The organism is Alteribacter aurantiacus DSM 18675 (genome assembly GCF_000429705.1).
GTDB classification, from domain to species: domain Bacteria; phylum Bacillota; class Bacilli; order Bacillales; family Salisediminibacteriaceae; genus Alteribacter; species Alteribacter aurantiacus.
Genome location: NZ_KE386943.1, coordinates 258415 through 316085, shown reverse-complemented (window position 1 = coordinate 316085; position 57671 = coordinate 258415). Strand labels below are relative to the sequence as shown.

The 57671-nt window shown below is 45.2% G+C and carries 53 protein-coding genes (2 of these 53 only partly in view); 39 read left to right on the top strand and 14 right to left on the bottom strand.

Going from position 1 to position 57671, the window contains the following annotated elements; translation table 11 throughout:
- The 3 genes in view from G476_RS0119995 to G476_RS22665 are tightly spaced (at most 45 nt apart) and all read left to right on the top strand, a layout consistent with a single transcriptional unit that may run on beyond the window.
- A protein-coding gene (locus G476_RS0119995) for an oxidoreductase (RefSeq protein ID WP_026691650.1) crosses the window boundary here: on the top strand, nucleotides 1-398 show its 3' portion. It extends 280 nt beyond the left edge of the window; the window shows 398 of its 678 coding nt (coding positions 281-678); its start codon lies off the left edge, out of view; its stop codon occupies nucleotides 396-398.
- 31 nt (nucleotides 399-429) lie between these two features.
- Nucleotides 430-2220: a M3 family oligoendopeptidase gene (locus tag G476_RS0119990; RefSeq protein WP_026691649.1), complete on the top strand. Its 1791-nt coding sequence runs from the start codon at nucleotides 430-432 to the stop codon at nucleotides 2218-2220.
- A 45-nt stretch (nucleotides 2221-2265) separates the two neighbouring features.
- Nucleotides 2266-2583 carry a DUF5327 family protein gene (locus G476_RS22665; protein ID WP_035187495.1) on the top strand — a complete coding sequence of 106 codons (318 nt, stop codon included), beginning with the start codon at nucleotides 2266-2268 and terminating at the stop codon, nucleotides 2581-2583.
- A gap of 262 nt (nucleotides 2584-2845) precedes the next feature.
- Here the strand turns inward: G476_RS22665 and G476_RS0119980 are convergent, their stop codons facing one another.
- Nucleotides 2846-3463 carry a GNAT family N-acetyltransferase gene (locus tag G476_RS0119980; protein WP_026691648.1) on the bottom strand — a complete coding sequence of 206 codons (618 nt, stop codon included), beginning with the start codon at nucleotides 3461-3463 and terminating at the stop codon, nucleotides 2846-2848.
- Nucleotides 3464-3802: 339 nt separating this feature from the next.
- Between G476_RS0119980 and G476_RS22660 the strand changes: the two genes are divergently transcribed.
- Together G476_RS22660 and G476_RS0119970 are read left to right on the top strand one after the other, a co-directional pair.
- A complete protein-coding gene (locus G476_RS22660) occupies nucleotides 3803-4105 on the top strand; it encodes a hypothetical protein (protein ID WP_051314961.1) in 303 nt (100 codons plus the stop codon).
- A gap of 85 nt (nucleotides 4106-4190) precedes the next feature.
- Entirely contained in the window at nucleotides 4191-4568 is a 378-nt protein-coding gene (locus G476_RS0119970; protein ID WP_026691647.1) for a DUF423 domain-containing protein, read from the top strand.
- A 42-nt stretch (nucleotides 4569-4610) separates the two neighbouring features.
- Here the strand turns inward: G476_RS0119970 and gerQ are convergent, their stop codons facing one another.
- The 5 genes from gerQ to G476_RS0119940 form a co-directional block, all read right to left on the bottom strand.
- Entirely contained in the window at nucleotides 4611-5111 is a 501-nt protein-coding gene (gerQ, locus tag G476_RS22655) for a spore coat protein GerQ (RefSeq protein ID WP_245579707.1), read from the bottom strand.
- A 252-nt stretch (nucleotides 5112-5363) separates the two neighbouring features.
- Nucleotides 5364-5795: a cell wall hydrolase gene (locus tag G476_RS0119960; RefSeq protein ID WP_026691646.1), complete on the bottom strand. Its 432-nt coding sequence runs from the start codon at nucleotides 5793-5795 to the stop codon at nucleotides 5364-5366.
- A 171-nt stretch (nucleotides 5796-5966) separates the two neighbouring features.
- Nucleotides 5967-6710, bottom strand: a complete 744-nt coding sequence (gene hemQ / locus G476_RS0119950; protein WP_026691645.1) for a hydrogen peroxide-dependent heme synthase — start codon at nucleotides 6708-6710, stop codon at nucleotides 5967-5969.
- Between the two features lie 409 nt (nucleotides 6711-7119).
- Nucleotides 7120-7866 (bottom strand): enoyl-CoA hydratase/isomerase family protein, encoded by a 747-nt coding sequence (locus tag G476_RS0119945; protein WP_026691644.1) that lies wholly within the window; start codon nucleotides 7864-7866, stop codon nucleotides 7120-7122.
- A 25-nt stretch (nucleotides 7867-7891) separates the two neighbouring features.
- Nucleotides 7892-9820: an oxidoreductase gene (locus G476_RS0119940; protein ID WP_026691643.1), complete on the bottom strand. Its 1929-nt coding sequence runs from the start codon at nucleotides 9818-9820 to the stop codon at nucleotides 7892-7894.
- Between the two features lie 268 nt (nucleotides 9821-10088).
- On the opposite strand from G476_RS0119940, the gene pta reads away from it, so the two are divergent.
- Nucleotides 10089-11066: a phosphate acetyltransferase gene (gene pta / locus G476_RS0119935; RefSeq protein ID WP_026691642.1), complete on the top strand. Its 978-nt coding sequence runs from the start codon at nucleotides 10089-10091 to the stop codon at nucleotides 11064-11066.
- 546 nt (nucleotides 11067-11612) lie between these two features.
- Here pta and lipL read toward each other — a convergent pair.
- Complete coding sequence (lipL, locus tag G476_RS0119925) at nucleotides 11613-12431, bottom strand: octanoyl-[GcvH]:protein N-octanoyltransferase (protein WP_035187493.1); 819 nt, start codon at nucleotides 12429-12431, stop codon at nucleotides 11613-11615.
- Between the two features lie 310 nt (nucleotides 12432-12741).
- Between lipL and G476_RS0119920 the strand changes: the two genes are divergently transcribed.
- The 5 genes from G476_RS0119920 to G476_RS0119900 all read left to right on the top strand — a co-directional run bounded on the left by G476_RS0119920 (nucleotide 12742) and on the right by G476_RS0119900 (nucleotide 15689).
- Nucleotides 12742-12969 carry a YuzB family protein gene (locus G476_RS0119920; protein WP_026691640.1) on the top strand — a complete coding sequence of 76 codons (228 nt, stop codon included), beginning with the start codon at nucleotides 12742-12744 and terminating at the stop codon, nucleotides 12967-12969.
- A 219-nt stretch (nucleotides 12970-13188) separates the two neighbouring features.
- On the top strand, nucleotides 13189-14493 hold the full coding sequence (locus tag G476_RS0119915) for an HD domain-containing protein (RefSeq protein ID WP_026691639.1): 1305 nt from the start codon (nucleotides 13189-13191) through the stop codon (nucleotides 14491-14493).
- Nucleotides 14494-14495: 2 nt separating this feature from the next.
- Complete coding sequence (locus tag G476_RS0119910; RefSeq protein ID WP_026691638.1) at nucleotides 14496-15017, top strand: YwgA family protein; 522 nt, start codon at nucleotides 14496-14498, stop codon at nucleotides 15015-15017.
- 13 nt (nucleotides 15018-15030) lie between these two features.
- Nucleotides 15031-15336, top strand: a complete 306-nt coding sequence (locus G476_RS0119905; protein ID WP_026691637.1) for an antibiotic biosynthesis monooxygenase family protein — start codon at nucleotides 15031-15033, stop codon at nucleotides 15334-15336.
- Nucleotides 15336-15689 carry a hypothetical protein gene (locus G476_RS0119900; protein ID WP_035187490.1) on the top strand — a complete coding sequence of 118 codons (354 nt, stop codon included), beginning with the start codon at nucleotides 15336-15338 and terminating at the stop codon, nucleotides 15687-15689. The genes G476_RS0119905 and G476_RS0119900 overlap by 1 nt, the downstream gene beginning before the upstream one ends.
- A 37-nt stretch (nucleotides 15690-15726) precedes the next feature.
- Here the strand turns inward: G476_RS0119900 and G476_RS0119895 are convergent, their stop codons facing one another.
- The gene (locus G476_RS0119895) at nucleotides 15727-15918 is read right to left on the bottom strand and encodes a 2-hydroxymuconate tautomerase (protein WP_026691635.1); all 192 of its coding nucleotides are present in this window, start codon (nucleotides 15916-15918) and stop codon (nucleotides 15727-15729) included.
- Between the two features lie 314 nt (nucleotides 15919-16232).
- Here G476_RS0119895 and G476_RS0119890 point away from each other — a divergent pair, with 314 nt between their 5' ends.
- Nucleotides 16233-16760: a YwhD family protein gene (locus tag G476_RS0119890; RefSeq protein WP_026691634.1), complete on the top strand. Its 528-nt coding sequence runs from the start codon at nucleotides 16233-16235 to the stop codon at nucleotides 16758-16760.
- Nucleotides 16761-16926: 166 nt separating this feature from the next.
- Here G476_RS0119890 and G476_RS0119885 read toward each other — a convergent pair whose 3' ends face one another.
- A complete protein-coding gene (locus tag G476_RS0119885; RefSeq protein WP_026691633.1) occupies nucleotides 16927-19008 on the bottom strand; it encodes a transglycosylase domain-containing protein in 2082 nt (693 codons plus the stop codon).
- Nucleotides 19009-19383: 375 nt separating this feature from the next.
- On the opposite strand from G476_RS0119885, the gene speE reads away from it, so the two are divergent.
- From speE to G476_RS0119855, 6 genes are all read left to right on the top strand, one after another.
- On the top strand, nucleotides 19384-20211 hold the full coding sequence (gene speE, locus G476_RS0119880) for a spermidine synthase (protein ID WP_026691632.1): 828 nt from the start codon (nucleotides 19384-19386) through the stop codon (nucleotides 20209-20211).
- A 12-nt stretch (nucleotides 20212-20223) separates the two neighbouring features.
- On the top strand, nucleotides 20224-21099 hold the full coding sequence (speB, locus tag G476_RS0119875; protein ID WP_026691631.1) for an agmatinase: 876 nt from the start codon (nucleotides 20224-20226) through the stop codon (nucleotides 21097-21099).
- A 717-nt stretch (nucleotides 21100-21816) separates the two neighbouring features.
- Complete coding sequence (locus G476_RS0119870; protein WP_035187487.1) at nucleotides 21817-22257, top strand: YwiB family protein; 441 nt, start codon at nucleotides 21817-21819, stop codon at nucleotides 22255-22257.
- A complete protein-coding gene (gene argS / locus G476_RS0119865; protein ID WP_026691629.1) occupies nucleotides 22254-23924 on the top strand; it encodes an arginine--tRNA ligase in 1671 nt (556 codons plus the stop codon). The genes G476_RS0119870 and argS overlap by 4 nt, the downstream gene beginning before the upstream one ends.
- Before the next feature lie 167 nt (nucleotides 23925-24091).
- Nucleotides 24092-24259, top strand: a complete 168-nt coding sequence (locus G476_RS22650; RefSeq protein ID WP_035187485.1) for a XapX domain-containing protein — start codon at nucleotides 24092-24094, stop codon at nucleotides 24257-24259.
- 417 nt (nucleotides 24260-24676) lie between these two features.
- Nucleotides 24677-25474, top strand: a complete 798-nt coding sequence (locus G476_RS0119855) for an alpha/beta fold hydrolase (RefSeq protein ID WP_026691628.1) — start codon at nucleotides 24677-24679, stop codon at nucleotides 25472-25474.
- A gap of 83 nt (nucleotides 25475-25557) precedes the next feature.
- Here the strand turns inward: G476_RS0119855 and uvsE are convergent, their stop codons facing one another.
- Both uvsE and cls read right to left on the bottom strand, forming a co-directional pair.
- Complete coding sequence (gene uvsE / locus G476_RS0119850; protein ID WP_026691627.1) at nucleotides 25558-26511, bottom strand: UV DNA damage repair endonuclease UvsE; 954 nt, start codon at nucleotides 26509-26511, stop codon at nucleotides 25558-25560.
- A gap of 18 nt (nucleotides 26512-26529) precedes the next feature.
- Nucleotides 26530-27732 carry a cardiolipin synthase gene (gene cls / locus G476_RS0119845; protein WP_051314978.1) on the bottom strand — a complete coding sequence of 401 codons (1203 nt, stop codon included), beginning with the start codon at nucleotides 27730-27732 and terminating at the stop codon, nucleotides 26530-26532.
- 226 nt (nucleotides 27733-27958) lie between these two features.
- On the opposite strand from cls, the gene G476_RS0119840 reads away from it, so the two are divergent.
- From G476_RS0119840 to G476_RS0119795, 10 genes are all read left to right on the top strand, one after another.
- Nucleotides 27959-30037, top strand: coding sequence for a (Fe-S)-binding protein (locus G476_RS0119840; protein ID WP_026691625.1), 2079 nt, complete (start codon nucleotides 27959-27961; stop codon nucleotides 30035-30037).
- Between the two features lie 308 nt (nucleotides 30038-30345).
- Nucleotides 30346-31524: an acetyl-CoA C-acetyltransferase gene (locus G476_RS0119835; protein ID WP_026691624.1), complete on the top strand. Its 1179-nt coding sequence runs from the start codon at nucleotides 30346-30348 to the stop codon at nucleotides 31522-31524.
- A gap of 212 nt (nucleotides 31525-31736) precedes the next feature.
- Nucleotides 31737-32588 carry a 3-hydroxybutyryl-CoA dehydrogenase gene (locus tag G476_RS0119830; protein WP_026691623.1) on the top strand — a complete coding sequence of 284 codons (852 nt, stop codon included), beginning with the start codon at nucleotides 31737-31739 and terminating at the stop codon, nucleotides 32586-32588.
- A 19-nt stretch (nucleotides 32589-32607) separates the two neighbouring features.
- The gene (locus G476_RS0119825) at nucleotides 32608-33750 is read left to right on the top strand and encodes an acyl-CoA dehydrogenase (protein ID WP_026691622.1); all 1143 of its coding nucleotides are present in this window, start codon (nucleotides 32608-32610) and stop codon (nucleotides 33748-33750) included.
- Nucleotides 33751-34171: 421 nt separating this feature from the next.
- Nucleotides 34172-35317 carry an acyl-CoA dehydrogenase gene (locus G476_RS0119820; RefSeq protein ID WP_026691621.1) on the top strand — a complete coding sequence of 382 codons (1146 nt, stop codon included), beginning with the start codon at nucleotides 34172-34174 and terminating at the stop codon, nucleotides 35315-35317.
- Nucleotides 35318-35336: 19 nt separating this feature from the next.
- Complete coding sequence (meaB, locus tag G476_RS0119815; RefSeq protein WP_026691620.1) at nucleotides 35337-36278, top strand: methylmalonyl Co-A mutase-associated GTPase MeaB; 942 nt, start codon at nucleotides 35337-35339, stop codon at nucleotides 36276-36278.
- A gap of 157 nt (nucleotides 36279-36435) precedes the next feature.
- A complete protein-coding gene (locus tag G476_RS0119810) occupies nucleotides 36436-37083 on the top strand; it encodes a TetR/AcrR family transcriptional regulator (protein WP_026691619.1) in 648 nt (215 codons plus the stop codon).
- A gap of 20 nt (nucleotides 37084-37103) precedes the next feature.
- Nucleotides 37104-40361, top strand: a complete 3258-nt coding sequence (gene icmF / locus G476_RS0119805) for a fused isobutyryl-CoA mutase/GTPase IcmF (RefSeq protein ID WP_026691618.1) — start codon at nucleotides 37104-37106, stop codon at nucleotides 40359-40361.
- Nucleotides 40362-41199: 838 nt separating this feature from the next.
- Entirely contained in the window at nucleotides 41200-41706 is a 507-nt protein-coding gene (gene rpoE / locus G476_RS0119800; RefSeq protein ID WP_026691617.1) for a DNA-directed RNA polymerase subunit delta, read from the top strand.
- 398 nt (nucleotides 41707-42104) lie between these two features.
- Nucleotides 42105-43703, top strand: coding sequence for a CTP synthase (locus tag G476_RS0119795; protein WP_026691616.1), 1599 nt, complete (start codon nucleotides 42105-42107; stop codon nucleotides 43701-43703).
- 192 nt (nucleotides 43704-43895) lie between these two features.
- Here the strand turns inward: G476_RS0119795 and G476_RS0119790 are convergent, their stop codons facing one another.
- Entirely contained in the window at nucleotides 43896-44429 is a 534-nt protein-coding gene (locus tag G476_RS0119790; protein WP_026691615.1) for a DUF2529 family protein, read from the bottom strand.
- A 320-nt stretch (nucleotides 44430-44749) separates the two neighbouring features.
- On the opposite strand from G476_RS0119790, the gene G476_RS0119785 reads away from it, so the two are divergent.
- The 8 genes from G476_RS0119785 (at nucleotide 44750) to G476_RS0119750 (ending at nucleotide 52843) form a co-directional block, all read left to right on the top strand.
- Nucleotides 44750-45112 (top strand): response regulator, encoded by a 363-nt coding sequence (locus G476_RS0119785; protein WP_026691614.1) that lies wholly within the window; start codon nucleotides 44750-44752, stop codon nucleotides 45110-45112.
- 312 nt (nucleotides 45113-45424) lie between these two features.
- Nucleotides 45425-46288: a class II fructose-1,6-bisphosphate aldolase gene (gene fba / locus G476_RS0119780; protein ID WP_026691613.1), complete on the top strand. Its 864-nt coding sequence runs from the start codon at nucleotides 45425-45427 to the stop codon at nucleotides 46286-46288.
- Between the two features lie 126 nt (nucleotides 46289-46414).
- Complete coding sequence (gene fsa / locus G476_RS0119775) at nucleotides 46415-47062, top strand: fructose-6-phosphate aldolase (RefSeq protein ID WP_026691612.1); 648 nt, start codon at nucleotides 46415-46417, stop codon at nucleotides 47060-47062.
- A gap of 345 nt (nucleotides 47063-47407) precedes the next feature.
- Nucleotides 47408-48700, top strand: a complete 1293-nt coding sequence (locus G476_RS0119770) for a UDP-N-acetylglucosamine 1-carboxyvinyltransferase (protein ID WP_026691611.1) — start codon at nucleotides 47408-47410, stop codon at nucleotides 48698-48700.
- Nucleotides 48701-48730: 30 nt separating this feature from the next.
- Nucleotides 48731-49696, top strand: a complete 966-nt coding sequence (gene glpX, locus G476_RS0119765) for a class II fructose-bisphosphatase (RefSeq protein ID WP_026691610.1) — start codon at nucleotides 48731-48733, stop codon at nucleotides 49694-49696.
- Between the two features lie 420 nt (nucleotides 49697-50116).
- A complete protein-coding gene (gene rho, locus G476_RS0119760) occupies nucleotides 50117-51391 on the top strand; it encodes a transcription termination factor Rho (protein ID WP_026691609.1) in 1275 nt (424 codons plus the stop codon).
- A 223-nt stretch (nucleotides 51392-51614) separates the two neighbouring features.
- Nucleotides 51615-51857: a type B 50S ribosomal protein L31 gene (locus G476_RS0119755; protein WP_026691608.1), complete on the top strand. Its 243-nt coding sequence runs from the start codon at nucleotides 51615-51617 to the stop codon at nucleotides 51855-51857.
- A 362-nt stretch (nucleotides 51858-52219) separates the two neighbouring features.
- Nucleotides 52220-52843, top strand: coding sequence for a thymidine kinase (locus tag G476_RS0119750; protein ID WP_026691607.1), 624 nt, complete (start codon nucleotides 52220-52222; stop codon nucleotides 52841-52843).
- Nucleotides 52844-53046: 203 nt separating this feature from the next.
- Here G476_RS0119750 and G476_RS0119745 read toward each other — a convergent pair whose 3' ends face one another.
- The gene (locus tag G476_RS0119745; RefSeq protein ID WP_026691606.1) at nucleotides 53047-53607 is read right to left on the bottom strand and encodes a sugar O-acetyltransferase; all 561 of its coding nucleotides are present in this window, start codon (nucleotides 53605-53607) and stop codon (nucleotides 53047-53049) included.
- Between the two features lie 148 nt (nucleotides 53608-53755).
- Here G476_RS0119745 and G476_RS0119740 point away from each other — a divergent pair, with 148 nt between their 5' ends.
- Entirely contained in the window at nucleotides 53756-54238 is a 483-nt protein-coding gene (locus tag G476_RS0119740; RefSeq protein ID WP_026691605.1) for a hypothetical protein, read from the top strand.
- Nucleotides 54239-54341: 103 nt separating this feature from the next.
- Here G476_RS0119740 and G476_RS0119735 read toward each other — a convergent pair whose 3' ends face one another.
- A complete protein-coding gene (locus G476_RS0119735) occupies nucleotides 54342-55673 on the bottom strand; it encodes an FAD-dependent oxidoreductase (RefSeq protein WP_026691604.1) in 1332 nt (443 codons plus the stop codon).
- A 443-nt stretch (nucleotides 55674-56116) separates the two neighbouring features.
- Here G476_RS0119735 and prfA point away from each other — a divergent pair, with 443 nt between their 5' ends.
- Together prfA and prmC are read left to right on the top strand one after the other, a co-directional pair.
- Nucleotides 56117-57187: a peptide chain release factor 1 gene (prfA, locus tag G476_RS0119730; RefSeq protein ID WP_026691603.1), complete on the top strand. Its 1071-nt coding sequence runs from the start codon at nucleotides 56117-56119 to the stop codon at nucleotides 57185-57187.
- Nucleotides 57188-57190: 3 nt separating this feature from the next.
- Nucleotides 57191-57671, top strand: partial view of a peptide chain release factor N(5)-glutamine methyltransferase gene (gene prmC, locus G476_RS0119725; protein WP_026691602.1) — the 5' portion only. It continues 398 nt past the right edge of the window; 481 of the gene's 879 nt are visible here — the first part of the coding sequence; the start codon lies at nucleotides 57191-57193; its stop codon lies off the right edge, out of view.

The following is a 57671-nucleotide window of genomic DNA, read 5'->3' as shown; positions in this document are numbered from 1 at the left end:
TATCCATTGCTAGGCTCGCTAAAGATCAAGGAGCCAAACGGTTTTTAACGGTATCGGCCATTGGTGCGGACCCTGAATCCTCCTTTTTTTACAACAAGGTAAAAGGAAGATTGGAAGAAGCACTTATTATGCTAAAGCTCCCGTCTCTTCATATTCTAAGACCCTCTTTACTTCTTGGAAGCCGTAATGAATTCAGGCCAGGAGAAAAAGCTGCAGAATGGATTGGGAAGCCGTTAAGCTTTGCTTTCATCGGTCCACTCGAAAAGTACAAGCCTGTAAAAGGGATCGATGTGGCCACTGTTATGTGTGCATTAGCTCAAGAAGAGAGTCTAGGTGTCCACATTTACGAATCGAACCAGATTCGCCATTTAGGAAACGTGCTAAACAAGCGTAAGTAAGAGAGAACGCAAATCGAAAGGGGACAAAACAATGCAACAGTTTAGTCAAGTTTGGGATTTGGAAACGATTTTTCCAGGAGGGAGCGAGTCGGACCGCTTTCAATCTTTTTTAGGGGAGCTTGAAGCGGATCTTGCTTCCTTCCAGAAAGATTTAAATGAAAAAACACAGCCGAAAACGGAAGACGAGCTGTTTGGTGTTGTCCATGTGATTGTAAGAGCACAAGAAATCTCAAAAAGAGTGCGTGAGTCCGGAGCGTTCGTAAGCTGTTTAACTGCACAAAATACAAAAGACGAAGAAGCGAAACTTCTGACTGGACGGGTGAAGCAGCTGTCATCTTCTTATTCTTCTGTGATGACATCAATTGATGAGTTGCTTCTCGGCCTTTCTGATGATTTATGGAAGCGCCTTCTCGAACTGGATGAACTAAGCCCACTTACATACAACTTGGAAGAGCGACGACGTCTGGCAAATGACAAGCTTTCGGGAGATAAAGAAAAGCTCATCCAATCCCTATCGGTAGATGGTTATCACGCATGGGGAGACGTGTACAATACGATTGTTGGACGCATGACGATTGAAGTAGAGGAAGACGGAGAAGTGAAATCCCTCTCTGTTGGCCAAGCTGCTAATAAAATGTCCAGTAAAGACCGTGAAACGAGACAAGCGATGGCTGGAAAGTGGGAGAAAGCGTGGGGCGACGAAGCTGAGCTCTTTGCTAATACGCTTAATCATTTAGGTGGCTTTCGCTTGCAAACGTACAAAGCGCGAGGGTGGGACAATGTTCTTAAAGAGCCGATGGACATTAACCGCATGGATCAAAAAACGCTTGATGTGATGTGGAAAACGATTGAAGATAACAAGCCGACTTTTACCAGATACCTTAAACGTAAGGCTGAATTGCTAGGGGTGGAAAAGCTCGATTGGAGTGATGTGAGCGCGCCCTTAACAAGTGAAGTAGAGGAAGTGTCATACGATGATGCAGCCACGATGATTGTGCAACAATTCGAGACGTTTAGCCCGAAAATGGCAGCTTTTTCAAAGAAAGCGTTTGAAGAGCGATGGGTAGAGGCAGAAAGCCGATCAGGGAAGCGTCCGGGTGGCTTTTGTACAAGCTTCCCAGTAAAAGAGCAGTCCCGTATTTTTATGACTTATGACGGCTCTGCCTCAAATGTGGCAACGTTAGCCCACGAGCTTGGTCACGCGTATCACCAGCACGTGATGAATGACTTGCCGCAAATGGCACAGCGTTATGCTATGAATGTGGCTGAGACGGCCTCCACATTTGCCGAAATGATCGTTGCGGATGCTACTGTCAAACAAGCAACATCTGAAAAAGCGAAAGTTCAGCTTCTTGATGACAAGCTTAACCGCGCCGTTGCCTTCTTTATGAATATCCATTCTCGATTCCTATTTGAAACGCGTTTCTATGAAGAACGTAAAAAAGGACTTGTGAGCGTGCATCGATTGAATGAATTAATGTTAGAAGCACAAAAAGAGGCGTACTGTGATGAACTTGGTTCCTACTCCCCGCATTTTTGGGCATCCAAGCTTCATTTCCATATTACAGGCGTGCCGTTTTATAACTTCCCATACACGTTCGGCTATTTGTTTAGCATGGGCATTTATGCAAAAGCAGCAGAGGAGGGCACGGCTTTTGAGGAGAGTTACATTGATCTTCTTCGTGACACAGGACGCATGCAAGTAGAAGATCTGGCGAAAAAGCACCTTGATGTAGACTTGACTGAGTCTGAATTCTGGCAGAAAGCGATCGACCTTGTTGCCAAAGATGTGGAAACATTTATTGATTTGACGGAAAAATAACGCTATCCTAAACGTACAAATCATTTGTCGGAGGAGGGATACACCATGAACATTTCAGCTAAAACCGTAGTAGCGAAAATGGAGCAGGAATTAGGCCACGTGAGAAGGCAGGTCAATACAGGCGACCCTGACTTTAAAGAACACGTAATGGCACTTAAAACATACTGCGACCTTTTACTAGCGACTGAACCTTCCTCGGGGATTAAGACGAGTACGAAAAATGAAGATGCAATGGATCTACTTGAGCGCCAGCGGATGATGGGAGACTTTGACGACACTCCCAAAACGAAAGCATCTCAAAAGAAATCCGTTGCTTACGATAGCGACGATCAACCGGATAGCGACAGTTTGTTTGATTTTTAACAAAAGAGGATGACCAATGATGTTGGTCATCCTCTTCTTTTTGTACTGCGGATCATAGGATGTGTAAATAGGCGATGTAAATGTACATTGTTATTTAAAGGAAAGATTGAGAAGGCTCATAGGACCGCCACGGAAAGCGAAGGCCCCGTATGCTTAAACCACAATTCTAGCGGTTAAGATAATATTAAAAAAGCAACATCCAAAACGAAACCAGCCATAATTTTTGTAAAAGGAAAGACCCTCACCAGACGATTACGAAAGATTATCTAAATTCATTCTTCCACTCTACAATGACCGCACAGTCTTTGGATTCTTCGTCCTCTAAGTAATTCTCCATCACTTGAAGAGGAGTCATGCCTTGACGGATCATAAAGGAAAGAACAAGATCATCGATACGACCTTGTTGGACTTCGTTCATGTATTCGTGAGGGGTTAGACGATCGGCGTACGCATGGTAACCAGGAATCCTGCAGCCAGCCATAAATCGTTTTAGACCCCGATTTTGTACCAATGACTTCCTTGCTACGTACAGCGCCCGTGCCACACCACGTCCTCGGTAGTCAGGTCTAACGCAGACATCAATACCATAAAGAGAGTCTCCTTGAGGGGTATGAGAGCGTGTGATGTAACCGTGGTCTGCTACCTCATCCCAAGTATGGGGCTTCCCGTCAAACTGAATCATCAAGGCAGTTGCCGAGCCTACCGGTTCACCGCCAATTTCTGCAAGCATGGCTCCTTCAGCAAAAGCATCAACATGAGCTTGAATTTGTTCTTTGTTCCACCAAAGCTCTTCGGGGAAAGGGGGAGGGAAGGCTTCCTTTTGAATGGTTAATAAAGCGTCAAGGTCATCCAACGTGTAATTGCGAACGGTGATCGTCAATTAATAGCACCCTTTCCTTGGTCAGTTTAGTGAAAGCATGTTCCTCAAAGTGTCTAATGACAAATTTCTGTTGTTCTTTGCTACCTCTATTATAAGGCACTGAAAAAGTTAAAGTTCGAACTTTTTCAGTGCTTTATTTGAATGGCAATGGCTTCACTTGGTTGCGCGCCTGATACGAGAACCCCACTCGTATCAGGCTTTTAAAAGATGCAACCGTTCCGCTCATTGCTCAGAAGGCACTGAAAAAGTTAAAGTTCGAACTTTTTCAGTGCCTTCTGGAATGGTTTTCTTGTGATCGGGGGACGTTTATAGTAGAACCACATAAAGGAGTGCAAACCGATGATTTATAATACTGCAAGTGTAGGTTACCCTCTTTATTTCCGCGTATTTCAAGGTGACGTTGGCGACACAAAACTCACAGAAGATCGTTATGAGATGTATGTAAACAACCACTATGTAGGTGACCATACCCTATATACAGAGAAAGAACACGCGTCTGAAGTGAAAGATTTTCTTCACCAACAAGGCTTTAAAAACGTGAATATGGAAGTGAACGGTGATCATATTGTTGTCATCACTCCAAGCCATGAAGAAGCAGAGCGAATGGAAAACTGTCTGAGGATTTATGCCCAAAATCGATAGACCCTTACGCCCCTTTTCCCTTTCACCCCTTGATGTGATATTCTGACATTGGCAACTATTCAGGATGGAAGGGAGAACAAAGATCATGAAACTATTCCTCTTACTCGGAAGCATCAGTTCGTTTTTATTTGTTGCATTAGGCGCGTTTGGAGCCCATGCATTGAAAGATAAACTCGAAGCTTCAGGCTACTTAAAAACGTTTGAAACGGCTGTACAATATCATATGATTCATGCACTGGCGATAATTGCTGTAGCGATTCTTACGAAGCACCTCTCATCAACAGGCCTGTTAACAGGGGCTGGGTGGGCTTTCTTTATTGGTATTATCCTTTTCTCTGGAAGCCTGTACGTGATGAGTGTGACTGGGATTCGCGTATTAGGAGCGATTACACCAATCGGCGGTGTAGCGTTCCTTGTAGGGTGGACGCTCATTTTTATCGCAGCATTGAATCATTCAGGGTAACAAAAAAACGGCTCTCGTCATTGACGGGAAGCCGTTTTTTATCTATTTCCGCGGAGCGAACGTAGAAAGGTCGGGGCCGTTATCAAACGGATACTCGTATTCAAGAGGCTCATCAAAGGTCACATAGTCAAGGTTAACCATGAGCAGGAGGTAACGTTTGTCGGTTTGGGGATCACTAATGATAATGTGATCTCGTCCGGCAGCTTCAATAACCCCTTTAAAGATCTTGGCATTCCATTTTTCATTTAACTCATATGTCATATAGAACGTACCGACTTTACCGCGATTTAAGCGAAGAATATTCTCAATGTAAGATTGTTCGATTGGCAACATCCCAGGCATTTGTGCGGAAATACCAAACGGCCCCCCGGTTTGTTGCTGTTGTCCGCCTGCAAATCCCGGCTGAGGAGGTTCTGGTGTACCTGGAAGGAACTGCCGCTGACCCTGCCCGTTCATACCATTCATACCGTTTTGGTTAAAGCTCATCCCTTGACCGGGCGCTTGATACGGATTTTGACCAAATTGAGGGTACTGTTGATACATTCCATCACGTCCTTTTAAAAATTCGTAAATCATCTAGCTGTCATAAATGAACGTACATAAGCTTTTCAAGAAGCTTCAGTAAGCTGGAATTAGCGTATCTGACCCTCACCCCCTGACGTAAGCTAATTCCTGATGTGAGACTTCGGGGTACTCTATATAATGCCGGCGCTCTTGCGCTATTAAATTACTATGATACAAGGTGTTAGCCTATGAACATTTTCCATAAAAAAAGCGACCGGAGTACGGTCGCTCTTAAAAGACGTTATATACCTCTTCACAATCCACATACTCAGGTCTGTAGAAACAGTGGAGCTTAAAACGCCCCGTATTCGGTTGCCCCCACCATTGTGGCGGACAGTCTCCATCCGGTCTAAAAAACCATAGGGCATGCTCGGCGATTCCTGTGCGCTCACCTTGAATCAGGCGCCTAGCAAGGCGTTTATCTCGTTCTCTTGCGCGCTGGTAAAAGTAACCCTTTTGCGTCGCTTCAAACCCTCCCGGAGACTGATAGACCATTCGCTCAACCGTATTAACATCTTCAAAATCAAGACAGCGGACTCTGACACGATTGACCATCACGTTACCGGCTTTGAGCATCCCGAGCTCGCCTTCCCCTTCAGCTTCAGCTCGTAGTAGGCGGGCAAGGAGTGCTACATCACTCTCAGATGCTTTAATGACTGCCAATGTATTCGCCTCCTTCGCTCTCTGCGCACGTGCGCTCCTACATCCTATGCAAAAGAGGGGAGAGGTATGAATAAAGGGGAGAAACACAGCGTTTTTGGAAAAATTGAAGCACGGAGAAGAAAGTGATCAAGAAAAAAAGACGACCGGGACTGGTCGCCTTTTCGTTGAACATTAGATATACATAAATTTCGCAAGGGCATCTTCGTCAAGGTACGTTCCTACGTAGAACGAACCGAATTCGCCGTAGCGTGCACTTACTTCATCAAAACGCATTTCGTAGACAAGCTTCTTGAATTCCAATACGTCGTGAGCAAATAATGTTACGCCCCATTCCCAGTCGTCAAAGCCGACAGAACCGGAAATAATTTGACGTACTTTCCCTGCATACTTGCGCCCGATCATGCCATGGCTACGCATCATTGCTTTGCGGTCTTCCATAGGAAGCATGTACCAGTTGTCTTCGCCGTCACGACGCTTGTCCATTGGATAGAAACAAGCATACTGCCAGCGAGGAAGAATTGGCTTTAAACGAGCTTGGATTTCAGGGTCTGTTTCAGGATCGACACCTGCAGGCAAGTAGTTGCTCAACTCTACAACCGATACGTAGGAATACATCGGAATCGTGTATTCAGCCAAACGTGTTTTATTAAATGCGGTTTCAAGTTCATTTAATTCGTCCATCGTAGGACGAAGCACCATCATCATAAAGTCTGCTTTTTGACCAACGATGCTGTAAAGGGCATGACTTCCATCAAAGCGCTCTTCTGTCTTTCCCCATTTGTCCAAAAGGTGACGGAACTCGGCGATGATCGATTCACGCTCTTCAGAAGCGAGCTTTCTCCAAGCAGCCCAGTCCATTGTGCGGAAATCGTGGAGAACGTACCAACCATCTAATGTTTTAGCGGCTTCACTCATTATGAAACACTCCAATCTCTGTATATAGTCATCAAGGAAGAGAGGGGAGTCCCCAACTCTTATGTACTATTTCGCATACTCATTATACTATTAGAAAAAAGAAAAACCAAACGGTCTGTCCCGTTTGGCTTTTCTAAGTTGTTTAGGAAATTATAAGTCTACTTACATGTGGATAACGACTCTTTTAAAAAGTTTATTCGTTTAGCTCCAGCGCCTACGAGCTCGAGGTCATTTCATTCCATCAGATGAAGCCAAAAAGCAGCTTCAATCTGATGGCCTGAAATGCTTGTACTTCCAGCATAAGGGCAACTAAGGCTTTCGCCATTGTGGGCGAAAAGCCAAGTTTTCTTTAACGCTCGTGACTAAGGCGTGTAATTGAAAGCGCTTAACATTTTATTTTTAAAAACTACTACTTAACTTTTTTCAAAAAGTGAAGAAGGGCCTGACGGTGTTCTTCGGATTTTCCGGCTTGTTGCTGTCCTTTTCGTTCCTCTTCCAGGACATCATCAAGACTCAAATGAAGGCCGCACTTCATGTTGTTTTTCATGCTTGCATAGGCAGTTGGTGGTGCTTGTTTTAGGGTTGACAATAACGATTCAAGATTTCCAAGCTGATGGACAAGACCGATTCTAAAAGCTTCCTCCGCATCAATCGTTTCACCTAAAGAAAGCTCCAATGCTCTTGATAAGCCAATTAAACGAGGGAGGAAGTACGACGCTCCCGCATCAGGAACAAGACCGATTTTCATAAAACTCAACGCCATTTTTGTACCCGGCTCTGCAACACGAAAGTCGCAAGCTAAAGCGATACTAAGGCCCGCTCCAACAGCGATTCCGTTCATGTAAGCTACGGTCGGCTTGTTGATCGCATCGAGAAGTCTTACAAGCTTGTTATACGTTTCTTCAAGAGCTTCGCCATAATCGAAGTGCTCCATCTTCTCGATAGGAATACTCTTTAAGTCTGCGCCGCTTGAAAAAGAGCCGTTCGTTCCTTGTAAAACAATGACACGTACGTTTTCGTCTGACCTTGCATCTTGAAGACAATCGTACAATTCTTCATGCATGCGATTATTGATCGCATTTTTTACTTCCGGCCGATTAAGGGTAATGGTTCCGGCTCCGTTGTTTACGTCGTACCGTAACGTTTGATAAGACATGATATGCACTCCTTTGAATGGGTTGTTAGATCGCTCTTCCTACTAATGTCCCGTCATAAATCGCTTTTTTTGCATCAAGTCCAAGGGCATGTTTGGCTCCACCGATGATATGAACGGTTTTTCCACGTTCTTCAAGCTTCTCGGCTAAAGTGTTGTTTACAAGCTGACCGCTGGCTAACAAAATCGTATCTGCTTTCACCGTATGTTCTTCTCCGTTTAGCACAAATACGACGCCTTCTTTTGTGATCTCTTTATACTCTTCAAGACCACCGACCATTTGAATATGACTTTGCTTTAACTCCATTAACGTCGTCCATCGCGTGGTCTTTCCGATTCCTCGAGCAAATGATTTGCCACGTTGAAGCAAGGTGATCTCTTCAACACCTTTCTTCTTTAAAAATAAGGCAAGGTCACAAGCAATACCGCCTCCGCCAATAATGACAGCGGTTTTCCCAACTTCAGTCTTCCCGTCAAATACTTCTCGATAACTTGCCACATGATCGCCATCAACGCCCGGAATTTCAGGAACGCGAGGTGTGATGCCTGTTGCAAGAATGATCTCGTCAGCTTCATCAATGAGGCTGTCGTTATGGGAGAGGCGGTGTCCAAGAACAACCTTTACGCCAAGAAGTCGAAGTTGTACATCAAAATAACGAAGTGTCTCATAAAATTCTTGCTTACCCGGAATTCGCTTAGAGTAGTTGAGCTGCCCGCCGATTTCCTCTTTTTCATCCACAAGAGTCACAGAGTGCCCTCGTTCAGCTGCTACTCTTGCCGCTTCAAGACCTGCTGGTCCTGCCCCAACAACAAGAATGTTCTTTTGATTAAAGGTCGGCTCCAAGGTGAGCTCTGTTTCTCGGCCGGCTTCAGGGTTAACAAGGCACGTTGCCGCTTTACCTTCAAACACGTGATCGAGACATGCTTGGTTGCACGCAATACACGTGTTCACTTCATCATGGCGACCTTCTTTTGCTTTCGTAAGAATCTTCGGATCAGCAAGGAACGGTCTCGCCATAGAAATGAGGTCGACGTTTCCTTCTTCAAGAATCTTTGCACCATCTCTTGGGTCGTTTATACGGTTACTGGCTACAACAGGAATAGAGACGACTTTTCTAATGTTTTCAGCTACAGGAACGAACTTAAGGCGTGGCACTTTCATTGAAATCGTAGGAACACGAGATTCATGCCACCCAATGCCAATGTTCAAGACGTCAGCACCAGCTTTTTCAAGGGCCTGTGCCCATTGAAGCGTTTCCTCCTCAGTCGTACTGTTATCCACGAGGTCGAGTCCCGACATTCGGAAAATAACCGGAAAGTCTTCGCCAACTTGTTCTCTCACGGCTTCAGTAATACGAAGAGAGAAAGAGATTCTGTTTTCAAAGCTTCCGCCCCAACGGTCCGTTCGTTTGTTCGTGGCAGGGGAAGTGAACTGGTTAATCAAGTACCCTTCAGATCCCATGATCTCAACAGCATCGAAGCCGGCCGCTTTTGCCCGGCGAGCTCCCTGAGCAAAATCTTGGATCGTCCGCTCCACATCCTCATCGCTTAGAGCAACAGGGCGATCGGGGTTTATTGGCGCTTGAATAGCCGAAGGGGCAACAGGATCTTGCCCGATCATCATTTTGTAGGCGTAGCGCCCAGCGTGAAAGAGCTGAAGAGCAATCCGTCCGCCTTCTTCGTGAACGCCATCGGTCAGAGGCTTCCACCTTTCAATGTCTTCATCGGAGTCAATCATCATAAAGCCAAGACCACCGCTACCTTCTTGGTTCACGGCAGCGCCCCCGGTTACAATTAATCCTACATGATGTTTGGCGCGAAGTTTGTAAAACTCCGTCAATTTTTCGATGCCATTGTCTAAAGCTTCAAGTCCAACGTGCATAGATCCCATCATAACTCGACTTTTTAGGGTCAAATTCCGGATTTTCAATGGTTGAAATAACGCATCACATGCCATAAATACCCTCCTAATCGTCAAAATAGTTAGAAAATGAGTGACTATTCATTCATTATACTTAAGATTGGCGATTGAAACAACGAATTGGGCGAATTTAGGAACTTTGTTTCAGATGGATAGCAGGAAGGGAAGCAGGGTAAACAATAGGTGGAATGTCTGAAAATTAGAACTTTGTGAAGAATTGATCACAACAATTTATTTTTCAAAACGAAAGGAGTATCCTTAAGGATAAAGGTCAGAATAGGTATGAAAACAAGGAGGAATCATTGTGAGCGACTTATTTAAAGGCATTTCGGAAAAAGTAAGAGCCCAAAACCCGACGATCGTTTTCCCAGAAGGAACAGACGAGCGTATTATTGAAGCAACTTCCCGCTTGAAAAAAGACGGAGTACTCAAGCCCGTACTTGTAGGAAACAAAGGTGAAGTAGAAGCAAAGGCTAGTGAGATCGGTGTATCTGTAGACGGAATCGACATTTTCGACCCGGAAACGTACGAGCACTTTGAAGAGCTAGTGGAAGCTTTCGTTGAGCGCCGCAAAGGAAAAGCGACTCATGACGATGCACGTCAAATCTTAAAGCAACCAAACTACTTTGGTACAATGCTTGTTTACGTAGACAAAGCCCACGGCCTCGTAAGTGGTGCGGCACACTCTACAGGAGATACGGTTCGTCCTGCCCTTCAAATCATTAAAACAAAAGAAGGCGTGAAAAAGACATCTGGCGTATTCGTCATGGTGAAAAACGAAGAGAAATATATCTTCGGTGATTGTGCAATCAACATCTCACCAGATAGCAACGATCTTGCGGAAATCGCTATTGAAGCCGCGAAAACGGCTCGTGTATTCGACATCGACCCTAAAGTAGCGATGCTGAGCTTCTCTACAAAAGGCTCTGCAAAAAGCCCTGAAACAGAGCGCGTTGTGGATGCGACTCAAATCGCAATCGAGCGTGAACCAGGCCTCACATTGGACGGAGAATTCCAATTCGACGCTGCATTCGTTCCATCTGTAGCAGCTAAAAAAGCACCAGACTCTCCTTTAAACGGAGAAGCAAACGTGTTCGTATTCCCTAGCCTGGAAGCGGGTAACATCGGCTACAAAATCGCACAACGTCTCGGTAACTACGAAGCCATCGGACCGATCTTACAAGGTCTTAACAAGCCGGTAAACGACTTGTCTCGTGGTTGTAACGTGGAAGACGTGTACAAGCTTGCATTGATTACAGCCATGCAAGGACTAGCTGAATAATAGATCAATCGTTTGACCTCACTCGTGTATGCGGGTGAGGTTTTTGTTGGGAAGGGGATGTGGTGTGGGGGAGGTCATCATTTTGGACTAACCGGTGAATAAAGAGAGCGAAGCCGCGAAAAGAGGAGGAGTGGCCGGTAATAAGAGTGGTGAAGCCGTGAAAGGGGAGGCTATTCCGTAGAAAAGAGAGGCAGAACCCGTTAATAACCCCTAAATATGAGGTTGGTAGTAAGTGAGAGTGTGGGGGAGTCTAACCCGGTAAGAGGGGGAGCGAAGCCGTGATAAGAGGAAGAGTAGCCGTTAATGAGAAAGATAAAGCGGGGAAAAAGAATTCTATGCCGTAGAAAAGTGGATTTCAACCCGTTAAAAACCCCTTATTAGGGGGTTAGTAGTAAGTGAAGGGGGAAGTGGTGGACGGTGTGCGGCGGGCTAACCTGTTTAAGTGGCAGTCCAACCTGTTTAAATGAGAAGCTAACCTGTTTAAACGCCCCACCCCCTACACAAAAAAAGTCGCCTTCTCCTGAAAAGAAGGACGACTCTACTCAATTAAACAATTTTCTCGTTCCGCTTTACCATACGCTTCAAGTTCTCTTCATAAACGCTCCATTGTTCCTCACTCAGTTCCACATTCCCAAGCTTTTCCCCATACTCCTTCAACGTGAGTAGCATGGAATGAAGCATCTCGGTTATAGGAAGCGTTTCTCCTGTGAGTTCTTCTAAAGACACCATCTTCAGTGGAACAATATTCGGGTAGGTGAATTTTGTTTCTTCTCTACCAATAGCTGCATCATAAAAGCGGCGAACAAGATCGGCCCGTTCACTTCCGCTACCGGTAACAGCAAGGTAAATTTGTACTGCAACGCCGCCCCGAAGGCGACGTTGGGAGATTCCTGCAAACTTCCGGCCCCCAACACTCAAGTCGTATCGACCGGGACAGTAGCTTTCTACAATCTCTCCATCTTCAATATCAAGGTCGAATCCTTTAAACCACTCTTTCACAAAAGAGACCATTGCTTCATATCCGCTATCAATAGAGAGACGCTTTTCATCTTTAAAAATCAAACTCAGGTTCAAAACACCTTCATCAAGAACAACTGCCAGTCCTCCGGAGTTCCGGACGATCACGTTGTACCCTTCCGATTTCAAAAGGTCAATCCCTTTTTCAATATGAGGTAACCGGCTGTCTTGAATGCCTAACACCACCGTACGATCATGCACCCACGTCCTGGCAATTCCCCAATCCTCATGATCAGACACCAGGCGACAGAGCGTGTCATCCATGGCAAAAGAATGCATTGGGTTTTCTGTAAGACCGGTCACGGACTCATCCATCACATACCAGCGATTTCTATGTAAAATACTCATCGTTTCTTTCTCCTTAAACGCCTTATTCAAACCCTTAAAGTATATCACAAATTGGACAAGGTTACCGTTGCATTCCCTAACTCTCACATAGTAAAATACACGTTAGTGGAAACGGAAAGAATGCTGTTTTTTATCCGTCGTGTGTAGCGGATTTTTGTAATAGAAACGCATGAAAACTACGTTTGCAAAGCTTTAAATAGATTAGCAAAATGAGGATGCCTCTTAGTCAGAAAACGTATTATGTGAAGCACAGCCTTGTACACTGACGCAAGAGGCTACTCATTAATTGAAAAATAAAGTGGTGAATCCCGTGGCAAATGAATTTCGCATCTGTGACGATTGTCAGGCCACAAACATCCAGACACTCGTTCCAAAGTTAAAAGAGCTGGATCCATGTGCCGAAGTAAAGGTCGGATGCCAAGCGTACTGCGGACCTGGTCGAAAAAAGGCATTTACTTTTGTGAACGACAGAGCAGTGACTGGCTTAAGCGAAGAACAGTTGATTGAAAAAGTGAAAAAGCGCATGAAACGATCTTAACCAACGAAGGAGGGGGATCGAGACCAAATGTCTCGGCAGTCGCCCTCCTTTGTATTGTCTTTCATACAAAAACTGCCAAAAAACGTGCGCAAATCGACAAGAAGTTCCTTTTTTTTACCCCGTACTTTAGTATAATAAGATCAGGGTATTGAACGGTACAGAATTAAACATCAAGATTGTCAGCTGCCAAAGGAGTGCAGGAAAGGAGCCTTATCTTACATGAACGGCCCATTTAAAAAACTAAGCGAAGAAAAAGTGTTCAAAGATCCGGTCCATCGTTACATCCATGTCCGTGATGAACTTATTTGGAAACTGGTCGGCACGCGGGAATTCCAGCGTTTACGCCGTGTCAGACAGTTAGGTACAACGTATGTCACGTTTCACGGAGCAGAACATACGCGTTTTAATCATTCACTTGGGGTATATGAAATTATGCGCCGAATGGTAGAAACGATTGAAGAAAAAGAAAACTGGGATCCTGAAGAGCGACTCGTTTGTTTAAGCGCAGCCCTTCTGCACGATGTAGGCCATGGCCCTTTTTCACACTCCTTCGAGAAAGTATTTCATACAGACCACGAACATTGGACGAGAGAAATCATTCTTGGCAATACGGAAGTGAACCGTGTTTTAAAAGAAATCAGCGACGCTTTTCCTCAAAAGGTAGCAGATGTAATTGGGAAGACGTACGATAACAAGCTTGTGATCAGCTTGATTTCGAGCCAAATTGACGCTGACCGCATGGATTACTTGCAGCGCGACGCTTTTTACACCGGCGTAAGCTACGGACACTTTGATATGGAGCGTATTCTCCGTGTGATGAGGCCGACGGAAGATCAAGCCGTGTTTAAATACAGTGGCATGCACGCTGTCGAAGATTATATTATGAGCCGCTATCAAATGTATTGGCAGGTATACTTCCACCCAGTTACGAGAAGTGCGGAAGTGATTTTAAGCAAAATCCTACATAGAGCGAAACACCTTTATGAAGCGGGATATGAATTTAAGGACGAGCCTCGTCACTTTAAGTCTCTTTTCTCAGGAAGCATTACGTTGGAAGACTACTTAAAGCTCGACGAAGCAGTTATTATGTATTATTTCCAGATGTGGCAGGAAGAAGACGATCCGATCTTGAAGGACTTGTGCGACAGGTTTATGGACCGACGTTTGTTTAAATATGTAGAGTGTGATCCGAGTACGCAAATGAAAATATGGCCGGAGCTTCTTCAACTCTTTAAAGAGGCTGATATTGACCCGTCGTATTACCTTGTCATTGACTCGTCATCGGACCTTCCTTATGACTTTTACCGCGGAGGAGAGGATGAAGAGCGTCTACCGATTCACTTACTCATGCCAGGGGGAGAGCTTCGAGAGCTTTCTCGTAAATCGGACGTTGTTGAAGCCATTTCGGGTAAAAAAAGAACAGACCATAAATTGTACTTTCCAAAGGACTTTTTGGAGGACGAAAGTACACACAAAGAGATTAAACAACGAATCAAGACTTTACTTATGACTCAGGGGGGATAAGTATGCTTAACGAGCATGCGAAATTGCTGACACTTATTCAGCAGGCAGGAGAAATCGTCGGGCGAAAGAAATTACAGAAAATCGTATATATCGCTAAGAAGCTCGACCTTCCTTTTTACGAAAAATATCAGTTCAGAATGTATGGCCCATACTCCGAAGAGCTATCCGTACGTATGGAAGAGATGAGAGACTTAGGCTTTATTTCGGAAGTGAAAGAGGATAAAAGCAGCTATCACCAGTTTCGCTACTCTCTTACAGAAAAGGGAGAAGAGTTTCTGACCATTTCTGACTTCGACTTTCCTAACCCTAAAGCGATACTCGATGACCTGAACAGTAAAAGCTCACGTTTCCTTGAACTTGTATCCACCATGTTCTATTTCGAAGAACTTACCAACGAAGAGATTAAAGAAAAGGTGTTTACAATCAAGGCGAAACAAAACTACACTGAAGAAGAGGTGGAAGAGGCATTTCGCTACATTGATGCTTTACGCCAATCTAAGGTGAGCGAGTCGTTTGCCAAATAAGGAGAGTGTTAGCTTGTATATCGTACACTCGGTAGTAACGATCCCGGAAGAAAAGTCTGACGAAGTCATCGGACTCTATAAAAACCGTTCAAAGCTTGTGGACGAAGCGGAAGGGTTCATTTCTTTTAAATTGCTTCAAAACCGCCACAAAGCCGGTGAACTTACTGTACAGATGGAATGGGAAACAGAGAAGGATTATTTGGACTGGATTCGCAGCGATGACTTTAAACGCATACACGAACTGGAAAAGAAGTATCCTGACAAAGAGCTTGCCAACATAAAAGCACGTGTACACCAATACAAGGTGGTGGCAACATAATGGTCTCACAGGAAGAGGAAGATCGCATTGCCATTAAGCTGACGGATCGTTTTTACGAAGAGTACGGTGATATGCTTGAAAAGTTCGGTGATCGTGGCAAAAAGCACACAAGAAATGATATCCACCATCATTTTGATTACTTGAAAACATCGGAAAAGCTTAACAATAAGACTGTGTTTATCGACTACGCTACATGGTTGAATACGGTTTTGACGAGCAGGGATGTGCCAACTGAACTGCTAATGAAAAATTTCGAATGGATCGTAGAAGAGCTCGAGAATCATGATGATCCACCTGTTTTTTATATCGAAACCCTTCACCTTGCTATAAAAGAATTGCACGAACAAGAGTAACAAAAAAGACGACCATCGAAGGTCGTCTTTTTACGATTTACGGCATAATGTCGCTAATGCGCTCACCGTTTACACCATAATGGGCTGGTGACATTTCTTCAATGATCACGGCTACTTTTTCTCTCGGGGCTCCCGTGGACTCGGAAACGGCATCCGTTACTTTTTGAACCAGCTCACGTTTTTGGTCGTCTGTACGGCCTTCGAGCATTTTAACTGTTACGTATGGCAAAGTCATCGGTCCTTTCTTGTTATAAGGTTAGTTATCTAATAGACGTTCTTTCCCTACTTTAAACGGGTTCGTGACATTCGTCACGTTTTTTGTCTGGTGGAAGTGATGGATAACGAGGGAAAAGTGATTGATAAATCCGAAAGTCGATGAAGAACGGGAGCAAGTCGATGAAGAACGGGAGAAAGTCGATGAACAAATCCCAAAGTCGATCGACCACTAGCCCCACCATTTCCCCACAGAAACAGCCATGACATGCAAGTTTGAAAATGAATATGATAAACTAAACGAAATGACGTTCGAATGGAGGATGGGTTATGAAAAATTTGTTTGACGATAATAAAGGAAAAAAGCGTGGACAAGGCTTTAATATATTGAGTTCGGATTCTACAGATGGACACGGTGGGTATGGATCTGGTGTTCTTAACTTGAACAACATGTCCCCAGTGTTCATCGATGTCAATGAAGGGGAAGCCTTCGTGGATATGGGGGCTCTTCATGCAAGAAGCTCCGTAGAAAAAGGGATTAAGTTCCTTCATGAAAAAGACAAAGTACCTAATGGAAAGCCCTATTGGCTTGTGTGGGTGACGGTTGAAGATAAGGGCGAAGGACCGTTCTACTATGGCGTAACCGCTTGTGAACTAACGGTAGACCGTGAGATCCGCCGAGGATACAAGAGTCTTCCAGAGCACGTAAATAATATGGACCGTTCACTTAAAGGGCGGATCATTGTTGATCAGATGGACGACAAGTCAAAAGGAGTACTAGCAACGTTTCTTGAAAGCCACAACAAAGACGTTTGGGAGCGTTCAACCGATACATTAAAAGAAGGCTTAAACGCATAACAATTGTGAACGTCTTGTGAACAAATGAAAAAACCTCAACAATGTCACTTGCGAATTCGACATGAAGTTTGTAAACTTAGAACTACGTGTCTAACACACACAATACTAAGACAAAAAGACAAGCGAAGGGAATGCCAACCCTTCGCTTGTCTTTTTTATAGAACGTTTAATCAAACCATTTAAAGAAGCGATCGATAAATCGAGTTGGTTCTTGTTCGATTGGCTCGCTTTTTTTACCCGACTGCCCGTCCAAGTGGTCGGTGCAATACTCTGTTGGCTCTGTACCTTGGAGAAAATAAGACGTCCGCTGAACCGGACAAGCATCTGTAGCGAGCTTCCCGTTGATCGGATTAATGACCACACTTGTTACATTCGGCGGCTGTTCAAAAGGTAAAATCAGGTCATCGGCCAATGCTTCCCGCATAAACTGAGCCCAAATCCTCTTTGAGTACAATCCCCATTCATTCGAAGATGGCAGGTTACTTAACTGCTGGTCGTTTCCTACCCACACCCCAGTAAGCAGTTGAGGGGTATACCCAATCATCCAACTGTCATGAGAGGTTGAACCACTTTTCCCGGCAATCGGTCGGTCAAGTAAATGAATCAAGCTTCGCCCCGTAACCGCGGTTCCGGATCGGGGGTCGTTCAATCCCATCTCGAACATGCCGTGCATCATGTCTGTCATGATAAAAGCATAGGCAGGATCAATGATGCGTTCTGAATGAGAGTCTGCCACATACAAATCATTACCGTTTCGATCAACGACGCGGGTGACCAAAGTAGGGTCAACACCGTAACCGCCATTAGCAAAAGGGCTGTAGGCATTCGTCATTTCAATCACGCTCACGTCGGCTGCACCTAACGCCAAGGATGGGTTAGCGCTCACTGGACTATCAATTCCAAATCGCTTCACCGTATTTACGAGCGTATCAAAGCCCAAAAGGAAATGCGTTTTCATGGCGTAAATGTTATCGGAAACAGCGAGCGCTTGCATCATCGTTACATTGTCATCTGCGTACCGGTCGTTAAAGTTTTTCGGTGAGTATGTTTTGCGCCCATCATCATATACAAAATCTGTTGCTTCTACTTTAAACTGCGTGTTTGGCCTAAACCCTTCTTCAAGGGCCGCGTAGTAGAGAAGGGGCTTCATTGTCGATCCCGCTTGTCTTTTGGCTTGAGTAGCCCTGTTAAACGAGCTTTCCTGATAATCTCTGCCTCCGACCATCGCTTGCACGTGACCGTTGGCTGGGTTCATGGCTACAAAAGCCACTTGTAAATCATAGGGGCCGGCCATCTCCTTTTCAATCCACTCTTCCGCGATCTGCTGCTGTTGACGGTCCAAGGTGGTGTGAATCGCCAGTCCTGAAGAATGAATGGTGGCTGCGTCCATCCCTAACTCGTTTTCAAGGAAGGATTGAACAGCATCTTGAAAATACGGAGCTGTTCGCTTACCTTGAAAATCCCTGAACGCATCAGGCTCAACCGTTTCATTTAACGCTTGCTCATACTCCTTATTCGTAATGCTTTCCGTATCAAGCATGGCTTGAAGAACGAGTTTTTGCCTGGCGTAAGATTGAGTCGGGTTGTTATGTGGTGAGTACAGCCCTGGCCCTTTTGGAATACCTGCTAAAAGGGCCGCTTCACTCACGGACAGGCTAGATGCCGGTTTACCAAAGTAAAAGTTTGCCGCCGCTTCAATTCCGTAAGCGCCGTGACCGTAGTAAATCGTATTTAAATAGCCTTCGAGTATTTCTTCTTTTGTGTAGTGCATTTCTAGACGAAGGGCGTACATAGCTTCGTTGAGTTTACGTACCCACGTCTTGTCGTGTGTCAGGTACAAGTTTCTAGCATACTGCTGCGTAATCGTACTTGCCCCTTGAAGTTTTGAACCTGCTGTCACGTTCGTAAGAGCCGCCCGTCCAATTCGAAGCATATCGAATCCGTGGTGATCGTAAAACTTGCGGTCCTCAATGGCAACTGTAGCCCTCTTGATGTGATCCCCCATCTCATCAAGAGAGATCCAATGGCGGTTTTGTCCTTCGTGTTGCTCACCGATCACTTCCCCGTCTGCGGAATAAATGACGGTCGTTTCCGGTACAGAAAGGGACGGAGCACCTAATTGATACACATAGCCAAGGAGAATCGCTGTCACAACCATCTTGCTGACCATGGAAAAAAGGCCAAGGCGAATCAGTTGTCGAATACTTTTGTTCTTTTTTCGTTGCTCTGACCGAGTTCTAATTTCCATCCCTTTCACCTCGTTAACGGAAAATATATGAGTTATTTCCACAGTTTTCCACAAAGGGAGGCGAGTTATACATCAAGGGAGAAGGTGTCCAAGAATATATAAAAATAGTAGTGTAAAGAGGTCTGTTGTTTAGGAAAAAACAGACTGTCCTCTGAAGGGAAATACACCTCAGAACGCTGTACTTAAAATCACACGAAAAAACTATTCCCATTTCAAAAAGGATCGGCTATACTTCAATAGATTAGAACATAATAATCGCCCATCTTCCTTTTCGTGCAAGTTTTCGGCCCCCGCCGGGTTACGTTAAAGATGTTTACGAAAAAGGCCAGGCGTGAATGCAATAAATAACTCACATATATTTAAGAGGTGAAAGCTTTGTCTATTTGGTTTACAGAAAAACAAACAAAAGATTTCGGAATTACAGCACGTATCAAGCAAACGTATCACAGTGAAAAAACAGAATTTCAACAGCTTGACATGGTTGAAACAGCGGAGTTTGGCAACATGCTTCTTCTTGACGGAATGGTCATGACAACGGAAAAAGACGAGTTTGTTTATCACGAAATGGTCGCGCACGTTCCGCTTTTTACCCACCCGAACCCAAAGAACGTCCTCGTTGTAGGCGGTGGTGACGGCGGTGTGATTCGCGAAATCCTCAAGCACCCTTCCGTGGAAAAAGCGACACTCGTTGAAATTGACGGAAAAGTGATCGAGTACTCCAAGGAGTATTTACCTTCAATTGCTGGGAAGCTAGAAGATCCTCGCGTAGAAGTAAAAGTGGATGACGGATTCATGCACATTGCGAAAAGTGAAGCCGATTATGACGTGATTATGGTCGATTCTACAGAACCTGTAGGACCAGCCGTGAACCTATTTACAAAAGGATTCTATGAAGGAATCTCAAAAGCGTTGAAAGAGGACGGCGTATTCGTTGCGCAAACGGACAACCCTTGGTTCCATCAAGACCTTATCCGTAACGCTTACCGCGACGTGAAAGAAACGTTCCCGATCACACGCCTATATACAGCGAACATTCCAACGTACCCAAGCGGACTTTGGACGTTCACAATTGGCTCAAAAAAGCACGACCCTCTTGAAGTGGCCGAAGACCGCTTCCATGAGCTTGAAACAAAATACTATACAAAAGACATCCACCGAGCAGCGTTTGTTCTGCCTAAATTTGTGGAAGATCTCTTGAAGTAAGGAGGTCGTAACATGTTTTTTGACCAAGGTTACTCCGGTCGTGTGTTCATCATGGGAGACCGCTCTTACGAAGAGAGCGACATCGTGATTTACGGCATGCCGATGGATTACACAGTAAGCTTTCGTCCAGGATCCCGCTTTGGACCGAACCGGGTGCGGGAGTCGTCAATCGGGCTTGAAGAGTACAGCCCATATATGGACCGTCACTTAGAAGACGTGAAGTATCATGACGCTGGGGATATGCTATTGCCTTTCGGAAATGCAGGAAAAAGCCTCGATATGATTGAACAATACGTGGATCAACTCATTACCGACGGCAAATTCCCTCTAGGAATCGGTGGCGAGCATCTTGTGTCGTGGCCCATTATCCGTGCCATGCATAAAGAATACGATGATCTTGCCGTGATTCATATCGACGCTCACGCAGACCTTCGTGAAGAATACGAAGGGGAAGAGCTGTCTCACTCTACGCCAATCCGAAAAACGTGCAAGCTGATCGGACCTGAAAACGTCTATTCGTTTGGGATTCGTTCTGGTATGCGCGAAGAGTTTCAGTATGCAAAAGAGAGCGGCATGCACATGAGCAAGTATGAAGTGGCAGCACCGTTAAAAGAAATTTTGCCAACTTTAAAAGGGCGCCCAGTGTATGTGACCATCGACATCGACGTATTGGACCCGGCTTTTGCACCGGGAACAGGAACGGCCGAAGCAGGGGGCATCACTTCAAAAGAGCTTCTTGAAGCCATTGTGGCAATTGCCGAGTCTGACATCAATGTCGTCGGCTGTGACCTTGTTGAAGTGTCACCTCCATACGATCCATCAGACCAAACAGCCATCGCCGCAAGCAAATTCATCCGTGAAATGATCTTAGGATGGACAAAAAAATAAACAAATCCAAGCAACCTGCTAAGTGGCGGGTTGTTTTTGTATAACTAAATGAACGAATAAGTAGCGTTAACGTACTACTTACGTTAACAACAGAATTGAAACAATACTTGTTCGTGTTAGTGAAAATGGAGCGAAAGGTGGCGACTCCTGCGGAAATAGCAAAAGCATTACTTCATGAGCCTGCTGCGGTCTGCTTCGACACATATACGCCTCGGAGCATTACTGGAAGAGGAAGAAGCATCGGCCGAAGACCCCGCAGGCCGCTTTTGCCGAGGGTGGCTGAGGAGATGCCCGCGGAAAGCGCCGCCTGTAGCGCAATGACCTCAACTTAACTTGTTGGAATCACTTTAAGAAAGTTCATATATCGATTTTCGTAATTAACCAAACGGTTTAACAAGTAAACATTGTCTAATACCCCCAACCCCCACACCTTGTATCGAAGGCACTGAAAAAGTTCGATTTTTAACTTTTTCAGTGCCTTCGATGCAATGAGTGTAACGGTTGCATGTTTTGGAAGCCTGTTACGAGGGGGGTTCTCGTAACAGGCGCGCAACCAAGTGAAGCCATTGCCATTTAAATAAAGGCAGTGAAAAAGTCGAGGTGTACTTTTTCAGTGGCTTCCTTGTATAAAGGGGGTATTATCAGCTATAATACTTAAGTTATAAGGTTTTTTAATCATGTTCATGATAGAGATATACAGAAAGTTCGGTGACTCAAATGGAAGGACTACTCGTCCATATTCATATGAAAACACAAATAAACGATTCCGGCCGTAAAGAAACAAACACGGTCAACGCAACAGGGCGCCTCCTGTCAAAAGGAGATGTCACGTACCTGCGCTTTGAAGAGCCCGTAGAAGAAGGGCTTGATAAAACAATGCAGACCTTAAAAGTGCAACAAGGAGAAATGTCGGTGATCCGAAAAGGAGCCGTAAATATGAACCAACGATTTATTACAGGCGTGGAAACGGAAGGAACGTACCACAGTCCATTTGGGCCGATGCGTATGCTTACGGATACAAAAAACGTGCGATTCTTGTGGGATGAGTCCGCAAACCGAGGAGAGATCCGACTTAACTACTCTTTAACGTTACAAGGGGAATTCGCAGGTGACTACGATATGCGCGTCACATTAAAGGAGGACAAAGAAACACAATGAGCCAAGTAGAGGAAATGAAACAGCTGTTAAAAGACGAAATCAAACAATCCGTAATTCAAGCAGGACTTGCTTCTGAGGAGGAGCTTCCAGAACCGGTTATTGAGCTACCTAAGGACAAAGCTCATGGGGACTACGCAACAAATATGGCCATGCAACTAGCGCGAATTGCGAAAAAAGCCCCTCGCATGATCGCAGAAGAAATGGCTGCGAACTTTAACAAAGAACGTGCCCACGTAAAGGACATCGATATTGCAGGACCTGGGTTTATGAACTTTTTCATGGACAACAGCTACTTAAGTGATATTGTGCGCACCGTGTTGGAAAAAGGCAGTGACTACGGCCGCACGAATGTTGGTCAAAACAAGTCCATCCAAGTGGAGTTCGTGTCCGCTAACCCAACAGGTACCCTTCACTTAGGGCATGCAAGAGGAGCTGCAGTAGGTGACTCTCTATGCAACATCTTAGATAAAGCAGGCTATGATGTAGCTCGTGAGTATTACATTAACGATGCAGGTAACCAAATTGAAAATCTAGCTTTAAGCTTGGAAACTCGTTATCTTGAAGCGCTTGGTGAAGAAGCAAAAATGCCTGAAGACGGCTACCAAGGCCAAGATATTATCGGATTTGCAAAAGAAATCGTAGAAGTGTACGGTGATCGTTTCAAGACGACGCCTCGCGAAGAGCGACTTGAATTCTTCCGTGAATATGGGCTAAAGCGTGAGCTGGATAAATTAAAAGAAGACTTGGCTAGCTTTCGAGTTAATTTTGACAACTGGTACTCTGAAACATCCCTTTATACAACAGGAAAAGTAGAAGCGATCTTAGAAGAGCTTCAAGAAAAAGGGGAAACGTACGAGAAAGACGGCGCTCTTTGGTTTGAATCCACGAAATACGGAGATGACAAAGACCGCGTTCTTGTAAAGGGAGACGGATCCTACACGTACCTTACGCCAGATATCTCCTATCATAAAAATAAGTTTGCTCGCGGATTTGAAGAGCTGATCAACATTTGGGGAGCGGACCACCACGGTTACATCCCTCGAATGAAAGCAGCCGTACAAGCTCTTGGGTACAACCAAGATCAACTTGGCGTTCAGATCATCCAAATGGTGAACCTGTTCCAAGACGGTGAACGTGTGAAGATGAGTAAACGTACAGGTAAAGCTGTTACGATGCGCGACTTGATGGAAGAGGTAGGAACAGACGCAACTCGTTACTTCTTTGCCATGAGAGCGGCAGACACACACATGGACTTTGACATGGATTTGGCCGTTTCCAAGTCCAATGAAAACCCTGTATATTACGTGCAGTATGCCCATGCCCGCATTTGCAGCATGATCAGACAAGCGAAAGATGCAGGATTCGAAGCCGATCCATCTGTTGACCTGACACGCTTAAACAGTGAAAAAGAGCTTGATCTCTTGAAAAAAGTCGGAGAGTTTCCTGAAGTCGTTAGTGACGCGGCAGACAAGCGCGCCCCACACCGAGTGGCAAACTATGTATTCGACCTTGCTCAAGCCCTTCACAGCTTCTATAACGCTGAGAAGGTGATTAATGAGGGCGACGCAGAATTAACGAAAGGTCGTCTGGCACTGATGGAGTCCGTGCGTATCACCATTTTAAATGCCTTGGCACTTATTGGCGTTTCAGCTCCTGAAAAAATGTAATGAACCCATACACACGCAAGCCCGCTCATGGGGCTTGCGTGTGTTTTTTATTTTTGCTAAACGTATAGATGTACGAACCTCTTTCTGATAGGATAAAAGGTGTCTATAAGGTGAAGCGCTTACGTACATACTACTAAGACAAAAATGTGTTGAAAAGGGTGAACCTCATGCAAGAAATTATTTTGGCATTAATTGCAGGTCTCGTTGTAGGCTTTCTATTTGCACTTATTAAACTTCCGATGCCAGCACCACCGGCACTAGCGGGGATCATGGGTATCTTTGGTATCTACTTGGGCTACAAACTGTTTGGATTCGTATCGGGCTACTTTGCATAAAACTAGGATGAACAAAAGGGCGTGACACCGCCTTTTTGTTCATCTTTTTTTGTAAGGAGGGGTGGGGAGAGGCTCTGGTCGGTGTGAAGTCGATGAAGAAATCATAAAGTCGATGAACAAACCTCTAGCAAGGGAATAGAAGAGGAGATCCACGGCTGACATGCAAGCGATTCATGGGGGAACTCATGGATTAACGGCTACAAACCCAGCATTCACCGGTTTCCGCCCCACATTCCCGGTTTGGTTCTCCTCATTAACGGCTTGAACGTCACGATTCCCGGTTTGCCCTCCCCAATGCCGGGTTTGCCGACAAATCCCCCCCCTCGGTACAACACCAAACCAAATCCTAAAATCCCTTCATAATGCTCCCTAAAATGAGACAACATATGGAGAGATCATATAAAGGTGGTGGAGCGCGTGCCGTGGACATGTGAGCATAATCGAGCAAGCATTTATTACGAAATTAAAGGCAAAGGGCCTGCCATTTTGTTTATTCATCCGCCAGGGATGGGACACATCACTTTTCGCCATCAAACAGAGGCCTTAAAAGATTCTCATACGGTCATCTTAATGGATGTCAGGGGCAACGGGCGTAGTGGCCTTGATGACTCACCGCTGTCGATGGAACTTCTTGCCGATGATATTAGATGCGTTCTAGATCACGCCGGGATTAAGAAGACGTTTATATGTGGGTATTCGAATGGTGGTTCGATCGTTCAAGAGTTTTGCATTCGCTATCCAGAAAGAACGAGAGGAATGGTTCTCCTCGGTGGTTTTTCAGAAGTGAACAGTTTTTTACTACGCAATGAATTTCGATCGGGAATTATCGCAGCGAGGCTGAAGAAGATGCGTACGATATCAGAAGTTCTGGCAGCGGCCCATGAAAAAGGCGGGAACAGGAAAGACTTAGCGGAATACATCAGACGTACTTCGCCTACCTTTTTAGCCAACCTGTACGATTTAGGCCTTCACTACAAATCTACAGATCGACTTCATCACATTCGCTGTCCGGTTCTTCTCGTATACGGACAGTGGGACTATTACGTTCACCACTACCGATTTATTTTCCAAAAGAAGCTTCAAGTCCCGTGCGATGTTATTTTTATCGGAAAAGCCAGTCATCAACTACCAACAAAACACCCTAAAGTACTGAACCACGTCCTTCATGAGTTTGTGATAAAAAGCATTGAATACAACAAGGAACAACAAAGATAAAAGAAGGCACCGAAAAAGTTCGATCTTTAACTTTTTCGGTGGCATCTAAAAAGCGCTTGAGACCATTTTAGTCTCAAAGCGCTTTATTTGTATTCGACGCTTGCTCCCGTGACTCGCCTCACACCTCGAATCGCACTCACATCTTCCATAAACGTAAGCAGTGCCTTATCCTTTTGCTTCGCTTCAATCATGACATCGAAATCTGTATCGTATTGGCGCATCATCTCAAAGAAGGGCTTAACAAAATTCACATCGAGCCCTGCAGCATGAGCCCGTGAGCGCTCTTTGTCTTTAGGAGAGGAGAGGTGGACTTTCGGGCGAAGTCCCGTATGCTTCCAACTTTCGATTACCCTAGGCATCAACTCTTCCAAAGGAGCTTCTCCTGGAAACACTACGTGATGGTGGTAATCAAAAACGAGAGGGATTTGCTCTTCTCTACATATGGCTAACACGTCTTCTGTGTGATAGGATTTATCATCATTTTCCAGCATGAGCCTGTTTTTTAGAGAGGTAGGCATCTGGTTTATGTTCTTGGAAAAACGCTCGATGGCTTTTTCTTTATCCCCGTATATTCCTCCTACATGAAGAACGAACCGGCATTCATCGAGTCCCATCGCATCAGCCATCTTATGGTGATATCGAAGATCCTCGACTGCACGATCGGTCACGTCTTGCTTGTCTGACGTAAAGAGGGTAAATTGATTTGGATGAAAACTCGTGCGAATATGATGGTCTTTTATTAATTGTCCGAGATCTGCCCACTCTTTTTTAAAAGGGGTAACATAATCCCACGCTGCTTCAGGGTGAGTAGAGAGGGGGACCATGGATGAGGACAATCTGAACAGGTCGATTTGGTGAGCGATACAGTAGTGTATCGCTCGTTTCGTATGAGCTATATTTTTAGCCGTAATGACGTGTAGCTTTTCATGTCGCTCATCTTTTGTCAGTTTTTTAGCATGAGCCCACGTCGTCGTATGAGCGGGAGAAGCGTCCCATAACGAGAGGGCGTGAGATACAAACCCGAATCGGATACGCATGAAAACCTCCTTGATTCATCACATTAGCGGTGCAAGAGCAGTAGCCAATGCTTCTTTCGTTCGTTTTATAAAAGAGCGCTGGTTAAGCTGTTCAATCGTGACCAGATCACTGCGGTTTAAGTCTTCGTTTACTTGAACCATGACCTGTTCAATCCAATTTTCATCATAGATAAGGCAGTTTACTTCATTGTTTAAATAAAAGCTTCGCTTATCGAAATTGGCAGTCCCGATGTCACAGATCTTGTCATCCACGATGATGGCTTTGGAATGATAAAACCCTTGAAAATACATGTGAATGTCGACCCCTGCTTCAATTAACGTACGGAAGTATGGATAAGCCGCATGGATGACAAGAGGATGATCGGGATTCTTTGGCATAATCACACGAATATCCACCCCTCGTTTGGCAGCTTTAATAAGGGCATCCTTCACTTTTTTTCCAGGCACAAAATAAGGACTTCCAATAATGAGCTTGTGTTCCGCTTTATTAATCATGCGAAGAGCGAGGTCTTCCACATGAGCCCCATCAGAAGGGAAGATTTGAATACCCTTCGAGCCTTGTGGCTGTTTTGGATAAAAGGATTCATCATGGACAAGGTCTTCAGAGGAGGCCCTTTTCCAATCAATAAGAAACTGGTTTTGAAGGTCGTTGACTCCTTCTCCTTTTACAGCTAGATGATAATCTCGCCACGGACCAAACTCCGGATCGCGCCCCAAATACTCATCTCCCACGTTAAATCCGCCTATGTAGGCAATGCGACTATCAATAACGGTAATTTTCCGGTGGTTACGCTGATTGGCGCTGTAAAAAAGAAACGGAAACTTCGGCTTATTTGTAATGGCTAGCTTTACCCCAGCTTCTTTTAACGCTTTTTTTCCTTTTCTGGAGATACGGATGCCCATAAAGTCCACCATTAGACGAACGTCGACACCCTCTCTTGCTTTATCTTTTAATTTTTCGAGCATTTTTTTACTGATGTCATCTTCTCTAAAGATATAAAAAAGCATGTGGATATGTTTTTCAGCTGCTTCAATTTCTCCAAAAAGATGGTTAAACAACTTGTCTCCTCGAGCGAAGAATTCCACATCGCTTTTTCTCACAGGAGGCTCCTGAAAAGGAGGGATGTTTTTATGATGAATCCACCGTGCAATTAGAAAATCCACGATAAATAAAAGGATAACAGCTAGGAGAAAGAGAATAACGGTTAAGAGGATATTCATTACTGTCAAAGGTGGTACCTCCTTTTGATGAGACGAATAGCTACTGCTTTTAGTTTCCCTTTCTATATCGAAATCAATCCTTCCGAGGAAAAAAAGTAGTGTGAATGAATACTCATTCATACTTTCTTGTGCTATAATAAAAGACAAAATTCACTCTATTTTCTGAAAAGGGTTTTTCTTCCGTTTTTGTGCGTAAGAAAAATGTCTGAAAGGGGCTGTTTGCATCATGGATCCAATCCACATTAACTGGCTGATGTTCGTTCTTGTAACCGGTTACGCAGTATATTTGTTTGCTACACTGGCGAGAACAAGGATTGCCTACATTAAGCTTGGACAAAAGGCAGAATTCAATCGTTCGGTAAAAGAACGGAAGGACGTCTTCTTTAAACAAGTGTTCGGCCAAGAAAAGTTATTAAAAGATAAGAAGAGTGGAATCATCCATTTAATGTTTTTCTATGGATTTTTACTCGTTCAATTCAGTGCTATCGACTTAATTTGGAAAGGGCTTGCGGTCGGCTCTCATTTGCCACTAGGACCGGTTTATCCGATCTTTACGTTCTTCCAAGAAATTGTCGTAGTCATGATTTTAGTAGCGGTTGTTTGGGCGTTTCACAGACGTTACGTTGAAAAGCTTGTTCGTTTAAAACAGAATGCAAAAGCAGGACTTGTCCTTATTTTTATCGGTGGATTAATGGTTTCCAAACTCTTTGCAAAAGGGATGGAAATGATTTGGCTTGGAAAGTCAGCTACGTGGGCTGAGCCAATTGCAACTGGAATTGCAACGGTATTTGGGCCGATTGGCACAACCGCAGCAGGAGCGTTGTTCTTCGTATTTTGGTGGGCACACCTGTTATTCTTACTTACCTTCCTTGTTTACATTCCACAAGGGAAGCACGCTCACTTAATTGCAGGTCCTGCAAACGTTTACTTAGGGCCGACGCACAAAACGGGTCAACTAAAACCGATTAACTTTGAAGATGAAGATGCAGAGAAGTTCGGGAAAAATCAGATTGAAGAATTTGATCAAAAACAACTTCTCGACTTATATGCCTGTGTGGAGTGTGGGCGCTGTACGAATATGTGTCCGGCTACGGGAACAGGGAAGATGCTTTCCCCAATGGACCTGATCGTAAAAATGCGTGATCATTTAACGGAAAAAGGCGCGGCAGTTACATCCAAGAAGCCATGGATGCCGACTTTCGCGTTTGATAAAACAGAAGGCAATCAGCTTGCTATGGCAGGTGCTGAAAACTACAATGTGAGCTTGATTGGCGACGTTATCACAGAAGAAGAGCTTTGGGCTTGTACGACGTGTCGTAACTGTGAAGATCAGTGCCCAGTAGCTAATGAACATGTTGACAAAATTATCGACATGCGTCGTTATCTTGTTTTGACAGAAGGAAAAATGGATCCGGAAGCCCAGCGTGCCATCACAAACATCGAGCGTCAAGGAAACCCATGGGGGATCAACCGTAAAGAACGTGAAAAGTGGCGCGAAGGTCGTGACGACATTTACGCACCAACAGTAAAAGAATTGAAAAAGGCCGGAGAAGAATTCGAATATCTCTTCTTTGTAGGGTCGATGGGTTCATATGATAATAGAAGCCAAAAAGTCGCCCAGTCTCTTGCAAAAGTGTTGAATGAAGCGGGCGTTAAATTTGCGATTCTAGGAAACAAGGAAAAGAACTCAGGAGATACACCTCGTCGTATCGGTAACGAATTCTTATTCCAAGAGCTTGCGACAGCAAACATTGCCGAGTTCGAGAAAAACGACGTGAAGAAGATTGTGACGTTCGATCCTCACGCCTACAACACGTTGAAAAACGAGTATCCTGACTTCGGTCTCGAAGCGGAAGTCTATCACCATACAGAGCTTCTTTATGAGTTGGTTCGTGACGGACGTTTGAAGCCGACAAAAGAAGTGAACGAAACGATCACGTATCATGATTCATGTTACCTTGGTCGATATAACGATGTTTACAACCCACCTCGTGAAATCTTGAAAGCCATCCCGGGTGTTCAAGTGGTCGAGATGGAACGAAACCGGGAAAACGGCATGTGCTGTGGAGCCGGGGGCGGTATGATGTGGATGGAAGAAGACACAGGTACCCGTGTAAACGAAGCGAGAACGGAGCAAGCCTTAGCCGTTAATCCGTCTGTAATCGGAAGTGCTTGTCCTTACTGCTTAACGATGCTAAGTGACGGAACGAAATCGAAAGAAGTGGAAGAATCCGTAAAAACCATGGATATTGTAGAAATTCTAGAAAAATCTTTGGAAACAAAAAAGGAATCTGTCACGGTATAAAGAAGTAAGTAAAGTGATAGACGGGATAGTCGGAAACGATGATCTTCGTTAGCGAAACATGATTCTCTCTTATATAAAACCCATGTGCCTAAGGCTTCTGTAGAATTACGCTACAAAAAGCGAAGGGCACATAGGTTTTATCCCTATTTTAATCTAACAACTCAAAAGGACATTTTAGCCCAGTCTTAGGATTAGTAAGCAAAAAAGCAATCTTCAAAGCCTTTATTGAAAGCGCTTTATTCTTTGTCATGGAAGTGGCCCGAGCGAGCGTTCAATCGAATTGCCTAAAATTAAAGGAGGAATTGTACATGGGGAAAACAGTGATTGTAAGCGGAGCAAGAACACCGGTTGGTAAATTGGGTGGTAGTTTGTCAGGATTTACAGCGTCGGAACTTGGTGGAAAGGCGATCGCTGAGGCTTTAAAGAGAGGAAATGTGAGCACAAATGACGTGCAACACGTAATCATGGGAACGGTTCTTCAAGGCGGACAGGGGCAACTCCCATCTCGTCAAGCCCTTCATCACGCGGGCCTTCCTTGGGAGACAGAAACGGAAACGATTAACAAAGTGTGTGCCTCAGGCATGCGAAGTGTCACTTTGGCAGACGTGTTAATTCGATCGGGAGAACACGACACGGTCGTTGCCGGAGGAATGGAGTCCATGAGTAACGCACCTTACTTTGTGAAAAATGCCCGATTCGGAGTGAAAATGGGACCAACAAAGTTTGAAGACATGATGATCCACGACGGTCTTACGTGTACATTCACCGGCGTGCACATGGGGAACTACGGCAACAAAACAGCAAGTGAATATGAACTCACTCGCGAAGCCCAAGATGAGTGGTCCTACAGAAGTCATCAGCGTGCAACGGAAGCGATCAGTACAGGAAAGTTCGCTGAAGAGATTGTCCCGGTAGAAGTGCGACAAAGAAAAGGAGATCCACTTGTTGTAGAGAATGACGAATCTCCTCGAGCAGACACATCCGTTGAAAAACTTGCGAAACTAAAGCCCGTTTTTGGTGCAGATGGAACGATAACAGCCGGCAATGCTCCTGGTGTAAACGATGGAGCGGCAGCGCTCGTGGTCATGGATGAAGAAAAAGCGAAAGAGCGAGGGTTAGAGCCACTAGCTACGATCGTTGCCCATACACAACTGGCGGTAGAACCTGAAAACTTCCCGAAAACGCCAGGTCTCGTCATTAACAAGTTACTCGAAAAAACAGGCAAATCCCTTGATGAAATCGACCTCTTTGAAGTGAATGAAGCTTTTGCTGCCGTATCACTAGCGAGTGGAAAAATTGCAGACCTCGACCCAGAGAAAGTAAATGTAAACGGGGGAGCCGTTGCTCTCGGTCACCCAATTGGTGCAAGCGGCACGAGAGTCATCTTGACCCTTGCTTATGAATTAAAGCGTCGTGGCGGCGGAATCGGAATCGCCTCCATCTGTAGCGGTGGAGGCCAAGGCGACGCCATTATGATACAAGTGTAAAAGCGAATAGAGAAAAGAAGGCAAGGAGATGAAGTGGAATCGCCCGAGATGAACTGTGGCCGTGGGAGCTAGGCGAGACCTCAAAAGGCGCCAGCCTGAGGAGGCTTGCCAGCACCGCCACGGAATGCGAAAGGCAAGAAGGCTCATCTACCGATCTTTATATAAAGAAAGAAGACCAATAAGCCCCGCAAATAAAAGGAGTCGTTAACATAATGGAAATTAAACGCGTAATGGTCGTAGGAGCAGGACAAATGGGTTCAGGCATTGCTCAGGTGTGTGCCATGAACGGTTACGAAGTCACCCTGCATGATCTTCAAGAAACCTTTGTTCATAAAGGAATCGACGGCATTAAAAAGCAACTTCAGAAGCAAGTCCAAAAAGAGCGAATTTCTGAAGCAGATATGGAACGTTTCCTCAGACAAATCCATCCCTCCACCGACCTTAACAACGCTTCAGACGTAGATATCGTGATCGAAGCTGCGGTGGAGAATATGGAAGTGAAAAAGAACGTGTTTAAACAACTGGACGCCATTGCACCTGAACACGCCATTCTGGCCACAAATACGTCCTCTCTTCCAATTACAGAGATTGCAGCTGAAACGAACCGACCGTCCAAAGTAATCGGAATGCACTTTATGAATCCGGTGCCGGTCATGAAGCTTGTAGAAATCATTCGGGGTCTGGCAACAGACGAAGACGTATACGCAAGCGTTCGCACGATGGCAGAAAACCTCAAGAAGACACCTGTTGAAGTTCAAGACTTCCCTGGGTTTGTGTCCAACCGTATTTTGATGCCGATGATCAATGAAGCGATTTTTACAGTGTATGAAGGAGTTGCGTCTCCAAGCGACATTGATGATGTGATGAAGCTTGGCATGAACCATCCGATGGGGCCTCTTACATTAGCAGACTTTATTGGACTTGATACTTGTCTTTATATTATGGAGACCCTCCACGAAGGGTTTGGAGACGATAAATATCGTCCATGTCCTCTTTTGCGGAAATACGTGAAAGCAGGATGGCTTGGCAAGAAGTCTGGTCGCGGATTTTACGAATACAGCTAGAGAGGCGTGAGAGTGACCAATGGAATTGAGATGGAATGAAGAACAAGACATGATGAGGAAAATGGTTCGGCAATTTGCAGAAGACAAAGTGAGCAAGGCTGTTCCCATCATGGAAGAAACCGATGAATTCCCACTGGACATCGTAAAAGAGATGGGAGCTCTAGGATTAATGGGCATCCCCATCGATGAAAAATACGGCGGGTCGAACATGGATTTCACATCCTATATCCTTGCCATTCATGAACTTTCCAAAGTGAGCGCCACGCTTGGTGTGATCCTTTCTGTTCATACATCTGTTGGAACGAATCCGATTTTGTACTTCGGAAACCAAGAACAAAAAATGAAATACCTCCCGAAGCTTGCCTCAGGAGAATACATCGGGGCCTTTGCTTTGACTGAACCAGGTTCTGGTAGTGACGCAGCCGGATTAAAAACCACGGCAGTCAAGCATGGAGACAGTTACATTTTAAATGGGTCAAAAGTGTTTATTACAAACGCCGGTGCCGCAAGTACCTATATTGTTTTTGCGAAAACGGATTCCAGTGCAGGTGTAAGAGGGATCAGTGCTTTTATCGTAGAAAAAGATACACCAGGATTTACGGTAGGTGCTAAAGAAAAAAAGATGGGTCTTCACGGGTCCAACACATCCTCATTATCTTTTGAAGACGCGGTGGTTCCAGCTGAAAACCTTCTTGGTAAAGAAGGAGAGGGATTTCGGATTGCTATGGCGAACCTTGATGCTGGTCGGATTGGGATCGCTGCCCAAGCCTTGGGGATTGGAGAAGCTGCTCTTGAATACGCAACGGCATATGCGAAAGATCGAAAGCAGTTCGGACGTCCAATCGGCACACAACAAGGCGTGGCTTTCAAGCTTGCAGACATGGCTACCAAAGTGGAGGCGGCCAAATTGCTTACCTATAGGGCAGCCAATCTAAAAGTCCACGGCAGACCGTGTGGAACCGAAGCCGCCATGGCGAAAATGTTCGCTTCAAACACAGCCATGGAAGTGGCGATAGAAGCGATTCAAGTGCTAGGAGGATACGGATACGTAAAGGAGTATCCCGCAGAACGATACTTCCGTGATGCAAAAGTGACGCAAATCTACGAAGGCACAAACGAAATTCAACACATGGTGATCAGTAAAGGGCTTTTAAAGGAGTAGGAGTTGATTAAACGTCAACGTCCTAATGACGATATGAGCCCTAATTTCGTTTTCGGATGATTTATTTCTTTTAGACAAGAAATGTTGAAGCAGAAGGGCTCGAGACTCCTGTGGCCGTGGGGGCAATGCAAGACCCCGCAAGGCGTAGCCACGAGCATTTACTTCATGAATGTGCATCGAGTTGCTTCGACGCAGAAACTACAAAGCGTTACTGGTAGAGGAAGAAGCAGGGTGTTTAGGCTTGCTAGCACCGCCACGGAAAGCGAAGGGCCCGTATGCTTCAATCACCTTTCTAGTAATGAAGATGATATTAAAAAAGCAACAATCTATACGAAAACCGCCTTTTTAATATGAAAACTAGCGTATCTAAACAAAAATAAACGCGCAAAACGCAACAATTACACCGATGGGGGACTGAGAAATGGACTTTTTACTCACAGAAGAACAACAGATGATTCGCAAAATGGTGAGAGATTTTGCTGAAAACGAAGTGGCACCTACAGCCGCTGAACGAGATGAAGAAGAGCGATTCGATCGCAGTATTTTTGACCAAATGGGAGAGCTCGGCTTGACGGGAATTCCTTGGCCGGAAGAGTACGGCGGAATCGGCTCTGACTATATGAGCTACGTGATTGCAGTAGAAGAGCTTTCCAGAGTGTGCGGATCTACGGGGGTAACTCTTTCTGCTCATACGTCACTTGCTGGCTGGCCGATCTACACATTCGGTAACGAGGAGCAAAAGCAAAAGTACCTTCGTCCAATGGCAGAAGGAAAGAAAATGGGAGCCTATGGCCTCACAGAGCCAGGTTCCGGAAGTGACGCTGCAAATATGAAAACCGTAGCGAAGCGTGACGGAGATGACTACATTATCGACGGAGCGAAGATCTTCATCACAAATGCAGGTGAAGCGGAGATTTATGTAGTGTTTGCGTTAACAGATCCTGAGAAAAAGCATAAAGGCTGTTCCGCCTTCATCGTGGAAAAAGGAACTCCGGGCTTTTCGATGGGGAAAAAAGAAAGCAAGCTCGGCATTCGTTCGTCCCCAACACTAGAAATCATTTTTGACCAGTGTCGCGTTCCAAAAGAAAACCTTCTTGGTAATGAGGGAGACGGATTCAAAATTGCCATGATGACTCTTGATGGAGGTCGAAATGGTATCGCAGCACAAGCGGTAGGAATCGCTCAAGGAGCACTCGATGCATCCGTTAACTATGCAAAAGAACGTAAGCAGTTCGGCAAACCAATCGGTGTTCAGCAAGGAATCGCTTTTAAGATCGCCGATATGGCTACAAAAATTGAAGCGTCCCGTCTGTTAACCTATCAGGCGGCGTGGAGAGAAAGTAACGGCATTCCCTATGGGAAAGAGTCCGCTATGTCAAAGCTTTTTGCAGGTGATACGGCAATGGAAGTTACAGTTGAAGCGGTTCAAGTGTTCGGAGGGTATGGTTACATTAAAGAATACCCGGTTGAGCGATACATGCGTGACGCGAAAATTACGCAGATATACGAAGGCACGAATGAGATTCAACGACTCGTTATTTCTAAGATGTTATTAGCAGATAAATAGAATGAAAGGGGGAGAGAGGATGGAAAATATCGCCCAACGAATTAGAAACGGAGAGCTTCGCGCTCTTGCGAGGGGCATCAGCTATATAGAGAATCACCACGAGCAAAAACGCGAACTCCTCTCCACCCTCTTTCCTCATACAGGCAGGGCACACATCGTAGGGATTACCGGTTCCCCTGGGGCTGGTAAGAGTTCCCTCGTGAACGGGTTAGTGAAAGTGTGGAGAAAAGAAGGGAAAACCGTGGGCATTGTTGCAGTTGATCCTACAAGCCCCTTTTCAGGAGGCGCTCTACTCGGGGATCGCGTAAGAATGCGGGACCATGAAGAGGATGACGGTGTTTTTATCCGAAGCATGGGCACAAGAGGGAGTCTTGGTGGACTTTCGGAAGCGTGTAAAGACGCTATTCGGTTAATGGATGCCTCAGGGCTGGATGTTGTGCTCGTAGAAACGGTCGGTGTCGGTCAAAGTGAGTTGGACATTATGAAAATTGCCGATACCATTGCCCTTGTTTTATATCCATCGGGAGGGGACGTGATTCAAGCATTTAAAGCAGGGATCATGGAAATCGCCGATGTGTTTGTGATAAACAAAGCGGACCTTCCAGGTGTCAATCAGCTTAGAGGGGAAGTGGAGGACCTTCTTCACTTAACGTCGGAAGATAAAGACTGGAAGCCACCAATTTTAGAGACCGTGTCAACGGAAGGGAAAGGCATGTGGGAAGTCGTTGCTGAACTAAATGCTCATAAGGCATTGCTCACTCAGTCAACCACAGGAACTGAGCGACGGCTCAGTCAATTGGAAGAGGAAGTAACGAGAAGGATTAAAGAACAATTCGTCGAAGAGATTAGTCCGCTGGTGAAAGAAGAAGTCGCCCATGCCACCGGCGGCGATCCCTACGACATGGCCGGCCGGATTTACAAACGGTTTAAAGAAGAAAAGGGTGCTAACCTGTTTAAATAAGCCGTCAAACTTTTTAAAAGAGGAGCTAACCTGTTTAAAAGGAGCGCTAACCTGTTTAAACCCACAACCAACCTGCTTAAACAAGAAAACGCCACTCACCATACAAAAAGTGCGAAGAAAGTGCCAAACAAAAACAACATCCAAGGAGGGGGAAAACGTGAAGAAAAAGCAAGTGCCGTCCATGGTAAAAGACCAACGTCTCGTCAAAAAACGACGAGATCAAATCGTGAAAGCAGCGGTTCAGCTTTTTAACCAAAAAGGGTACCACAAAACCACTACCCGTGAAGTCGCTCAACAATCCGGCTTTAGCATTGGAACGCTCTATGAATATATCGGGTCAAAAGAAGACATTCTCTATCTCGTTTGTGACTCCGTGTATGACGAGGTAGTAGAAAACTGGGCCCAATTGAGGGATGAAAACCTTCATGGCCTCGATCGGTTAAAACAAGTGATCGAAGCTTACTTCCGCGTCGTTCACGACCTTCAAGACGAAGTGCTCGTCATGTACCAGGAAACCAAGTCGCTCTCAGGTGAAGCACTCAATTACGTGTTGGAAAAAGAGTTGAAAATGAAAGCCATGTTTGAAAAAGAACTCCAAAAAGGCATTGATGAAGGGTACTTGCACCTTTCTAAAGAAGAAATGGAGCTAGCTTGTCATAACATTTTAGTTGCTGGTCACATGTGGACGTTTCGACGCTGGGTGATCCAACGGGAATACACGATTGATCAATATTGTGAACTGCAGCTTCGTCAACTGTTGGAAGGTTTTAAGATTGATACAAACGTTCAAACCAATCTCGGTTGAACGACAGAGGAGAGATCAACATGAAACGTTACGAGCCTAAAAACCCGGTCCGTTTTGTCACGGCTTCCGGACTTTTTGACGGTCACGATGCTTCCATAAACATTATGAGGCGAATGCTTCAAGCGACAGGAGCGGAAGTGATCCACCTTGGTCATAACCGCTCCGTAGAAGAGGTCGTAAATGCCATTGTACAAGAGGACGTCCAAGGCGTGGCCATATCCTCTTATCAAGGAGGCCACGTGGAATACTTTAAGTACCTCTACGACTCTTTAAAAGAAAAAGGCATCCATCACGTCAATATATTCGGCGGTGGAGGCGGGGTTATCATTCCTGCTGAAATCAAAGAGCTTCATGATTACGGAATCAAGCGGATTTATTCTCCCGAAGACGGTCGCAAGATGGGCCTTCAAGGCATGATCAATGAAATGATGGAGCTTTGTGACTATCCCCTTGACGACGTATCGTCAGTGGACGTGGATCAATTGATGAACCGTGAATCAAAGCACATCGCACGGATGATTACCGTAGCCGAGAAGCGGGCATTTAACGGTGAAGAAGTCGCTGCGTCGGCTGAAACCCTCTTTGAAGAGGCAGTGAACCAATCGGACCTTCCGAATGTACCTGTACTAGGAATCACGGGAACCGGAGGCGCGGGAAAAAGTTCATTGACCGATGAGCTCGTCCGCCGCTTTTTAAGGGCATACGATGATAAGACCCTTGCGATTTTAAGTGTAGACCCGACTAAGAAAAAAACCGGCGGCGCACTTCTAGGTGACCGTATTCGGATGAATGCCATTCACCATCCTAGCGTGTACATGCGCTCGTTAGCCACAAGAGACAGTCGTCAAGAATTATCCAAAGCGATTGAAGAGTCCATTCGCGTTGTTAAGCGAGCCGGTTTTGACTTGATCATTGTTGAAACAAGCGGAATTGGTCAAGGGGATGCGGCGATTGCCGATGTAGCCGATGTATCCATGTACGTGATGACGAGTGAGTTCGGTGCACCGTCTCAGCTTGAAAAAATCGACATGATCGACTTTGCGGACTTGATTGCGATCAACAAATTTGACCGAAAAGGCTCAGAAGACGCCCTTCGAGAAGTGCGAAAAACGTTTCAACGGAGCCGTACGCGCTTTGACGAGGAACCGGAGACCATGCCGGTTTTCGGAACAATCGCAAGTCAATTTAACGACCCAGGTACGAATCGCCTTTTTTATGAGCTTGCCGGTATTTTGGATAACAAATGCGGCGGATCGTGGCTCACGGATCTCGGAAAGGATGACAAGCTGACTGAAAAAGATGCCATCATCCCTCCAGAGCAAATTCATTACTTACGCGAAATTGCCCAAACGGTGAGAGGGTATCACAGCGATACGGATGCAGAAGTAAAGAAAGCCCGCCGACTGTTTCAACTGGAAGGAACCCTAGAGGCAATTGAGGAAGAAGGCACAACCGGAATTGACCGAGGAAGCCTCCTCGAGCTCCGGGATCACTACTCTCAATCCCTTAACTTAGAGACAAAAGAGACATTGGATACGTGGGAAAAAACGAAAGAAGCTTACGGAAAAGATGAATTCGTAACCAAAATTCGAGACAAAGAGATTGTAACCGAGCTGAAAACGAGAAGCTTATCGGGACTTGATATTCCGAAAGTCTCCTTACCTAAATACGAAGACTACGGCGAAATCGTTCGCTGGGTACGTAGGGAGAATGTTCCTGGTAAGTTCCCTTATACTGCTGGTGTGTTTCCGTTTAAGCGTAAAGGGGAAGATCCTAAGCGCCAGTTCGCTGGAGAAGGATCTCCTGAACGAACGAATCGACGCTTTCACTATTTATCCAAAGACGATGAAGCGAAGCGCCTCTCCACCGCTTTCGATTCGGTTACCTTATACGGAGAAGATCCGGGTCATCGCCCTGACATTTACGGGAAGGTTGGGGAAAGTGGCGTAAGCATCTGTACCCTTACAGACATGAAAAAGCTTTACGACGGGTTTGATTTGTGCGCGCCGTCCACGTCTGTTTCCATGACGATCAATGGACCGGCACCAATCATACTTGCCATGTTCATGAACACGGCGATCGATCAGCAACTCGCCTTCTTTGAAGAAGAGAATGGACGAAAACCGAATGGTGCGGAGCGAGCGGAGATCAAAGCCAAAACCGTATCCGTTGTCCGAGGTACCGTGCAAGCGGACATTTTAAAAGAAGACCAAGGACAAAACACATGTATTTTCTCAACCGAATTTGCCCTTCGTATGATGGGTGATATTCAGCAATATTTCATTGATAACAAAGTCCGTAACTACTATTCTGTCTCAATTTCTGGCTATCATATTGCAGAAGCTGGAGCAAATCCGATCAGCCAGCTGGCGTTCACGTTGGCAAACGGATTCACGTACGTGGAATATTACTTGAGTCGCGGAATGAACATTAACGACTTTGCACCGAACTTGTCGTTCTTCTTTAGTAACGGTCTTGATCCAGAATATACGGTGATCGGTCGAGTGGCGCGCCGCGTCTGGGCGGTGGCCATGAAGAACAAGTACGGAGCCAATGAGCGCAGCCAAAAACTGAAGTATCATATCCAAACGTCAGGCCGGTCTCTTCACGCTCAAGAAGTGGACTTTAACGACATCCGAACCACTCTTCAAGCGTTACTAGCTATTTATGATAACTGTAACTCTCTTCATACGAATGCGTACGACGAGGCAGTGACGACGCCAACAGAAGAGTCCGTTCGCCGAGCCATGGCCATTCAGCTCATTATTACAAAAGAGCTAGGGCTTGCTAGGAACGAGAACTCACTTCAAGGATCGTTCATCATTGATGAGCTGACGGATCTCGTAGAAGAAGCGGTGTTAATGGAGCTTGAGCGCCTCAATGATCGCGGCGGGGTTCTTGGAGCGATGGAAACACAATATCAACGAGGCAAGATCCAAGAGGAGTCGCTTCTTTATGAAACGAAAAAGCATAACGGCGACCTTCCGATCATCGGAGTGAACACGTACTTGAATCCGAACCCGCCATCTGAAGACGAGTTCGAAATGGAACTTGCCCGTGCTACGAAAGAAGAAAAGGAAGGGCAAATCGCCAACCTCCATCAGTTCCAAGAATCTCACGGAACAAAAGGGGAGCAAGCATTGAAGCAGTTGAAGGAAACAGCCTTAAATGGCGGCAACCTTTTCGAAGAACTTATGGAAACCGTGCGCTATGCAAGCCTCGGTCAAATCACAAACGCCCTCTATGAAGTAGGCGGTCAGTATCGTAGGAATCTATAGGTATGAGTTAGCTGTCTCAAGTGCGAGGCAGCTTCCTTTTAATCTCTAAAGGAGGAAGGCAGGTGGTTTGAGGTGCTACCCGGTAAATTGTTAGCGGGAAGCCGTTAATCTGGAGCGGTGTCCGTCGAATCGCAATGATGAAGCCGTTAATCCGAACCTCCAACCCGTTAATCTCGCCTAGGAACCCGTCAATCACAACCTTTAAGAGGAATCTCAGGGTACCTTAAACGCCACCACCTCCTCAAAAGGTTTGAAGTAGAGAATTTTGGATTAGACTGGTTATGGAGTGAGAACCGGTGAAAAGTTGGCGGAAAGCCGTTAATCGTGAGCGGTACCCTGGGAATAGTGGCGATGATGCCGTTAATATGGAGATGTGACCCGTTAATCTACGGCCATTAGCCGTTAATCCAAGCCAAACACCACAGACATTCACCGTTCTGAAAAAAGATAACATTTCTTTCTTTAAACTCCTTTGATAAACTGGCATTAAACGAATGTTTATGTTTATAATGAAAGATGCAAATCAACAAGGAAATAATGGGAGAACTCTCTCACATTAACCTATAAAGATTAAAGTGAGTATACGTCTTATACAATAAAGCTTTACTAGCTGTAAAATGATGGTCCGGTTGTCATGCGTAGCTGAACGCCAGCAGTGAGACTCCTGCGGCAGTGGGAGCCAGGAGAGACCCCGCAGGGCAAAGGCCCGAGGAGGCTCGCCGGCACCGCCGCGGAAAGCGATCGTATGGCGCTCAGCGGAGCATGTCAAACACTATTACTGTCATAGAGGTATACTCAAAAAGATTAATGATTATAAGGGCGAAAGGAAGTGCCGGTTGTGAGCTTGAAACAATACGATGATACACAGCTGAAAGAATTATCCATGTTGGAGATTGCCTATGAACTTTTAAGTGAGAAAAAAGGGTCTGAAGAGTACCACGTGTTGCTTAAGCAAGTGGCTGAGATGAAGAACATCTCTGATGCCGATCTTAAAGACCGTATTGCGAACCTTTACACTGAAATGTCACTTGATGGACGCTTTGTAAACCTTGGCGACAATAAGTGGGGCCTTCGTTCATGGTACCCATTTGACCAAACGGAAGAAGAGCTTTCTCAAACGAACAAGCCAAAGAAAAAGAAGCTTCGTGCGTCTGCTGACGATGAAGACGATATCTTCGGTGACAGTGACGAGGACTTCGACGAGTTTGAAGACTTGGAAGATGAGCTCGATGAACTGGCTAATGAAGAAGACGAAGATTTCGACGACATTGACGAAGACGATGACTTCGACGGCGAAGAAGAAGAGGAAGACTTTGATTCGGAAGAAGACGAAGAGGATCGTTAATCTTTTCCATACAAAGGTTATTGAAACAGATGGAAGTGATCTGCCAATAGCCTTGGAAACTTGGAACCCGGTAGGATGAAACTTATTCCTGCCGGGTTTTTATTTGAGGACTGCGGTAAGCGATGCATCGGTGAGAGTCGAAAAGGACCAATCACCTTTTCAATCGCCCCTTGACATGTCCCCCCATTCTAGGTAGAATCATTTTTGGGCTACACAAGTACGAAAAAATGAACCAAACCTATATATAAAACAAAAGTGCCCCTCATGCGAACGCTTGAGGTGGGCACTTTTGTTTTTTTGTTTTTATAATACGGAAGCTCCTGACCATTTAGGGTTATCCTAAAGGCGGATGTTCCGTCCCCTGAACGATAAACATACAAGCAAAGGAAGGGAACGTTATGACAAAGTATATCTTCGTAACCGGAGGAGTAGTATCCTCTCTAGGAAAAGGAATTACAGCGGCTTCTCTTGGTCGTCTTCTAAAGAACCGCGGATTGAAAGTAACGATTCAGAAGTTTGACCCTTACATCAACGTGGACCCGGGTACAATGAGTCCATATCAGCACGGTGAGGTATTCGTCACAGACGACGGAGCAGAGACGGATCTTGATCTCGGTCACTACGAGCGTTTTATTGATATCAATCTAAACAAAAATTCAAACGTTACAACGGGGAAAATTTACTCGAGCGTCTTGAAAAAAGAGCGTCGCGGCGACTATCTTGGGGGAACGGTTCAAGTAATCCCACACATTACAAATGAACTTAAAGAGCGTATCTTCCGCGCAAGCAAAGACGGTAATCCTGATGTAGTCATCACAGAGATTGGCGGAACGGTAGGGGACATCGAGAGTTTGCCTTTCCTAGAAGCGATTCGTCAGATCAAGAGTGACGTAGGCGTAGGAAACGTGATGTACATTCACTGTACGCTCATCCCATACTTGGCTGCTGCGGGAGAAATGAAATCCAAGCCAACACAACACAGTGTAAAAGAGCTTCGTAGCCTCGGTATCCAGCCAAACGTGATCGTTGTTCGTACGGAGCGCCCTGTACCAGAAGACATGAAAGACAAGATCGCTCTTTTCTGTGATATCGAAAAAGAAGCAGTAATCGAAGCACGTGATGCAGAAACGCTTTACGAAGTACCACTTGAGCTTCAACGTCAAAACTTTGATGACTACGTGTGTAAACACTTGAATTTGCCTCAAGCAGAAGCAAACATGGCCGAGTGGAACGCGTTAGTTGAAAAAGTAACGAACCTTTCTAAGAAAACAACGATTGCCCTCGTTGGTAAATACGTAGCTCTTCAAGATGCGTACTTGAGTGTGGCGGAAGCATTGAAGCACGCTGGATTCCACTTTGACGCAGATGTGGACATTAAGTGGATCAACTCTGAAAATGTGACTCGTGAAAACGCGGCTGAACTTCTAAGTGAAGTAGACGGTATCTTAGTTCCTGGAGGCTTTGGCGATCGCGGAATCGAAGGGAAAATTGCGGCAATTGAGTACGCGAGAACAACAGGCGTACCGTTCCTCGGAATTTGCCTTGGTATGCAGCTTGCAAGCGTGGAGTTTGCAAGAAACGTACTCGGATTTGAAGGAGCAAACTCTGCTGAGTTAAATCCAGCCACACCATATCCGGTCATCGACCTTCTTCCAGAGCAAAAGGATGTAGAAGATTACGGTGGAACATTGCGCCTTGGTCTTTACCCATGTAAGCTTCAAGAAGGAACAAAAGCATTCGATGCTTATGGTGAGCAAGTTGTTTACGAGCGCCACCGTCACCGTTATGAGTTTAACAACGAATACCGTGAGCAAATGGAAGAGGCCGGCTTCACGTTCTCTGGGACAAGCCCAGATGGCCGCCTAGTGGAAATCGTGGAATTAAAAGATCATCCTTATTTCATCGCTTCCCAGTTCCACCCGGAGTTTATCTCCCGTCCAACCCGCCCACAACCACTGTTCCGTGAATTTATCGGAGCGAGCTTGAAAGGCGAATAATAGATGATATTGAAAAAAGCTGATCCTTTTGGGGGATCAGCTTTTTTGTGATTGAAGGGAGGGGAGGTGTGGGGGCTAATCTGTTTAAATCGCGAGCTAACCTGTTTAAAGACCGCCGCAACCTGCAACCTGTTTAAACGAGCCAAGAACCTGTTTAAAGCACGCCCCAACCTGTTTAAACCCGCCCCACACCTACTCGTGCTCCGAAAGAATCTCCTCTGTCGTAAAGTAAAGGTTATAGTAGGCGTACAATGCCATCAACAGCCTCGGTTGACCGACGCGCTCTCCGCGATCGTTTGGAATCAGGCCTTTTTTAACGCCTAAATCAATGGATACATCAGTAAGGTCCTCCAAAGAAGGGCCATCCTCGTCTCGTTTTTCACCTGTGAAGACCGCTACGGTTTGAATGCCTCGGCCCTTCAAGCTATCTGCAGCCATACAACAAGTGGCTTCGTTAGGCGAAGGACTAAAAATAAGAGCAGTGTCCATCTCATCCAATACATCGAGGTTTCCCTCTTCTAGTTCAACAACCGACTCGAAGCGATCGACACCTTTGATCGCTTGGGCAAGTACGCCTTCCATTTCTCCTTTAGCAAGGATTCCGATTTTTCCCCTGCTGGTAATCGTTTGGGCAAGTATTCGTGAAGCATCTTCAAACGCTTCCTCGTATGTATCATTCATCTTGTTAAGTAAGCCTTGCAGCTGGGTCGAAAAGATTTTATCCATGTCAGATCTTGTCCTTTCATTTTTTCAGTATATGGATATTTGTGTTTACAAAGGCTGGTTTCGTGGTAGATGTTACACGAGTCTGTCCCTTTTTAAAAAACACCTACTTACTCCCGAGAATACATCACAAATGTGATCATATCGGTGTTACTCCACTACTCTCTCCTTATTCGTACATGAACAGTATAAGCAACACTGGTGAAAAAAAACAATGCAAATGATGTATGAAAAGAAGGAAATTTGCTATTCTTGGCGAAATCCATTAGTTGTATGAAAAAGTAATAGGTGGTAGAAGAAAAGGATCGGAAGGGGGAAGTCGGGTGAGGAAGAAGTTGCTTATCGTAGACGATCAATACGGTATACGTGTCTTACTTCATGAAGTATTTGAAAAAGATGGACTTGATACATTCGAAGCTTCCAATGGGAAGCAAGCACTTTCCATTGTACAAAAAGAAAAGCCTGATCTTGTGCTATTGGATATGAAGATCCCCGGGATGGATGGGTTGGAAATTTTAAGGGAAATGAAAAAGCTCGGGGTTGAGACCAACGTCATCATGATGACGGCTTACGGTGAGCTCGAAATGATTAATGAAGCGAAAAAACTCGGTGCATTGGCACACTTCGCAAAGCCATTTGATATTGATGAGGTTCGCCAAAAAGTGAAAGAATATCTTATGGTCTAATGGTAAACAATCAAATTTGGAATAGAGGATGAAATTCCAACGGGTTATGCTATAATAGACAAGTGAATCAACCTGTTGGAATGAATTTTCTCGAAGAAGAATGCTGTGATTTGCCAAAAAAAGGTCATGGCTTTTTAGTACGAGCTCAAAAGGAAGTAAGTATATCGCACGTCTGCAAACGTCCGAGTACAAATGGTAAGGATAAAACGACCTTTAGTGGCAAATAGTATCATTATCGTTTGTATTCTTGAATTACTTACACATTCCAAGGGCTGATCCAATATGCTCGTGATTTCAAAGGAGGACAATTAAATGCCTTTAGTATCAATGAAGGAAATGCTGGAAACAGCAAAAGCAGAAGGGTACGCAGTTGGTCAGTTCAACCTGAACAACCTTGAGTTCACCCAAGCCATTTTACAAGCAGCAAAGGAAGAGAACTCTCCTGTAATCCTTGGAGTTTCTGAAGGAGCTGCACGCTACATGGGAGGATTTGTTACTGTTGTAACAATGGTTGAAGCATTGATGGATGCTTACGAAGTAGACGTTCCTGTAGCGATTCACCTTGACCACGGTTCAAGCTTCGAAAAGTGTGTGGAAGCGATGTACGCTGGATTCACATCTGTTATGATCGATGGATCTCACCACCCACTAGAAGAGAACATTGCAGTAACGAAAAAAGTGGTTGACGTAGCTCACACACTAGGAATTTCTGTCGAAGCAGAGCTTGGTCGTATCGGTGGTCAAGAAGATGACTTGATCGTTGACGATGCAGAAGCAGCTTACGCAATTCCTGCTGAGTGTGACGAGCTTGTACGTGAAACAAAAGTGGATTGCTTTGCTCCGGCATTAGGATCCGTTCACGGACCTTACAAAGGTGAACCAAATCTTGGCTTCGACCGTATGGAAGAAGTAGCTCATTTGACTGGTGTACCACTAGTACTTCACGGTGGAACAGGCATCCCGACAAAAGACATCCAACGAGCAATCTCTCTTGGAACAGCTAAAATTAACGTAAACACGGAAAGCCAAATTTCTTCCGCTAAAGCCGTTCGTGAAACACTTGCTAACGACACTGAAGTGTATGACCCACGTAAATACATGGGACCAGCTCGTGAAGCGATCAAAGAAACAGTAAAAGGCAAAATGCGCGAATTCGGTTCTTCCCAAAAAGCGTAAGTTATTGATACAGAATAGTTGGCTGCGGGCTTGTCCCGCTTCCAACTTTCTTTTTCCACATGTTCGTCTTAATCTTTTGAAAATCGTAAGCGCTACCAAACTACGAAAAGGAAAGGTGACGTACCTATGAAATTCTTTATTGATACGGCAAACTTGGATGAAATCAAAAAAGCACACGAACTGGGCATTCTATCAGGAGTAACAACGAACCCTTCCCTTGTAGCCAAAGAAGGCGTAGATTTTCACGAGCGTTTAAAAGAGATTACAAGAGTCGTAACAGAAGGTTCTGTCAGTGCCGAGGTTATCGCGACCGACGCGCCAGGCATGATTGAAGAAGGTAAAGAATTAGCCGCTATAGCCCCTAACATCACGGTTAAAGTGCCGATGACATTGGAAGGCTTAAAGGCGGTTAGGACGTTTGCAGACTTGAATATCAAAACAAATGTAACACTCATCTTCTCAACAAACCAAGCGCTTCTTGCTGCAAGAGCCGGTGCTACGTATGTCTCGCCTTTTTTAGGTAGATTAGACGACATCGGTCAAGATGGTCTTGAGTTGATTACGAGTGTGCGAGATGTGTTTGACATTCACAACATAGATACAGAGATTATTGCGGCATCGGTCCGCCACCCTGTTCACGTGACAGAAGCGGCCACTCGCGGGGCCCACATTGCTACGATTCCGTACAAAGTGATCGAACAGCTCGCTTCACATCCATTAACGGACGCAGGAATTGAAAAGTTCTTAAGCGATTGGGAAAAAGCGAACCGATAAGCGAGCCGTCAATACAGAAGGCACCTTTTCCATTAGGTGCCTTTTACGTTTTTTTTACAAAAGGCCATTGGCTCTACGTTAAAAATAGAGTTTGGCTCATTACCTTAAAAGAGCGTTTATGCTTTTATAAGAATAAAAGCGAAGGGCACGTAGGCTTTCTTGAAAAATCCAAGATAGCAATACCCACCCGCGTATCTCAGTCCTTTTGGAAAAGCAGACAAAAGGAATAGGATTAAGAAGGAATACACATTGTCTTAATGAAAAAGGATACTTTTTTTCCTATGAATGGTTATAATGGGTTAAAAGTAAGGTTAGAGACACCTACGAATAGAAGGGAAGCTGAATATGGAAAAGCTTTTAATTGAAGGCGGACATTTACTCGAAGGCACAGTGACGATCAGTGGAGCGAAAAACAGTGCAGTCGCCCTCATACCAGCGGGGATTTTAGCCGATTCGACTGTGACAATCGACAACTTGCCGGACATTTCTGACGTTGGAATTTTATCGGAACTTTTAGAAGAAATAGGCGGGGAAACGGAGCTTGATGGAGACACATTGACGATCCACCCGGAGAACATGTTTGCCATGCCTTTGCCTAATGGCCATGTGAAAAAACTCCGCGCCTCTTATTACATGATGGGAGCCATGCTCGGCAAATTCAAAAAAGCCGTGATTGGTCTACCTGGAGGCTGTAACCTCGGCCCGCGCCCGATTGATCAACACATCAAAGGGTTTGAAGCACTGGGGGCTAAAGTAACAAACGAACAGGGAGCCATTTATCTTCAGGCGGACGAGCTTGTAGGGGCCCGTATTTACCTGGATGTCGTAAGCGTAGGGGCAACCATTAATATTATGCTCGCTGCTGTAAAAGCAAAAGGGCGAACAGTGATTGAAAACGCGGCAAAAGAACCTGAAATCATTGATGTGGCAACGCTCTTAAGTAACATGGGAGCTAAGATCAAAGGGGCTGGTACCAACGTCATTCGTATTGACGGCGTGGATGAACTCTCTGGGTGTCGCCACTCAATTATCCCGGATCGAATTGAAGCAGGAACGTTTATGCTCGCAGCGGCTGCAATGGGGCGTTCCGTGATTATTGACAACATCATCCCAAATCACTTGGAGTCTTTGACTGCGAAACTTCGTGAAATGGGCGTGAGGATCGAAGCGAATGACGATCAAATCTTTATTCACGGTGCAAACAGTGAACTGACGGCTGTAGACGTAAAGACCCTAGTTTATCCAGGGTTCCCAACCGACCTTCAGCAGCCGTTTACAAGCCTTTTAACAAAAGCTCACGGCTCTAGCATGGTAACGGATACGATTTACAACGCTCGATTTAAACATATCGATGAACTAAGAAGAATGGGTGCGGACATTAAAGTGGAAGGCCGCTCAGCACTCGTAAATGGGGGCAAACGTCTGGAAGGAGCCCGCGTCCGCGCGAGCGACCTTCGTGCGGGAGCCGCTCTTGTCATTGCCGGACTCATGGCCAATGGGGTAACAGAGATTACTGGTGTGGAACATATTGACCGGGGCTACTCCAACTTGGAAGAAAAACTGAAGAATCTCGGTGCCACTGTGTGGCGTGAAACGCTTGATACGAAGGAAGAGGAAGAAGTAAAAAGCTCGTCATAATACCATCAACAGATTTGGGGGAGAAGGATTATGGAAAGAAGCTTGTCAATGGAACTCGTACGCGTGACAGAAGCAGCGGCATTGGCGTCTGCTCGTTGGATGGGAAGAGGAAACAAAGAAGGAGCCGATCAGGCTGCAACAGAAGCAATGAGGGACGTATTTGACACGGTACCAATGAAAGGCACGGTTGTCATTGGTGAAGGAGAAATGGACGAAGCACCGATGCTATATATCGGAGAGCGCCTCGGAAATGGCTATGGCCCTCGTGTAGATGTAGCTGTGGATCCTTTGGAAGGGACGAATATCGTGGCGAATGGGGAGTGGAATGCCCTCGCTGTTATTGCCATTGCGGACAAGGGTAATCTGCTCCATGCACCGGACATGTACATGGAAAAAATTGCAGTTGGTCCCGAATCCGTCGGGAAAGTCCATATTGACGCACCAATCAAGGATAACTTACGTGCTGTTGCTGAAGCCAAAGGCAAAGATATCGAAGACTTGGTCGTGGCGATTTTAAATCGTGAGCGTCACGCAAAAAAGATCCAAGAAATCCGAGAAGCCGGAGCCAGGATCAAACTCATGGGTGACGGGGATGTAGCGGCAGCCATTAACACAGCCTTTGATGACACAGGGGTAGACATTCTTCTCGGCTCAGGTGGAGCGCCGGAGGGTGTCCTTGCTGCAGTCGGTTTAAAATGTCTAGGCGGAGAGATCCAAGGCAAGCTTCTTCCTGGAAATGAAGAGGAATTGGCTCGCTGCAAAAAGATGGGCATTGAAGATGTGAATCGCGTGCTCATGATGGAAGACCTCGTGCGCGGGGACGACTGTATTTTTGCAGCTACAGGTGTAACGGACGGAGAGCTTCTCCAAGGCGTACGTTATAAAGGGCATACCGGTCAAACGCAATCGATTGTCATGCGTGCAAAGTCAGGAACGGTGCGTTTCATTGACGGAAAGCACAGCTTACAAAAGAAACCGGATCTTGTGATTCGATAACAGATCATTCGAAGCCTCAAAAGGACCACTTGTACCTTTTGAGGCTTTTTGAGTTTCAAATTTGGCTAAAGGGTTAGACATCGAAGGCTCTGTACCGCATTTAAGGAGTTTAAACGAACAAAACTTCGTGAATAATGGATCACAGAGAGAGAAGACACTTGAAAACCCTCCCTGTTTATGATTAAAATAGAGAGTATCTATGTATGAAACGTGAAGAATTCGTGATGTTATTTTGCTGTTCTTCCATTGGACAAGCGTTTTGGACAATGGAGACCCAAACAACGGTAACACCCCTCCTACGGAACTCCGATCTTGCCCTTCTGCGGTCATTTCCTAACACTTTTTAACTCTATTCCAATGACCTTTTGAATGGATAAAACAATACATTTTAATAATCTTAGTAAAGGTGTGATTAATTATATGGGAATCACCTTATCTCAACTGGAAAATATGAAACTGAAAGAACTTTATGAATTGGCCAAAACTCATAAAGTGTCTTACTACAGTCAGCTAACGAAAAAAGAACTTATTTTTGCGATCTTAAAAAAGGCTGCAGAAAGTGAAGATCTCATGTTTATGGAAGGAATTCTTGAAGTTGTTCCAACGGAAGGATTCGGTTTCCTTCGATCAAACACGTACAAACCGAGCTCTCAGGATATTTATATTTCCGCATCTCAAATCCGTCGCTTTGAGCTTCGTAACGGAGATAAAGTAGCGGGTAAAGTACGTAAACCAAAAGAAAATGAGCGTTATTACGGATTGCTTCAAGTAACAGCGGTGAACGGTCAAGAACCTGATTCGGCGAAAAGTCGTCCTCACTTCCCGCAGTTGACACCCCTTTATCCAGAGCAAAAGATGACACTTGAGTACGACCCGCGTATGGTTGCCTCCCGTGTGATTGACATGATTGCTCCTGTCGGGTTTGGACAACGTGGCTTGATTGTGGCGCCACCGAAAGCAGGTAAAACCCTTCTTCTTAAAGAAGTAGCGAACAGCATCGCCGAGAACCACCCAGACCATGAACTCATCGTTCTTTTAATCGATGAGCGTCCTGAGGAAGTAACGGACATGGAGCGTTCGGTTAAAGGAGAAGTTGTAAGTTCAACATTTGATGAAGTACCAGAGAATCACATTAAAGTAGCGGAGCTCGTTTTAGAGCGTGCCATGAGGCTTGTTGAACATAAAAAAGACGTTGTTATTTTAATGGACAGCATTACGCGCCTTGCTCGTGCGTACAACTTGGTCATTCCTCCAAGCGGACGTACGTTGTCCGGAGGTATTGACCCAGCCAGCTTCCACCGACCAAAGCGGTTCTTCGGTGCAGCAAGAAACATCGAAGAAGGAGGCAGCTTGACCATTTTAGCGACAGCGTTAGTGGATACAGGCTCTCGTATGGACGATGTCATTTATGAAGAGTTCAAAGGAACAGGTAACAGTGAAATTCACCTCGACCGCAAGTTGGCTGAACGTCGAATCTTCCCTGCGATCGATATTCGTCGCTCGAGTACTCGTCGCGAAGAACTGCTTCTTCCGAAAAAGCAGATCGACAACCTATGGGCCATGAGAAAAACGATGAACGACCAGCCGGACTTCTTGGAAGCTTTCCTGAAAAAAGTGAAGCAAACAAAGACAAACGAAGAGTTCTTCAATTCGTTTGAGCAAGAGAAGACGGGAAAAGTTAGGATTAAATCGTAATTTTGTGAAGGAAGCGGATGGCGCTTGGCGGGGTTTTAAGGATGAGCGTAAGAGTATCCTTATTTTGGGTTATGTTTACAAAAGAACTTTTTTAACACCCTGTTGCAAACCGGACTGCTAATTGATATAATTTCGTATGTATGAAAAACTCGTGTGCGCATGTCTATGTGTACTTGAATTTAACTCTGATTCGAAAGTTTCAGGGCGGAAGGAGATGAAAAGAATGAAAGCAGATATCCATCCAAAATACCAAAAAGTTGTATTTAAGGATACAAGCACTGGCTTTATGTTCTTAACTGGTTCTACAAAGGGCTCAAGCGAGACTGTTGAGTGGGAAGACGGTAACACGTACCCTGTAATCAACGTTGAGATCAGCTCTGACTCTCACCCATTCTACACTGGTAAGCAAAAGTTTGCCGATGCAGGTGGCCGAGTGGACCGTTTCAAAAAGAAATACAACCTTTAATCAACTGGATAATAAAAACAGGCAAGGATTTGTTCTTGCCTGTTTTTTTTGCCCGGATTATAAAAGTAACTTGAGGTTAGGGGATGCGATAGCCATCGCCTGATTTATAAAATAGAGAAACCATATAGCACCATCCATTCGAATTCAATCGTTTATTCCCCAAGAGAAATCATATCTTTCTCAACTGACTGTATACGGGCGAATGAATGGGGAAATGCCATAAAACCATACAAAAATCGATCGAAAAAGACGTTGAGTTTTTGTCTGAGAGGGTAATATAATGGGGAAAAGTGTCAATTGGAATCGGCGGTTGCGTCGAACGATTTACATATACAGAAGGTTATCTAGGGGGATGTTTTACCATGAATTTAACGAGAAGAGAAGGTTGGCTTGAAGTCGTGTGTGGAAGCATGTTCTCCGGAAAGTCGGAGGAACTGATCCGTCGCGTACGTCGCGCGAGCTATGGAAAGTTAAAAGTTCAAGTCTACAAGCCGGCCCTTGATAACAGATACAGCGAAGAAGAGGTCGTGTCCCATAATGGAACAAAGGTAAACGCCGTACCGATCAAGCGATCCATTAACATGTTGGAGCGTCTTGAAAATGGCACGCAGGTGGTTGCCATCGATGAAGTTCAGTTCTTTGATGAAGACATCCTCGACGTTGTTCAAGCTCTGGCCGATCAAGGTGTTCGTGTCATCTGTGCCGGTCTTGACCAAGATTTTCGAGGAGAGCCATTCGGGTGCATGCCACAACTAATGGCTGTTGCAGAAACCGTCACAAAGCTTCAAGCCATTTGTCTGTCGTGCGGTTCACCGGCAAGTCGTACCCAGCGCCTGATCAACGGTAAACCGGCTTCTTACGATGATCCGATCATTCTCGTAGGAGCTTCCGAATCATACGAACCACGGTGTCGTCATTGCCATGAAGTTCCTGGGAAACCGGTGCCGTCTTTTGAAAAACAACCAGCAGGAACCACTTTTTCATAAAAAAACGCGCCATCTTCTAATTAGAAGGTGACGCGTTTTTGCGTAGAGGGGGAGGGTGGATTTCGGTGAGATTCGGCTAACCCGTTAATACATGGGAGGAAGCCGTTAATTGGGTGGACGAAACCGCGAATAGGTAACGCTAACCCGTTAATCGATCCGATCAACCCGTGAATACCCCACTTTTACCCGTTAAATGTTCCTTTTCATTGCTCAATTTCTTTTATAATTCGAGCCGGATTTCCTCCCACGACTGTATTAGGAGGAACGTCTTTTGTGACAACGGCACCTGATGCGATAACCGCGTTGTCTCCGATGGTAACTCCGGGATTAATGATCGCCCCTCCGCCAATCCATACGTTATCCCCGATCGTTACAGGTTTACCGAATTCTTGACCGGAGTAACGTCCTTTTACGTCTAGTGGGTGAGAAGCGGTGTAAATATGTACGCCTGGAGCGAGCATGCACTGTTTGCCGATGGTGACGGGACAAGTATCAAGAATCAAGCAGTTGAAGTTGGCGTAAAAGTCTTCTCCTACGTGAATGTTGTAGCCGTAATCACAAATGAAGGTCGGCTCCACATAGATCTTTTCACCAGTACTCCCAAACAGTTCTTTTAACAGGGCTGCTTTTTTATCATAGTCCGTTTCGATTAGTTGGTTGAACTGGCGAGTAAGGGCGCGAGCGTTTTCTCGATCTTTAAACAGCTCTTGGTCCATTGGTCTGTACATTTCGCCTCTAATCATTCTCTCTTTTTCAGTTAGCATAACGATCTCTCCATTCGAGTGTATTTACGTGTAAGTGTACTCGGTTTCTTCGCTTTGAACAATGATGACTTATGTCCATAAATTGTTGTTTTGGGAAGGACTAAAAGGATGTTGGGATGGTTAAGCTACTGAATAGGAGGTGTTCATCATGAAACTCATCCTTAAGAGCCTCGCCCTCGTCATGCTCGTTGTGACGGTCGGTTGCTCCGACATGGATACACCTGATGTGAACAGTATGAATGAACCGAATCATCCAAATCAAAGAAACGTTGCTTACGGGTTGTTCGGACCGGGTCCTGCAAACTACGGAGCAATTAAAGAAATTCGAAGCTCCTCATCTGAAGGAGACCATAGAGAAAATGTCAACGGTCTGAGTTATCGCGATCCTTTATCGGAGCGTCAAACCATCGGTGAAGATCAAGATATGATGGAGGATGTGATTTACTCTACACCAGGAGTGACGCCTGGGATGATATTGCTTAATGGTGCTCATGCGTGGGTCAACATGCAGATCGATAATCAAGGTCTCACACAAGAAGAGAAAGATGCAAAGGTTCGCGAAGTTGAAAAAAAGCTTAAAGCAGCGAATCCTCGTTACGACTACCGAGTCGTTGTCAACGACTTTAGGTAAAAATCAGCTCCCCCTTAATTTACTATAAAGCAAAAAGCACACCTGCCAGCCAACAGGTGTGTTTTTTGTATTGAGTTGGACACCAGCCAACTTACACACGTTCTTATTTCATTCTTCTCGCCGCTTGCTGAATCGGATCCCAAACGCCGTTGTACGGTGGGGCGTAGCTTAGGTCCAGGTTTTCAATGTCAGCCATAGTCATCTTGTGGTAAAGAGCGGTTGCAGCCACATCAATTCGCTTATCGATACCTGTTTTCCCTACAGCTTCTAAGCCGAGGAGGTGCCCGGTTTCTTTATGGCTAAGAATTTTTAACAGTAACGCTTCATTTTCCGGATAGTATCCCGCGTGAGAGTGTCCTTCAAAAGAAAGGCTGTCCCATGGAATGCCCAGATCTTCGGCTTCTTTTTCCCCAAGTCCGGTCTTTCCTACGGTGAGGTCAAAGAACTTCATAATTGATGTTCCCACAATCCCTTGGAAAGGTTGCGATCCACCGCTCATATTTATACCGGCAATGCGCCCTTGTTTGTTCGCGTGGGTTCCAAGAGGTTGGTAGTCATTCTTTTGTTTAATTCGATGATATTGTGTTGCACAATCACCGGCAGCGTAAAGCCCGGGCACGTTCGTTTCCATATAGGCGTTCACCACGATGGCGCCATTGTCAGCTACATGAACATGACTGGAGTCAATCATACTTGTGTTCGGTTTAACTCCGATGGCTACGATGACCATGTCTGTTGTGTAGGTACCTTTATTGGTTACAACCGATTGGACGCGATCTTCTCCTTCAAAGCGATCGACCGATTCACTTGTGACGATCTCCACGCCGTGGCGCTTAGCTTCTTGTTCAATTTGCTCACTGATCTCTTTGTCATAAGCAGACCCAAGCCGTTCAGCTTGATCGATAACCCGAACGGTTTTACCTTTTTCCACCAAGTTCTCCGCTACTTCAAGGCCGATATAGCCACCACCGATGATCGTAACAGTCGATACATTTTCATTCATATCTTCAATAATGGCTTCAGCGTCAGGAATGGTCTTCAATGTATGTATTCCTTCCAAATCTGCACCGTCAAAAGGGGGGATAATAGGAGCCGCACCTGTGGCTAAAAGACATTTATCATAGGAGAGCTCAAAAGATTGACCGTTTTTCAAGTTCACCCCGGAAACGATTTTTTTTTCGCCATCAATCGCCTTCACTTTATGATAGACCCGAGCGTCAATACCGAACTCTTCGTCAAAGGTATCACGACTTCTTGCGATTAGGTCGTCGCTGGATTTTGTTAGACCGCCGATGTAATAGGGCAGGCCACATTGGGCGTAAGAATAAATACCACCCATTTCAAGCGTTGTGACATCAGCACTCTCATCCGCTCTAATGATCTGCATAGCGGCACTCATTCCCGCTGCATCACCACCAATAATGATATATTTCATTGTCAGCGCCTCCTTGTCTACTGGCACTGAAAAAGTTAAACTTTTTCAGTGCCATCTACTACCTACAATATCCCACAAAATGGACGAAAAAAAACGCAGAATTTAAGAGGAGAGGTGCCGAGGCATCTTTGCCTAACCCGTTAATGACGTAAGGTAACCCGGGAAAAGAAAAATCTAAGCCGTTAATGAGACGAGGAAAAGGGAGAATAATGGCGCCCAATCCGGTAAACATCCTTCTCAAGCCGTAAAACCAGGATGGCACCTACTCTTGGAACAACACCGTCCCTAGTAAAACAAAAAAGTTCAGGGGACAGTCCCCGCACAATGTTGGTTGTTCCCTTGACAAAAGGGAGAGAAAGCAAAAATAAGGGTTCGATGCACTTTGACGGAAGAGGCAGGCTGTACTATAATAACACTGTTATGCAGAAGATGAGGTGAAGAGAATGTTTGAACGCCTGCAAGCGGTTGAAGAGCGTTATGAACGCTTAAACGAATTACTTATGGACCCGGATGTGATTAGTGACACAAACAAGCTTCGGGAGTATTCCAAAGAACAATCCGATATTGAAGATACAGTACAAACATACCGAGAATACAAAGAAGTGAAGTCTCAGTATGACGATGCTCGTGAGATGTTGAATGACAGTCTCGATGACGAAATGTACGAAATGGTTAAAATGGAGATGGACGAATTGTCCCACAGAATTCCTCCATTGGAAGAAAGACTTCGTATCCTTCTTTTACCGAAAGATCCGAACGATGACAAAAACGTTATTGTTGAGGTTCGTGGAGCAGCCGGTGGTGACGAGGCGGCTTTATTTGCCGGTGACTTGTACCGCATGTATTCACGTTTCGCCGAGGATCAAGGATGGAAGACTGAAGTCATTGAAATGAACCAAACGGGTATTGGCGGCTTTAAAGAAGTGATCTTTATGGTTAACGGAAAAGGCGCTTACTCGAAATTGAAATATGAAAACGGAGCTCACCGTGTACAACGTGTACCGTCAACAGAATCCGGTGGACGCATTCATACTTCTACAGCAACCGTGGCAGTCATGCCTGAAGCGGAAGAAGTAGAAGTGGATATTCACGAAAAAGATATTCGTGTGGATACATTCACATCCAGCGGACCTGGTGGACAAAGCGTTAACACGACCATGTCTGCCGTTCGTTTAACACACCTACCAACGAACACCGTTGTGTCGTGTCAGGATGAGAAATCCCAAATTAAGAACAAAGAAAAAGCGATGAAAGTTCTTCGTGCCAGAATTTACGATAAAGTTCAAAAAGAAGAACAAGCGAAATACGACGATGCTCGTAAATCTGCAGTAGGTACCGGTGACCGCTCAGAGCGTATTCGTACGTACAACTTCCCGCAAAGCCGTGTAACCGATCACCGTATCGGTCTTACTATTCAAAAGCTCGACCAAATTCTTCAAGGGAAGCTAGATGAAATCATCGACGCTCTTATCGTGGAAGAACAGTCACGAGCGATGGAAGAAGCGGGAGAGTAAGCAATGACTTCTAGAGTGAATGTATACGAAGCCCTGAACCGGGCTTCTTCTTTTTTAGAAAAATACGGAGTAGAAACGCGTATCGCAGAGATTCTTCTCAGCCACCACACAGGCTGGAGCCGTGCCAGGTGGCTTGCTGAAATGCGCACAGAACTAAATCCTGAAACAGTTGCCCGTTTTGATGAAGACATTAAAACAGCTGCAACAGGCGTCCCGGTTCAGCACATTACAGGCGTTGAAGAATTCTACGGACGAACGTTCCACGTATCCAAAGACGTTCTTATCCCACGTCCTGAAACCGAAGAGCTAATCGAAGCCGTCTTGGCTCAAGTGGACAAGACGTTTGGTGCGTCTTACCCCCTCGATCTCGTCGACGTAGGAACGGGGAGCGGCATTATTGCCATTACGTTGAAAAAAGAATTAGATAAAAGAGGCATTGAGTCTCGTGTTCAAGCGGTTGATATTTCAAAAGACGCTCTACGTG

Excerpts from the sequence above, each read along its gene's own strand:
- G476_RS0119750 (WP_026691607.1), top strand. The coding sequence starts at position 52,220 with ATGAATTTAACGAGAAGAGAAGGTTGGCTTGAAGTCGTGTGTGGAAGC.
- G476_RS0119900 (WP_035187490.1), top strand. The coding sequence starts at position 15,336 with ATGGTCTCACAGGAAGAGGAAGATCGCATTGCCATTAAGCTGACGGAT.
- fba (WP_026691613.1), top strand. The coding sequence starts at position 45,425 with ATGCCTTTAGTATCAATGAAGGAAATGCTGGAAACAGCAAAAGCAGAA.
- G476_RS0119840 (WP_026691625.1), top strand. The coding sequence starts at position 27,959 with ATGGATCCAATCCACATTAACTGGCTGATGTTCGTTCTTGTAACCGGT.
- G476_RS0119885 (WP_026691633.1), bottom strand. The coding sequence starts at position 19,008 with ATGGAAATTAGAACTCGGTCAGAGCAACGAAAAAAGAACAAAAGTATT.
- G476_RS0119940 (WP_026691643.1), bottom strand. The coding sequence starts at position 9,820 with ATGGCATGTGATGCGTTATTTCAACCATTGAAAATCCGGAATTTGACC.
- G476_RS0119915 (WP_026691639.1), top strand. The coding sequence starts at position 13,189 with ATGAACGGCCCATTTAAAAAACTAAGCGAAGAAAAAGTGTTCAAAGAT.
- G476_RS0119945 (WP_026691644.1), bottom strand. The coding sequence starts at position 7,866 with ATGTCTTATCAAACGTTACGGTACGACGTAAACAACGGAGCCGGAACC.
- G476_RS0119740 (WP_026691605.1), top strand. The coding sequence starts at position 53,756 with ATGAAACTCATCCTTAAGAGCCTCGCCCTCGTCATGCTCGTTGTGACG.
- rho (WP_026691609.1), top strand. The coding sequence starts at position 50,117 with ATGGGAATCACCTTATCTCAACTGGAAAATATGAAACTGAAAGAACTT.
- speB (WP_026691631.1), top strand. The coding sequence starts at position 20,224 with ATGTTTTTTGACCAAGGTTACTCCGGTCGTGTGTTCATCATGGGAGAC.
- hemQ (WP_026691645.1), bottom strand. The coding sequence starts at position 6,710 with ATGAGTGAAGCCGCTAAAACATTAGATGGTTGGTACGTTCTCCACGAT.
- G476_RS0119990 (WP_026691649.1), top strand. The coding sequence starts at position 430 with ATGCAACAGTTTAGTCAAGTTTGGGATTTGGAAACGATTTTTCCAGGA.
- G476_RS0119735 (WP_026691604.1), bottom strand. The coding sequence starts at position 55,673 with ATGAAATATATCATTATTGGTGGTGATGCAGCGGGAATGAGTGCCGCT.
- G476_RS0119770 (WP_026691611.1), top strand. The coding sequence starts at position 47,408 with ATGGAAAAGCTTTTAATTGAAGGCGGACATTTACTCGAAGGCACAGTG.
- G476_RS0119890 (WP_026691634.1), top strand. The coding sequence starts at position 16,233 with ATGAAAAATTTGTTTGACGATAATAAAGGAAAAAAGCGTGGACAAGGC.
- G476_RS22665 (WP_035187495.1), top strand. The coding sequence starts at position 2,266 with ATGAACATTTCAGCTAAAACCGTAGTAGCGAAAATGGAGCAGGAATTA.
- G476_RS0119755 (WP_026691608.1), top strand. The coding sequence starts at position 51,615 with ATGAAAGCAGATATCCATCCAAAATACCAAAAAGTTGTATTTAAGGAT.
- G476_RS0119910 (WP_026691638.1), top strand. The coding sequence starts at position 14,496 with ATGCTTAACGAGCATGCGAAATTGCTGACACTTATTCAGCAGGCAGGA.
- G476_RS0119820 (WP_026691621.1), top strand. The coding sequence starts at position 34,172 with ATGGACTTTTTACTCACAGAAGAACAACAGATGATTCGCAAAATGGTG.
- G476_RS0119745 (WP_026691606.1), bottom strand. The coding sequence starts at position 53,607 with ATGCTAACTGAAAAAGAGAGAATGATTAGAGGCGAAATGTACAGACCA.
- G476_RS0119970 (WP_026691647.1), top strand. The coding sequence starts at position 4,191 with ATGAAACTATTCCTCTTACTCGGAAGCATCAGTTCGTTTTTATTTGTT.
- argS (WP_026691629.1), top strand. The coding sequence starts at position 22,254 with ATGAGCCAAGTAGAGGAAATGAAACAGCTGTTAAAAGACGAAATCAAA.
- prfA (WP_026691603.1), top strand. The coding sequence starts at position 56,117 with ATGTTTGAACGCCTGCAAGCGGTTGAAGAGCGTTATGAACGCTTAAAC.
- icmF (WP_026691618.1), top strand. The coding sequence starts at position 37,104 with ATGAAACGTTACGAGCCTAAAAACCCGGTCCGTTTTGTCACGGCTTCC.
- G476_RS0119825 (WP_026691622.1), top strand. The coding sequence starts at position 32,608 with ATGGAATTGAGATGGAATGAAGAACAAGACATGATGAGGAAAATGGTT.
- G476_RS22650 (WP_035187485.1), top strand. The coding sequence starts at position 24,092 with ATGCAAGAAATTATTTTGGCATTAATTGCAGGTCTCGTTGTAGGCTTT.
- G476_RS0119795 (WP_026691616.1), top strand. The coding sequence starts at position 42,105 with ATGACAAAGTATATCTTCGTAACCGGAGGAGTAGTATCCTCTCTAGGA.
- G476_RS0119830 (WP_026691623.1), top strand. The coding sequence starts at position 31,737 with ATGGAAATTAAACGCGTAATGGTCGTAGGAGCAGGACAAATGGGTTCA.
- gerQ (WP_245579707.1), bottom strand. The coding sequence starts at position 5,111 with ATGTATCAACAGTACCCTCAATTTGGTCAAAATCCGTATCAAGCGCCC.
- G476_RS0119790 (WP_026691615.1), bottom strand. The coding sequence starts at position 44,429 with ATGGATAAAATCTTTTCGACCCAGCTGCAAGGCTTACTTAACAAGATG.
- glpX (WP_026691610.1), top strand. The coding sequence starts at position 48,731 with ATGGAAAGAAGCTTGTCAATGGAACTCGTACGCGTGACAGAAGCAGCG.
- meaB (WP_026691620.1), top strand. The coding sequence starts at position 35,337 with ATGGAAAATATCGCCCAACGAATTAGAAACGGAGAGCTTCGCGCTCTT.
- G476_RS0119835 (WP_026691624.1), top strand. The coding sequence starts at position 30,346 with ATGGGGAAAACAGTGATTGTAAGCGGAGCAAGAACACCGGTTGGTAAA.
- cls (WP_051314978.1), bottom strand. The coding sequence starts at position 27,732 with ATGAATATCCTCTTAACCGTTATTCTCTTTCTCCTAGCTGTTATCCTT.
- fsa (WP_026691612.1), top strand. The coding sequence starts at position 46,415 with ATGAAATTCTTTATTGATACGGCAAACTTGGATGAAATCAAAAAAGCA.
- G476_RS22660 (WP_051314961.1), top strand. The coding sequence starts at position 3,803 with ATGATTTATAATACTGCAAGTGTAGGTTACCCTCTTTATTTCCGCGTA.
- G476_RS0119870 (WP_035187487.1), top strand. The coding sequence starts at position 21,817 with ATGGAAGGACTACTCGTCCATATTCATATGAAAACACAAATAAACGAT.
- uvsE (WP_026691627.1), bottom strand. The coding sequence starts at position 26,511 with ATGCGTATCCGATTCGGGTTTGTATCTCACGCCCTCTCGTTATGGGAC.
- lipL (WP_035187493.1), bottom strand. The coding sequence starts at position 12,431 with ATGAGTATTTTACATAGAAATCGCTGGTATGTGATGGATGAGTCCGTG.